Consider the following 43,015-nt stretch of genomic DNA (forward strand, 5'->3'; position numbering starts at 1 on the left):
ATTAAGTTTTATATATGTTTAAAATATTTAAATAATAAAACTATATAAACTAATTTTATACCTTTACAGGATAAATAATGTTTTTAAAAGCTTTTTTAATGAAATAAATAAGCTGTGGATAATATAGATTTAATGATGTTGGGTAGTGGGTTTAATGTAAATTGATAGATAAATTTTTTATTTTATTTAATATAGGAATTTATCTTAAATATTTTTAATATAGTTTAATAATAGTTATTTAAAAAATGCTTTATAAGATGATTTAGGAAATGATTGCGGTAGTATTTTTTAGTGTAATAAAAAATAGCTTATAAATTAGTGGATTTAGTGATTGATTGAATTGTTGGTGCGGTGTTAATATAATTAATAAGATTTATAATAGTGGCTTAGCCTTGCTTATTAGATTTAAATTGAGTTGTTAGTAAATTAATTTTTTAGATTAATAACATAGCTTATAAATTTTTAATCTAAAGGGTTAGAGTAAGGCATAACAATAGTATTCCAGAATAAAAAAGCGCATATGAAAGAACTAATATTACAAATTTAAAATAATAAAGAAAATTTTCTATAAAATTATAATATATGTGGTTTTTATCTTTTGGTTTATATTCTTTTGAAATTACTTTAAAATAACGAAAGCAAAATACACATTTAAAGAAAAGTTTAGCCTTAAATTTTTTATACGGGTAAGCTTCACATAAGAATGCAAATCCTACAACTATCATAGCAAGAAATACTAGTTTCATAAAATCCTTTCAGCAGTATTTACAATACTTAATTAATCAAACCAACTATAACGCTTTATATTATTTTTTTCTAAAATTTCAATAAAATTTTTAATTTCATCTTGTGTAAACATATTTTGATTTATATGTATCGGAAATTGAAATTTCTTAAACCTAACTACTATATTATTATTAGTAATAGAAGTAAAAAACCAATAATCTTTAAATTTTCTATAGCAAACCTTTTGAGTGCAAAACTTTCTCTTAATTATGAAAAAATCTTCATAACAAATAACCGTTTTAATATCAATTGCACAAAAAAAATGATAAGGTATAATAGCAACTATAATAAAACCAATAATATTTGCTAAAAAATTATCTAAATCTATAAAACATATTCCAATCAGTAAAGTTGCTAAATCCCATATAAAAACAAATATACAATAAAGAGATACGAAAAAAGATTTTTTTCTATTCATCACAAAATAGGCTCATTGTTGTTTTGTATAATATTTTCCTATATTATTTATTTTATTTTGAAAATAGGCTCTTCTTTAAGTTTTACCCTACAGCTTTTAATCTATTATTATATTCTCTATACTCTCAATTTTTATCATTATTTATTCTTTAATTTAAAGAATTTAAATTAGGATTTATATTTATTTTGTTTTATAAATTGTAAGGCAAATAAAATAATAAAAGAAATGGCTAATAATATTATACTAAGCTCATTTGCTTTATTTAAATCTAGTGTTTCTAATGCTTCAAATACGGCAATAGAAGCGACTTTTGTCTCTCCTGCTACGCTACCGCCTATCATCATTACTACACCAAATTCTCCCATAGTATGAGCAAAACTCATAACACTAGCACTTATTACACTAGGGATTATTAGCGGCAAACAAAGGCGAAATATTATGTTAGCTTGAGATTTTTCAAGTAATTTAGCTCTATCAAAAAGATTTTTAGGCAAAGCATTAAACGCACTATAAATAGGATTAAACATAAAAGGCATAGAATAAATTATTGAAGCAATCAATAAAGCCTTAAAATTAAAAACAAGTTTAATATCAAATTTAGCTAAAAATTGCCCTAAATAACTATTAGGACTTAATAGCACCAATAAATAAAAGCCTAAAACGGTAGGGGGTAGCACAAGTGGCAATGAAATTATGCTTAATAGTATTTTTTTACCAAAAAACTCTTTTTGGCTTAGATAAAATGCAGGATATAAGCAAATAAAAAATAATATTATAGTAGTTACGAAAGATAACTTAAGTGATAAGAAAATTGGTGTTAATTCTTGCATAAAAACTCATTATTTTGGATTTTTTCTATAAAAAATTCTTCTTTATTAAGACATTTTTCAAAACTACCATTTTTTACAAAATATATTTTATCAGCAAGGGCATTTATTTCAAAACACGAATGGGATACAAAAATAATTGTTCTTTTGTAGTCTTGATTTATTTTTTTGATTAGTTTTATAAGTGCTATTTTGTTACTATCATCAAGTGCGCTTAAAGGCTCGTCTAATAATATATATTTTGCATTTTTGCTTAAGGCACAAATTAATGCTAGTCTTTGTTTTTGTCCTCCGCTTAGAGTGCTGATTTTTTTAGTTTTGTGTTCTTCTAAATTAGCTAGTTTTAATAATTCATCGTAAAAATTACTTGTATTTTTATCTAATCTTTTACCAAAAATATATTTTAAATCATCTAAAAGAGTTTTAGTATTTGTAAAAACTAGATTTTCATATACATTAAAATTATCAAATAATGTGCAATCTTGAAATAAAAAAGCAATATCTTTTAGCAAAGGCTTATTAATAAGCCCAGCTATTAATTTTAAAATAGTGCTTTTACCACTTCCACTATCACCAAACAATGCGATAATTTCTCCATCATCAAAGCTTAATCTAGCATTTATTTTAAAGTCTTTAAAATCGTGTTTTAAATCCAGCTCATTCATAGCCATATTTATTAAAAATTTCCTTTGCATCAGGGCTTAATATAAAATCATAAAACACTTTAGCATTTTTTTCTTTACTTGTAATTATCATACCTTGTAAAATTGGTTCGTATAATTTATCATCAATTTTTAATATGTTTTCATCACTAAAACCCAATTCTTTAATTTGCTCTACGCTAGACGCTGCTACAAAAGCATAATCACAAGCTTTTGTAGCTTGTAGTAATGTTGCTGAAATATTTGTAGCCGTTATTATGTTTGAACTATTTGGAATTTGATTTAATACTTCTTTAGCTGCTTTTCCATAAGGAGCTGTGTTTGGGTTTGCTATAGCTATACAAGATGCGGTTTTTAAATCATCTAAATTAGGCTTTTTTTTAGCTGAAAATAATATTAGCTTTCCTTTTGCATAAGTGATTGCTTGATTTTTAGTTAATTCTTCTAAATCTTTAGCAAATTCCATATTTGCAGATAAGAATACATCATAATTTGCTCCATTTTTAATTTGTGCGTTAAAGCTACCACTAGCACCTGTATTGACATTAAGTTTTATATCTGGGTGTAGTTTTTCAAATTTTTGCTTTAATTCGTTTAGTGGATAGCTTATATTTGCAGCTGCTGCGATATTTAAAGTATTTGCTAATGCAAAAGAACTTAAACTTAAAAATAATAATGCTTTTTTCATACTTACTCCTTTAAAATATAAAAAATTATATATTAAAAAATCTTTAATAAGACTGAATTTAAAAGCTTATTATATAAAATAATATATAATAAATTAATTTTTTATTTTAATATTACAATTATTAAAAAATGCTAGTATTTTGCCTTTTAATTTATTTAAGGAGAAAATATGAAAAAAATATTTTTAAGTTTAGCAGCAATTAGTGCTTTAATAATCCAAACAGGTTGTAATGATAAAAAAGAAGAGCAAAAACCAGCTCAAGAGCTTAGTCAAAATGTAAAATCAAGCACTGAAGAAGTGGCTAAGAAAATAAATACAATTGTAGATAATGTAGCAACAAAGGTTGATGAACATATAAATACTGCTGCAAATCAAGTTGAACCTATGATAAATTCTGCAGTAGATAGCATTAGTGATACTACAAAAAGCGTTGCTAATAATTTAAAAGAAAGCACTAATGAAGTTGCAAATACGATAAAAGAAAGCACAGATAGTGCAGCTAAAGCAATTACTGATGGCATTGATAAGGTTAGTAGTAGTGTTGAAAATGTTTTAAAAACTGATGCGGCGACTTTATTTAAAAAATGTATTGCCTGTCATGGAAAAAATGCAGAAAAATTAGCTCCTGGGGCTGAAGTTGTAATAAATACTTTAAGTGAGAGCGAAATTTATGAAGCTTTAAGTGGATATAAGGCGGGAACTTTTGGTGGTAAATCTCAAAAAACTATGCAATTACAAGTAAAAAATCTAAATGATGAAGATTTTAAAGCTTTAGCTAAATACATTAAGACTTTATAAGATAGTTAAAAATTAGGAATGTGAAATTCCTAATTTTATTTTATGATTATTTTGTAGTTAATAATATTTTTAGAAGTTTTTTTGCACTTTCAACACCAGGTTGATCGTAAGTGCTAATGCCTATCATAAGCCCACAAGCACCAACTAATAACTCATAATAGTATATTAAATATCCGATATTATAAGCACTTTTGCTATCAAGCTCAATTAGACTTGTTTCTATTCCTTCAGCTTTTATCGCATCAAGACACGATTTGCTTTGAGCGTAAAGTAGCTCATCTAAACTATGTCCTACGCTTTGATTTTCAAGATTTTCAAGTCCTTTTATGTGCTTTATTTTGGGGCTATTTGGATTTGGTTTTATACGGATAAATTCTACGAATTTATCTTTTGGCCCTTCAATTATGAGTTGTAAAAACGAATGCTGGTCTTTTGGTCCTATTAGACTAATTGGTGTAAGTCCTACGCGTTTATATTCTTTAAATTTCCCAAGACTTTCGGCTACAAGCTGAACGAACCATTCGTTAAAATGGCGTAATTCTTCACAATAAGTGAATAAAACATAATTTTTATTTATCATTTTTGTGCTTAGCGTGTAGGCTAGATTAAGTATATGTTCTTTTGTTTTTTGCTCGTTCATACAATCTTTAGCACCTTTGATAAGCTCATCAACATTAGCCCCTGCTAAAAATAACGGCACAAGTCCAACATTACTAAGCACTGAAAATCTACCGCTAACATTTTCTTCTATATCAAAATGCGTTATTTCATTTGTCTTTAAAAACTCATAAAATTTGGTATTTTGCATACAAATTCCTATTAAGTGATGCTTTAAATCATCTACATTTAAACCTAAAACATCAAGCAAAATCCTAAAATAACTTATGCATTCAATTGTATTTCCAGATTTTGATACTAATATGAAAAGCGTTTTTTCAAGGTCAATTTTTTCTAATATTTCATTAAAAAGAGTACTTGAAATATTGTCTAAATAATCAATATTTTTTATCCCCAAAAAACTCGTAATCGCCCTAGTGCCAACACTACTTCCACCCATTCCAATAACTATAAAATGACTTTTGTTAGCAAATTTTTCTTTTACTTTTTGAAGTTTTGAAATTCCTAAATCAAATTCTAAAGGCAAATCATAAAACCCAACTTCGCCACTTTGCCTTTCTTCATTCATTCTTTTTAGATAAAGGCTTATGTTTTCTTGCGAAGTTTTTTCAAAATACTCTTGATAGGTAATCATTTGTAATCTCTTTCATAAAAGTATTTAGTCGCCTCAAAAAAACCTTCTACACTACCACAATCAAATCTAAGACCACTAAATACTAATCCTATACATCTACCTTCTTTTGCTTGAGTATTAAGAGCATCAGTAATTTGAATTTCTCCACCACGACCAGGTTTGGTATTATCTAAAATATCAAAAATATCAGGGGTTAGAATATATCTTCCAATAATTGCTAGATTTGTTTTTGCGTCTTTTGGGTCTGGTTTTTCAACCATATCTGTGATTTTGTAAATATTATCTTCTAATTTTACGCCTTCAATAATCCCATATTTTTTAGTATCTTTATTTGGAACTTCCATAAGTGCAACAATACTACAACGATATTTTTCATATGCTTTTACCATTTGGCTCATTACACCACAAGCATCATTTACACACAAGTCATCTGCTAAAATTACCCCAAAAGGTTCATTACTAACCATATTTTTAGCACAATTTATCGCATCACCTAATCCATTCATTTTTCTTTGTCTAGTAAATGTGAAATTACATACTTCCATTTGCCTACGAACATCATCAAGTAATTTTTCTTTTTCACTGCCTTTTATTGCGTCTTCAATTTCATAAGATATATCAAAATAATCTTCTAAAGCTCTTTTTGTTCTGCCTGTAATAATACCTATATTTGTAAGCCCTGCTTCAATAGCTTCTTCCATAGCATAGTGTATTAATGGCTTATCTAAAATAGGTAGCATTTCTTTAGGTAAAGTTTTTGTTGCAGGTAAAAATCTAGTTCCATAACCTGCTGCTGGAAATATGCAAGTTTTTATCATCTTTCTTCCTTTTTAAAATTGTTGATATTTTTTAAAACCTAGTTTTTTCTTTATTTTACGTCTTAAATATTTTTCTATTGTTTTTAAATAATTTGCTTTTTTATCAAATGATAGATTACGTTCTAATATAAAATCATTTATATAATCTATTTTTTTTTCAGCTAATAACTCATTGGTTGTTCTTAGTGGTATAAAGTTAAATTTATTAATTAAGGATAAATCATATTTAGAATTATGCAATTCATCCATAAAGTTTGTTATATTATTATTTTTATAAACTGTATTGCATATATTGCTATTTTCAATATAAATCATTTGTTCTTGATTGTTGTTTAATGCAAAATCCATACCAATAAAATATATATTTTTGTACCCTAGCGATTTTCCAAGCAACATTAATAAAACTCCAGAAGTTGGTCTTAAGTTATCAAATTCGTCAAATAAGCATACATCTTTTAGAATTTGCTTATCTAAAATATCTTTTAATATATATACAAAAGGCATTTTGCTTTTAAACTTGTTTAAACAAAAATTGGTATCCCAATTATTATTTATATAGTTTAAACATATGTTTTCGATTTTGTATTCATTTCTTTTAATAATTTCATGAATTGTTCTTATTTGGTGATGAATAACTATTGGATTAAACATTACTAATTTTATATTTTTTCCAATATAATATCTATCTTCGCAATAGAATTGATTACATCTAAAAACATCAAAATCATTGGGTAATGAATTTAAGTCTATGTTTTTGAGGCTAGGTCCATTTCCCGCTACAATTAAATTATCGCTGTCTCTTTTAAAATCAATCATAAATTAAATCCTTTTATAATCTATGATATATTATAATATCTAAAATAAAAATAAAAGGTTTAAAATGCAAATTTTAAATAGAATTATAGATACAAATCATCCAGCTCTAATTATTGCGGAAATTGGTATTAATCATGGTGGTAGTTTAGAAGTAGCTAAACAAATGGTAGATGCGGCTCATCGTGCAGGAATTGAAGTTGTAAAACATCAAACCCATATAGTAGAAGATGAGATGAGTAAAGAAGCTAAGAAGGTAATTCCAGGAAACTCAAACGATAGCATATATGATATTATGGCTAGATGTGCCTTAAATGAAGTTGATGAACTAGAGCTTAAAAAATATGTAGAAAGTAAAGGTATGATTTTTATATCAACCCCATTTAGCCGTGCAGCAGCTCTTAGATTAGAGAGTTTTGGAGTAAGTGCATATAAAATAGGTTCTGGCGAGATGAATAATTACCCACTTTTAAAATTAATTGCTAGCTTTCATAAACCGACAATTATATCAACAGGCATGAATGATATAGCTTCTATTAAAAAAGCTGTGAAGATTTTTAAAGATGAGAATACCCCTATTGCATTACTTCATACTACAAATCTTTATCCAACACCACCACAGTTAGTAAGGCTTGGGGCTATGCAAGAGATGATGAGAGAATTCCCTGATTTAGAAATTGGACTTAGCGATCATACTTTAAACAATAACTCATCAATTGCAGCTATTGCTTTAGGGGCAACAATAATTGAAAGACATTTTACCGATCATAAAAATAGAGTTGGAGAAGATATAGTTTGTTCTATGGATGAAAATGAAGCAAGAGAGCTTGTAAATGCTGCAAAAGAACTTCATCAAATGAAAGGTGGCAAAAAAGAAGCAGCTAAAGAAGAAAAAGTTACCATTGATTTTGCGTTTGCAACTTGCGTAAGTATAAAGCCTATTAAAAAAGGAGAAGTGTTTAGCGTAGATAATCTTTGGGTAAAACGCCCTGGAACAGGTGAGATACTAGCTGAGTATTATGAGAGTTTATTGGGTAAAAAAGCAAAATGTGATATAGAAAACGACACTCATATAACTTGGGATATGATAAATGAGTAAAAAAATACTTTTTGTAAGTGGAACTAGAGCTGATTGGGGAAAGATTAAACCACTTATAAAAGAGATTGATAAGTGCTATGACTTTTCTTATATGATTTATGCTTGCGGTATGCATTTACTAGAGCAATTTGGAAGCACTTATAAAGAGATTATTAAAGACGGATTTTCAAATTTATATTTAGCAAAAAAATATGAAACAAATAAAACTGATATTAATTTATCCCATTTTATAAGTGATTTTAGCGAGTTTGTAAGTTCGTATAAACCTGACATGATAGTAATTCACGGGGATAGACCAGAGGCGTTAGGTGGAGCTATTGTTGGGGCATTTAATAATATTTTAGTAGCACATATTGAAGGTGGAGAAAAAAGTGGCACTATAGATGATAGTATAAGACACTCAGTTACTAAACTATCTCATATACATTTTGTCGCAAATGATGAGGCTAAAGCTAGGCTCATTCAATTAGGAGAAGATGAAAATGCTATTTTTATAATAGGTTCGGCTGATATTGATGTAATGCTAAGCGATGATTTACCAACTTTAGAAGATGTTAAAAAATATTATGGTATAGATTTTAAAGATTATGCAATATTTTCATTTCATCCTGTTACAACTGAAGTTAATTCTATGCAATATCAAGTTGAGAATTTAATTCAACTATTAATTAATAGTAATAAAAACTATATTTGTATATATCCGAATAATGATTTGGGTAGTGATATTATTTTAAATGAATTAAAGAAGTTAAAAACTAATTCAAAATTTAAATTATTTCCATCAATTAAATTTGAAAAATTTTTAACACTTTTAAAATATGCTGAATTTATTATAGGAAATAGTTCAGCTGGTATTAGAGAAGCTAGAGTATATGGGACTTATTGTATAAATATAGGTTCAAGGCAAAATTCAAGAGTAAAAGAAAATATAAAATATATAAAAACATTTAAATCAGATGATATGCAATTACTTGATTTTATTAAAACACATAATTTTAATATAAAAAATAAAGATAATTCTTTTAGTAGTGGAAATTGTGCAGGTGAATTTCTTAAAATTTTAAATAATAAAAAGACTTGGAAAATTAATTTGCAAAAAAGGTTCAATGATTTATGAAGGTTTTAGCAATTATTCCGGCAAGAAGTGGTAGTAAAGGTGTAAAAGACAAAAACATTAGATTAGTAAATAAAATTCCTTTAATGGCATATACGATCAGTGCAGCTATTAAATCTGAAATTTTTGATGAAATAATGGTGTCTACTGATAGTATAGAATATGCGAGTATTGCTAAAAAATATGGTGCAAGTGTGCCGTTTTTGCGTAATGAGAAGACAAGTAGCGATACAGCTAAAACTTTAGATTGTGTTTTAGAGGTTTTAGATGAATATAGAAAAATAGGTAAAATATTTAATGTTTTAATAATTTTACAACCAACTTCACCGCTTAGAGATGCCGAAGATATCAGAGGTGCATATGAGACTTTTTTAAAACATAAAAAAAGTGTAGCTAGTGTATGTGAAGGTGATAATGTTGTTTTATTAAGAACTATTAGTGAAGGTATATTGGAAAAAATAGTAGAGCAAAATAGCACAATAAGACGTCAAGATTTTAAGAAAAACTATAAAATTAATGGAGCTATTTATATAAATTATATTAAAGACTTAGATGAGAATACAAGTTTTAATGATAACGAAATAGCTTTTATTATGGAAAAATCTCATTCACTTGATATAGATACTGAGTGGGATTTAAAAATTTTTGAGCATTTGTTGTAAAATATGTTTTGAGCAAATTTTTAGGTATATTCTAAAAGTATTTATATTTTTTAGTTTGTGTGTATTGTAAAACCGAAATAAATATAAGAAATGTAGTTTTTTCATTTTATTTTTATTATATTTTTTTGTGTTGCGTAGTATGTCTGTATATATTTTTACAAATGTTCTATAAAGTCTATAATCAATAAATTGATTATAATTATTTTTTATAAATTTTAAAAGAATTTTAATATCTTTTAGATTCTCATTCATTCTATAGTTTGAATTATCAATTGTTATGCTTGTTTCGTTTTTGTAGTATTTATAAAATGTCGCATTTGTAAAACTAATATATCTTAAATCACTTAATATTATCGCAACTGATAGTATTCCATCATCTAACATACATACTGATTTTATTTGTTGATTTAAAAGCATTGCCCTAGCTTGGAATAAAACGTTTTTTCTAAAAAATTTTGCACAAAGTTGCCAGCTATCTAAATTTGATTTATATGTTTTTGGTTTTAGGATTTGGTTTTTTATAATTTTAAACTTTTTATGATTGTTATATATTGTGCATAGACCACCTATAGCAATATCTATATTTTGAGACATAAGTTTAACCACTTCTTCGCAAGCATTTAATTCTAATTCATCATCAGGATCCAAGAATGTTACAATATCACCAGTAGAATATTTTATTCCCTCTAGTTTTGCGTAGAGTGTTTTTAAATTTGAATGATTTTGTATAATTTTTATTCTATTATCTTTTTTCTGTATGTTTTTTGCGATTTTAATGCTGTTATCCCCCCCCCCCATCATCAATTACCAAAATTTCAATATTTTTATATGTTTGATTTAGGCAACTATTTAGTGCACGAAGTATATATTTTTCTTTATTGTATGTTGCCATAATTATTGATATTTTCATTTTTTCCTTACATTAACGTATATTTGCTACGAAAAGCTTTTCTATTTTGTTTTGAGTAAATAAACAACGTGATAAACCTAACAAAAATTTTAGGCAATTTAATGCTTGTCTTATATTCTATAAAGGTATCTAAAAACTCTTCATATGCAAGCGATCTTCTTGCATAAGTCCACCAAATTTGCCCCCCCCCATAAATTTGAGAGTGGTTTTGTATAAGACCACCTGTTTTTACATTTTGAAAAGGTTTTGTGCCTACATAATGTATTAAGCTTGGTTTGTCACCTATTTTTGATATATAATCCTTGTCAGGGTTTTGAAAGTAATCTATATTTAGACAATTCCATTTTAGGTCAAGTTGTTTTATAAGTGTTTTATTTTCTAGAGCTATTAGGTTAAGCATTATTTCATCGTTTATTGTTTTACATTCTTTGTATTTTTCATTTACATCTAACGCTAGTTTTGACAGGTTCATATTTCTACATTTATCTATATTAAAAATCATTACTCCAGCATTAAACCATGAATTTATTTGAAATGGTGTGATTTTTGATACTCTTTTCATATAACATGAATATTTGTTATCTACGCAAGCAGCAAATAAATAATTATCATCGCATTTTTTATATAACTTGCTTATATCATCTAGCACTACTGTATCAGCATCTAAATATATAATATGTTGAAAATTAGTAAATATATCACTTATAAATAATCTATAATAAGTGCTTAAACTAGAATCGCCACAGTACTCATTACAATCTTTAAGTTTTTCTTTTAAATTATTATCTAATGAAATAAATCTTATTGAAATATTTTCTTTCTCATAAAAAGCTTTTATAGTTCTTTTTTTGATTTCATTTCTACTATCATTTAAAATTAATATGTCGTATTGATTATCGTGATTTAGGTTATCTATAATGCTTTGTAATGATACAATCATTTGATTTAAAAATGTTTCGTTTATTGCAAAACAGATTCCTATTTTATGCTGAAATAAAGGTTTCATTAACAATCCTTTTAAATTGATATTAAAATTTTAAATTATAAATATTATTTATGTGTTATTCAAAAAGCAACAGTTGTTACTTACTAGCAATAATAACACGATTTGATTAAATAAAAGAAGCTTTAAAATTAGATATAAAAGAATAGTTTTTAAGAATTTGAAATATGCTTTCCAATTCTTTTTATATTATTTTAATGTTTTTAGATACTCAATTACAAATTCTTGGCATTTTGTAACTGTTTTTTCATCAAAACTTTATTTTCTAGGTTCCACATTTGATATTATTCTAATCCCTATAAAATGTATATCAAAAGCCTTTGTTACCTGAGCGACTGTTACACTTTTCATTTATTCAGTACTTGAGCCATAAGTTTATATAACCCATTCAATCATTTTTTGTTTCTTTTTATATGCATCCGCTGTTGCAATCACACTTTTAATTGTCTTATAATTAGTAGTTTTTGCAAATTCATAAGCTTGTTCTAACAAATTTTCATCACTTGTAAAATAACTTGCTTCTACTTACTTTGCTGTATTGTCTTGTCAAGGCTCTTTATCATAAGTAATAGATTTTTGTGTTGTTGCTGGAACTAATAGGGTAATAGAGATTTCATAGGGATTTTTCCACAAGGATTATAGTATGAACCAACTTTATATATTTTACTAGCTAATACAATATCTCCTACTTTTAAACCTAAATCATGAGCTCCTGCTGTTCCTTGATTTATTATGATAGTAGGTTTATATTTTAATATTCCTATACTAGTTGTAGCTGCAGCATTAGTCATACCAACTAATGTTCTTGATATAACAACATCTTTTCCGTTGATTGTTCCTGAGTAGAATAGATAAGAACCAATTCTTTCTTCTTACTTATTTTCTAAAACATTGATTAAAACATCAGTCTCTTCTGGAAGAGCACCTTGAATAAGAACTTTCGCAAATATAATTTGCGTTAAACAAATTATGAAAAATAATTTTTCATAGCTTCTCCTTGTGTGAAATTTTAAACTTAAGCTCTTAGGCTTAAAAAATCACACAAAGAAAACGAATTGCGAGTATATATTAATAAACTTAAAGTATTCTAAAGAAAAGGTAAAAATATGAAAAATATAAAATCAGCAATTTATACAAACGAACTAAATATAATAAATATTGAAGCAATGATGTCAAAGGGCTTACCTGCTTTTAATATCGTAGGATTAGCAAGCACTAGTATCAAAGAAAGCGTAGATAGGATAAAATCAGCTTTTGCTAATCTTGATGATTTTACAATGCCTTGCAAAAAAATCGTAATAAATCTAAGCCCATCAGATATTCCTAAAAATGGTAGTTATTTTGATTTAGCAATTGCACTTTTAGTATATTTTTATGAAAAAGATTTAGATAATGATTATTATGTATTCGGAGAGCTTGGGTTAAATGGAGATATTAAAAGCACTTCGGGGCTTTTTTCTATTTTATTATTTTTAGCTAGATTTAAGCCAAATTCTAAGGTGTTAGTGCCTAAAGAATTAGCAAGTGAAGTTAGTTTGATTTATAATTTGCAGTGTTATGCTGTCGGGAATTTACTTGAAGCTTTTGAGTTTTTTACTAGCGAAGATAAGGAAAAATTTAGAATAAACTATAATGAAAATATTTTTAATTCTTTAATAAAAATCAATAATAAAAGTTATATAAAAAATACAAATTACCCACTAGATTTTATAGATATTAGGGGTCAAGAACAAGTAAAATTAGCTTGTAAAATAGCATCTTTAGGAATGCACAATATTATGCTAGAAGGCTCACCTGGAAGTGGTAAAAGTATGTGCGCTAAAAGGCTAGTTTATATAATGCCACCACTTAGCGTTGATGAGATTTTAGAAAATAATGCTTATAGGAGTTTAAATGGCGAGAAGCTTGATTTTTCGTCTATTAGAAGTTTTAGAAGTCCGCATAGAAGCTCAACTATTAGCTCAATTTTAGGTGGTGGGACTAAAAATGCTAGGATAGGCGAAATTGCTTTGGCAAATAATGGGGTTTTGTTTTTTGATGAATTTACTTATTTTAATAAGCAAATTATAGAAAGCCTAAGAGAGCCTTTAGAAGATAATTTAATCAATATCTCAAGGGTTAATTCAAAAATATCTTATAAAACTAAATTCTTATTCATATCAGCCTTAAATCCTTGCCCTTGTGGAAATCTCTTTAAAAAAGAGCAAAATTGCAAATGCCTTGAGCGTGATATTATAAGGTATAAAAGTAAGATTTCAGAGCCGATTTATGATAGGATTGATTTATATGTGGCAGTTGATGAGGTTGATATGAACGCAAAAGCAAGTGTTAGTAGCAAGGATTTAGCTGATGAGATTTTAAAGGCTTTTATCTTTCAAAAAGAGATAAGAAAGCAAGATGAGTTTAATGGTAAATTAAGCGATGAAGATATTAAAAAATACTGCATTTTAGAAGATAGTGCAAGAGATATTTTTAACAAAGCTATTAATAATTATCATTTAAGTGCTAGGGCTGCTAATAAGGTTTTAAAGGTTGCTAGGTCTTTGGCTGATTTTGAAGAGAGATTAAAAATAAACGAAAAAGATATAAAAATAGCTTTATCTTTTAGATATAGAGCAAAACATTAGATTTTGATTTTAAATTCTTTAGTTTTAAAGAATTTAAAATTAGTAGTTAAAGTTAAATCAATAATCTAACAATTGATTATCACATACAATACTTTTCATACCTTTTAAAGCAGAGAATAAATTAATTTTTCTTTTTGTTATATAAATTATATTTTTCTAAATCAAGATTTTCTTTAGATATAACTTCGTTAAAATCTCTTTCAAGTTCTTGAATTAATTTTTAGCTTTTTGTATTGCTGATACTAAGTTTTGATAAGAATAATTTGTTTCATCTTTTTTTATTAATTCACAATAATCGTCCAAAAGATATAACAAGCTTTGAAATTATTTATGATTTCGTGCTTTTTGGCAAATTTTTGTCCCATATTTTTAGTATTTTTAGCTCATTATTTTGCTTAAAAATTTTTGTGATTCTAAAATAATAAATAATTAAATTCCTTAAAAATTGGTTTTAATAATTTTATTTTTAAGCTTTTATTAAGAGTGGGGGGGGGTATTATTATATTTTTAAAATTATTTTAGGAGATATTATGAAAAAATTAGTTTTTTCGTTAATTTGCGTAAATGCTTTTGCAAGCAATTTTGTTGGTTTGGATATTTATGGAACTAGTTTGGTTGAAGAAAATGGAGTTAGTTTAGAAGATAATTTTGTTGGTAGAGCTGATTTGTACGCAAATAGATTTTACACAAATGAAGAAAATCATTTTGTATATGATATTAGATTTACTCATGCTGAAATTAATAGTGATTTTGTAAATTCATATAATGTTAAAGGTAAAATCAAAGATAGCTTTAATAGTTTTTCAGCACTTGGTGGTTATGGAATTTTAGTTGGTAATGATATGTCTTTATCGTTGTTAGGCGGTCTAGGTTATGCTAGTAGAAGTTTTGAAACTAAGTTTTATAATATTGATACAAATGATATTAATGTTAGTGCAAATTCAATGTTTTTAAAGACTGGTGTTGCTGCTAGAAAGCAATTTGAGAATAATTTTACAATGAGTGGCGGTGTGTATCTTAAATATTATTTTGACACTATAAAAGAAAAAGATTTGAATGCAGAATTTGATATATCTTTAGGCTATACATTTGCGAATAATATTTATGCAGGAGTAAGATTTGGTTATGTTAATGATATTAGCAAAGGCGGTAGCATAGGACTTGCATTAAGCTATAAATTTTAAAATTTACTCAAGCCTTTAAAGGTTTGAGTAAAAATATTTTAATAACCAATTAGCTCTACATAAACTTGCTCTTTATCATCTGTGTAATAAGTTTTATATTTTATTGTAGTTTCGTTTTCTCCACCATTCACAACTATGCCTTTTATCTTGCCATCTGTTATTTTACTGCTTAATTCATTTGGCATAGTTGGATAAACAAATTTCAAATTAGCATTACAATATCTTGCTCTATCATCTTCGTTTTTTAGTGTTACAAAGCTAGAAAAATCCATCTTAACATTAGTGCTTACATATTTTATTATTTGATTCAATAAATCAATTACGGGTTTATAAGCATTTGCTGCGTAGCTTTCGGCAAAATTACCATTATATGAATAATCATAATCTTTAAACTCTCGCACTTTAATTATCGTATTTTCTACTTCATCTTGAAATGCTTTAATAACGCCATATTTAAATATTACTTCAGGAGCATTTTCTCTTATAAGCTCTTCTAGGGCTTCAAGTGCTACTTCATCATTGCATTTTGGTGTATTATCAAAAAAAGAAAAATTAAAAGCACTTAAATATGTGCTTAAAAATAAACTAATTATTATTTTTTTCATTGTTACTCCTATTATCTTCAAATATTTTTGCAATAGCTTGAGAGATATTTTCATTATTTGGGTTATTGTCTAATATAAATAATTTTAAAAACTCAACGCCAAAATGCGATGGGAAAATAAAATAACAATCATTGTGAAAATTATCCTTAGGAAAATAATTTGTCCTTATCCCTATTGATAATTCACCCTTATTTGTCTGTGCTTCACCGACTACTACTTCAAAATATTTATCTTTATAAATTAGTTTGAAAGGATAGTTTTTACTATCAATAAAAGGCTTTTTAATTTCGTTGTTTAAATTATTCATTTATTCATCCTTATTTTAAATATTTTTTATTATCAACTTCTTCGTATTCATCATACTCATCTTCATCATAGTATTCTTCATCATACTCTTCTTCTTCAACCATATTATTAGGATCATAAATAAATACTCTATATTCAATAATGTTGTACATAATAGTTAGTAAGATTGTTGATTTTATAAGACTATCTTTACTATAATCCCTACATCTTTTATGGTATTCATAAGTAGTTTCATCATCAGACCTTCTAGGTTTACAAAAGAATGAATGTATATAGAATAAGGTAACTATACCTAATATTATTTTAGTAATAAATGATACTGCAATTCGAAATATACCATTATTGGTTCTAATTGAACATAATAGGTTGTAAAATAGACTTAGCATTAATGCAAATAAACAAGATATTATAGGAAAGATTCCTATTTTATTATCCAAATGCAATAATGCTAATAACATTAAAATAAATATTATTATGTAATTTAATAAACTGCACATAGCATCACAATAATCTCTATATACTGTAATATTAGTTTTATGAAATAATTTACAAATTACAGTTACTAATGTTGTTATTAATGCTGCTACTAAACATCCAAATATAAATTCAGGTAAATATTCAAATACTATTGAATTTTTAGGTTCATTATGATTATAATTAGGCACTTCTTGAGTAGTTTTATAATCATTGTTGTAATTATTAGTAGGTGTTATATTGGGCATTTGCGTAGTAGCTATATTGTCATTATTTAGTTTAATATTCTTATCAATAACACTTGCTAATTCTAACCCTGATTCATTATTGAATAATTCATAATTATATTGCGAATTTTTAGGTATTAGTTTTATAATTTTAACATTACTATTAATAGCAATATCTTGCAAATTACTATTTAAATTAAAATCGCTTATATTGTCACAAGTGACTGCTAAAGTATCTTTAGGATAACTATTGATGCAGCTTAAAAGTTCAGATTGCAATTGATTATTCATTGGTATTCCTTTATTGAAATTTAAAAATGAGAGAATGTTCTTTCATTAAAAATACAAAGTATCTTAATTTGCATTTCTTGCCTTTACTAAGTCTATGATATTATTAACCTTTTCTAGGTTTTTATTTCTTAAAAATACACCTATGCTAAATAAATCTATAAACCAAAATGCACAAGCTAATAAATAAAATATAAAAGTAATTTGTGGATCAAATCTAATTAAAAGCGTTGCAATATAACTTATTTGATAAATTATAAGAATTAATAATTTTATAATACCTATTTTAAAATGCCCTACCTTAAATCTTGAAACACCGAAAGATCCTAATACGAAATTGTGCAACCAAAAACATACACTAGGACTATCAAGCTCGTCTTTTTCAAGCATTTTAGCAACTTCTTTAAGCTCGGTTTCGCTTAAACTTTCTAGTTTTTTTAATAATTCTTCATTACTCATAATTGGTTTTGAGTAATTTTGATTTGCTGTAAGAGCTTTTTTAAATCCACCTATTTTCTTAGGCAACTTGTCTTGAATTTGAGAGAATAAAATCGTCGCATTCATTTTTAATCCTTTTAAAATAAAATAAAAACGAGATAATACCCCCCCCCATTCTTAATTTATGCTTAAATATATAACAAGTTTTAAATATATGAATTTTAAATTTATATTTTTTAAGTCAAAATTAAGAATGGGGGGGGGGTATAATAAATTATTTTATGAAAGGAGATATTATGAATAACGCTAATGCAAACCATAAAGCAAATCAAGCTAATGCTAATAAAGGCACTTCAGGTCAAAACCCAGCTCACGCAAAAGTTCATGGAAATCGTGGTGCTCAATTAAATCCAAATAATAAAAAATAATTTTGGATTTACTAGCCTAAAAAGGCTAGTGTATAAAATGTAATTTATTTTGAAGATAGAATGCTTATATAAATTTTACTTTTTCGTTAAACGAAAATCTCATTTTTTTATGTTTTGGTTGTCCGTTTGCTCTATAACCAAAAGTTAAAACCAAAGCGCAAAATTCATCTTTTGGTAAAAATTCTTCATTAATCGGTGCTTCGTCGTATCCACCGATAATGCAAGAATCAACGCCTAAAGTATGAGCGCAATTTACCATATTTGTAGCTGCTATATAACATTGTAAAGCTCCATATTCGTGAGCGTTTCTAGTTTCTAAACGCTTTAGATAAGGCGAATATAATTCATAAACTTTATCAAAATCTTCTCTTCTTTTAAGCGCATTTTGAACTACGCCACCCTTTGGGTCAAAATTATTTTTTGCAGCTACAATTACAGCAAAAGCACAAGTTTCAAATTGTCTTTTAGAATTACAAAATTGTTTTAATTTTTCAATGTTTTCAGGATTTTGTAAAACATAAAAAGTCCAAGGCTCAAGTCCTAATGAGCTAGGGCTTAAAACTCCAGCTTCTAAAATAGCATTGATTTTTGCTTGAGAAACTTTTTCGTTATTAAATTCCTTACAAGCAAAACGAGTTTTTAATAAGTGCAAATAATTCATTCTTCGTCCTTTCTAGCTTTTTTTTGAGCTAATATATTTTCTTTATTATCTTCTATTAATAATCTATTTCTTTCTATTAGCTTCATTGCTTCGTTTAATTTATCATCAATTACTGATATTTTTTGTTTTAATAGATTTATTCTTGCGTTGAAATATTGCGTAATTAAAAATGCTATCAGTAAAAATACGATTAGTATAACTAGTAAATACAAGCTTCCCATTTTAATCCTTTATATCAATATAAAATATTGTTTTATTTTCTATATTTTCTATATTTATTACAGAAAAATTAGCATAAATCATATTAGATAATTCTTTAATATTAGTAATATTATTTTGTGCTAATAGCCTTAAAACCCTGCCACGATAGACTTTTGAACTATGAGATAATTGCTTATTATTTTTCATAAAAATAAAAGTTGCGTGTGGAATTTGAATTTGATAATAGTCTTTATAAATATCAGCTCTAAGGTCAATTGCAAATTCTTTTATTATTTCATTTAGATTATTTGTTGTATCTTTTAAATATTCTTTAGCTTGGTTGATTTTGTTTAATTTCACCCCTTGTTTGAGTTTATAAAATGGTATCTCATCATTTGCAAGAATAGGTCCAAAAAGGTTGGAAAATATAATTACATTATCATCAATATATGTTTTTTCTTCATTACTTAAACTATTGTAATCTAATTCTTTATAGCTAACTCCTTGATATAAAATTATTGCTTTATATAATTTATTAGAGAAATTATTTAATATATTTTGGGTATTTTTAACACCAAAAATTAATTCTAAATTATCAAAATGATTTATATATTCCTTTATATATGATTTTCTAAATTGAGATTTTATTGAGAGATTGTCTAAATTTAAATTAGTAAAAAATATCTTTAATTCATCTATATTATAAGCATTTAAGCTATTTATTTTTTCTTCACTTGGTGAAAATAAAATTTTCATATTGCTCCTTTTTTTAAAAAAATTATAACTTACTCTTGACAAATGAAAAATTTTTACATATAATGCCGTCTTTCATTTTTGATTTATGCTGGTTTAGCTCAGTTGGTAGAGCAGCTGCCTTGTAAGCAGCAGGTCGGGGGTTCAAGTCCCTTAACCAGCTCCATTTTATTTTTAGCAGTGTTTGACCAGAACAAAAAAGGCTTTATTTTTATAAATAAAGGTGAGTTACTCAAGTGGCCAACGAGGGCAGACTGTAAATCTGCTGGCTTTGCCTTCCGTGGTTCGAATCCACGACTCACCACCATTATAGATGCGGGAATAGCTCAGTTGGCTAGAGCATCAGCCTTCCAAGCTGAGGGTCGCGAGTTCGAGTCTCGTTTCCCGCTCCAACTTTTTTGCAAGAACTGGGAGCTGTAATTTTTATCGCTTCACAAGTTTTTCCAAAAATAGTTTAAGTTTTAGTGTATTTGTTGTCTAAAGTTATAATTTTTCTGAGCGCTCGTATGGCTCAGAGGTAGAGCACTCCCTTGGTAAGGGAGAGGTCGTGGGTTCAAGTCCCACTATGAGCTCCATTTATTCAAAAAGGTAATAATTTTAGACTAGTAATTAATTTTATTAATACGGAGGAAGTATTATGGCAAAGGAAAAATTCTCACGTAATAAACCACACGTGAATATCGGAACAATTGGTCACGTTGACCACGGTAAAACTACTTTAACTGCTGCTATTTCAGCTGTTTTATCAAGAAGAGGTCTTGCAGAGCTTAAAGATTATGATAATATTGATAATGCTCCAGAAGAAAAAGAAAGAGGTATTACAATTGCTACTTCTCATATTGAGTATGAGACTGAAAATCGTCACTACGCTCACGTAGACTGCCCAGGCCACGCAGACTATGTTAAAAACATGATTACAGGTGCTGCACAAATGGATGGCGCTATTCTTGTTGTTTCAGCAGCAGACGGCCCAATGCCACAAACTAGAGAGCACATTCTATTATCACGCCAAGTTGGTGTTCCATATATCGTAGTATTTATGAACAAAGCTGATATGGTTGATGATGCTGAATTATTAGAGCTAGTTGAAATGGAAATTAGAGAATTATTAAGTTCATATGATTTCCCAGGCGATGACACTCCAATCGTATCTGGTTCAGCTTTACAGGCTTTAGAAGAAGCAAAAGCTGGTAAAGATGGCGAATGGTCAGCTAAAATTTTAGAGTTAATGGCTCAAGTAGATAGCTATATCCCAACTCCAGTTCGTGATACTGACAAAGATTTCTTAATGCCAATTGAAGACGTATTCTCAATTTCAGGTCGTGGTACAGTTGTAACAGGACGTATTGAAAAAGGTATCGTTAAAGTTGGAGATACTATTGAAATCGTTGGTATTAGAGATACTCAAACAACAACAGTTACTGGTGTTGAAATGTTTAGAAAAGAAATGGAGCAAGGTGAAGCTGGTGATAACGTAGGTGTATTACTACGCGGAACAAAAAAAGAAGATGTTATTCGTGGTATGGTTCTTGCTAAACCAAAAACTATTACTCCACATACAGACTTTGAAGCTGAAGTTTATATCTTAACTAAAGAAGAAGGTGGTAGACATACTCCATTCTTTAATAACTATAGACCACAGTTCTATGTAAGAACAACTGACGTTACAGGTTCTATTCAGTTAGCAGAAGGCACAGAAATGGTTATGCCTGGTGATAACGTAAGAATTACTGTATCATTAATTCAACCAGTTGCACTTGAAGAAGGTACTCGTTTTGCTATCCGTGAAGGTGGTAGAACAGTTGGTTCAGGTGTTGTATCAAAAATTATTAAGTAATTTAAATGAGTAGGTTTTTATACCTACTCTAAAAACTAAAAGGAAATGTTATGAGAATTAAAATTGGTTTAAAATGCGAAGAAACAGGCGATATTAATTATAGTACGTTTAAAAATTCAAAGAATACTACTGAAAAGTTAGAACTTAAAAAGTATTGCCCAAGATTAAGAAAACATACAGTTCATAAAGAAGTTAAGTTAAAAAGCTAATTTTAGGGCAATAGCTCCAACGGTAGAGCGCCGGATTCCAAATCCGATGGTTGGGGGTTCGAATCCCTCTTGCCCTGCCAATTAAAGGTTTTAAAATGGAAAAATTAATAAATTATTTTAAGTTATCAAAAGCTGAGTTAGCAAAAGTATTTTTTCCAACTAAAGGACAAGTAAAAAATGCTTTTATTACGGTAGTTGTTGTAGTTACCGTTATTTCTTTATTTTTAGCTTTTGTTGATTTTATTATGTCTTTTTCATTAAAGAGTATTTTATAAGGGCGCGAGATGAATTTTAAATGGTATGCAATTCAGACTTACGCAGGTAGCGAAATGGCTGTAAAAAGAGCTATTGAGAAATTATGTTATGAAAATGGAATTTCTGATAGATTAAAAGAAGTTTTAGTTCCTACAGAAGATGTTATTGAAACAGGTAAGAATGGAAAACAGAAAATTACAGCAAAATGTTTATATTCTAGCTATGTTTTTGCAAACATTGATTTAGATATAGAGTTATGGCATAAAATTCAAAAATTGCCTAAAGTTGGAAGATTTATTGGAGAATCTAAAAAACCTACTCCTTTAAGTGAGAAGGATGTTAATTTGATTTTAGAAAAAGCTAATAATAAAAAAGCTCCAAGACCTAAAATTTTCTTTGAAAATGGAGAAAGCGTTAGGATTACTGAAGGCTCATTTGCGAATTTTACAGGTATTGTAGAAGAATACGATATGGTTAGGGGTACTTTAAAACTTAATGTTTCAATTTTTGGAAGAAGTACGCCAGTTGAAATACTATATTCACAAGTAGAAAAAATTATTTAATAAATTAAGGAGTCATTATGGCTAAAAAAGTTGTTGGGGAAATTAAATTACAAATAGCTGCAACAAAGGCAAATCCATCACCACCAGTAGGACCTGCTTTAGGACAACAAGGTGTTAATATTATGGAATTTTGTAAGGCTTTCAATGAGCGTACAAAAGATATGGCGGGATATAATATTCCAGTAGTTATAACAGTATATGCTGATAAAAGTTTTACATTTATAACAAAACAACCACCTGCTACAGATTTAATTAAAAAAGCTGCAGGTATTTCAAAAGGAACTGATAATCCTTTAAAAAATAAAGTAGGTAAGCTAACAAAAGCTCAAATACTTGAAATTGTTGATAGAAAAATTGCTGACTTAAATACAAAAGATCGTGAGCAAGCTGCTAAGATTATTGCAGGTTCTGCTAGATCAATGGGTGTTGAAGTAGTAGATTAATAAGAACCTAACCGCCGGGTTAAGGCGGAAGCACTTTAAAAAATGCGGAGAAAAATATGGCAAAAAAAGCAAAAAGAATTCAAGAATTATTAAAAAAAGTTGATTTAACAAAAGAATATTCACTAAATGATGGTATTAAAGTTATTAAAACTTTATCATCAGCTAAATTTGATGAAACCGTTGAAATAGCAATGAAATTAAATGTTGATCCAAGACATGCTGATCAAATGGTAAGAGGTTCAGTAGTATTACCAGAAGGAACTGGCAAAAAGGTTCGTGTAGCTGTAATTGCAAAAGATATTAAAGCTGATGAAGCAAAAGCAGCAGGAGCTGATATTGTTGGTGATGATGATTTAGTAGAAGAAATTCAAAAAGGTAATATTAATTTTGATGTATTAATAGCAACTCCAAATTTAATGGGGCTAGTTGGTAAAGTTGGCCGTATTTTAGGACCTAAGGGTTTAATGCCAAATCCTAAAACAGGAACAGTTACTATGGATGTAGCTCAAGCTGTTAAAAATGCTAAATCAGGACAAGTTAATTTTCGTGTAGATAAACAAGGAAATATTCATGCTGGTTTAGGTAAAGTTAGTTTTTCTGAAGAAAAATTATTAAATAACGTTAGTGCTTTTGTAAAAGCAATTAATAAACACAAACCTGCAACTGCAAAAGGTAGATATATTAAGAGTGCAACTCTATCTTTAACAATGAGTCCAGGTTTAAAACTTGAAACTCAAGAATTATTAGATTTAAAATAATTTTTTCTATGAATAGCTATTTTTTAAACTTTTTATGTTAAAAATATAGCTATTCTTTTTCAAATTTTTATTTTAGTTTTTTTGCGTAAAGAATTTAAATAAAAATTTGATTTGTGACAGCCGAGGTTTATTACTTAATTGACTTTTGTCTCTCTGCTTAAATCATAAATCGGAAAGGAGAAACGATGACAAGAAACCAAAAAGAAGAACTAATAGCTAGACTTTCTGATGAATTTACAACAAACAATGCTGTTGTTGTTTGTAATTATAAAGGTATTATTACTAAGCAATTAGAAGTATTACGTGATTCTGCAAGAGTTGCTAATGTTAAAGTAGAAGTTATTAAAAATACTTTAGCTAGTATTGCTTTAGAAAAATCAGGCAAAAATGGTTTAACACTTAAAGATACAAATATTTATCTTTGGGGAGAAGACGCGTTAGCAGTTACAAAAGTAGCAGCTAAATTTGCTGAAAAAAATAATGCGTTTGAAGTTAAGTTTGGTCACATAGATGGTGAAGTTGCAGATGCTAATAAAATTACTGCATTATCTAAAATGCCATCTCGTGAAGAGTTACTTGCTATGTTATTGCAAGTTTGGAATGCGCCGATTCAAAATTTCACAATCGGTTTAAATGCACTTAAAGAAAAAAAAGAACAAGAATAATTTTATAAAGGATAAAAAATGGCAATTACAAAACAAGATGTATTAGAATATATCTCAAATCTAAGTGTTTTAGAACTATCTGAATTAGTTAAAGAATTTGAAGAAAAATTTGGTGTTAGTGCAGCTCCTGTAATGGTTGCTGGTGCTGTAGGTGGTGCTGCAGCTGCTGCTGAAGAAGAAAAAACAGAATTTAACGTTGTGTTAGTAGATTCAGGTGCTAACAAAATTAATGTTATTAAAGTAGTACGTGCATTAACAGGATTAGGCTTAAAAGAAGCTAAAGATGCTGTTGAAGGTACTCCATCAACATTAAAAGAAGGTGTTAGCAAAGCAGATGCTGAAGAAGCTAAAAAACAACTTGAAGAAGCTGGCGCTAAGGTTGAACTTAAATAATTTATTTAGCCCTATTTTTAGGGCTATTTTTGTATTGTGTTGTTTTTACAACAAAACTATTCTTTCAAAACTTACCAAGAGGTACATATATGTTAAATAGCTTACATTCAGGAAACAGATTAAGGGTGGATTTTTCAAACGTTCCACAGCAAATTGAGATTCCAAATCTATTACAATTACAGCAAAAAAGCTTTGATTATTTTTTAAATATTGGTAATGAAGACAGGGAAAGTGGTATAGAAAAAGTTTTTAAATCTTTTTTTCCTGTTAGTGATTCTCAAAATAGATTAAGTTTAGATTACGTATCTTGTGAATTTGTAAAGCCTAAATACACAGTAAGAGAGTGTATGGAAAGAGGTCTTACTTATGCAGCTAACTTGCGTGCAAAAATTCGCTTGACGTTATATGATAGAGATGAAAAAACTGGTGAAAAAATTGGAATTAAAGATATAAAAGAACAAGATATTACTATTCGTGATATACCTTTAATGACAGATAGAGTTTCTTTCGTTATCAATGGGGTTGAAAGAGTAGTTGTAAATCAGCTTCATAGAAGTCCAGGTGTTATTTTTAAAGAAAGCGAAGAAGGTAATAAATTACTTTATTCTAGCCAAATTATACCTGATAGAGGAGCTTGGATTTATTTTGAATTTGATTCAAAAAATATTTTATATGCAAGAATTAATAAAAGAAGAAAATTCCAAGCAACACTTTTATTAAGAGTATTAGGATATAGCAAAGAAGATATTATTCAATTATTTTATCCAATTCAAACAATAACACTAAAAAAACATAAATTCTATACAAAATTTGATATTAATGCTATAGGCGATAGAGTTGAATTTGATTTAATTAATGAAAAAGGTGAAGTTGTTCACGAAGCAGGTAAGAAATTAACTAAAAGAAAAATTAAAGAGCTTGAAGAATCAGGTTTAAAATTAATAGAATATCCTGTTGATATTTTAGCTAATCGTCAATTAGCAGAGCCTGTATATGATAAAAATACTGGGGAATTATTATTTGATACTCTTACAATGCTTGATGAAGATAAGCTAATTGCTTTAGTTCATAATGGTAGTGATTTTAAAATAGCTAATGATGTTGGTTCAGGAATTGATGATTCAATGTTAAAAACTCTTCAAAATGATTTAGATATGTTTAAATCATTTAAGCGTTCAGAAAATTATGAAAATGAAGAAGAATTTGCAATAGCTAAAATATTTAGAGTATTAAGACCAGGTGATCCTGTTGTTTTAGAAGCAGCAAAAACTTATATTTTAGATATGTTATTTAACCCTGAAAGATACGATATAACAAGAGTTGGTCGTATGAAAATGAACCATAAATTAGGACTTGATGTTCCTGAATATGTAACCGTTTTAACTAGAGAAGATATAGTAAAAACTATTCAATATCTTTACAGAATTAAATCAGGTCGTGGATATTTAGATGATAGAGACCATTTAGGAAATAGAAGAATTAGAGCTATTGGTGAGTTATTAACTAATGAATTACACATAGGTTTTGCGAAAATTCAAAAAGGTATTAAAGATAAATTAAGCTCAATTACTACTCCTATTGAAGAATTAATGCCAAGTGATTTAGTGAATTCAAAAATGATTACTTCTACACTACTTGATTTCTTTACGGGCGGTCAATTATCACAATTTATGGATCAAACAAATCCACTTAGTGAAGTTACACATAAAAGAAGATTATCGGCTTTAGGTGAGGGTGGTTTAGTAAAAGAAAGAGCAAGTTTTGAAGCTCGTGATGTTCACACAACTCATTATGGAAGAATTTGTCCTGTTGAAACTCCAGAAGGTCAAAATATCGGTCTTATTAACTCGCTTTCAACTTATGCAAAAGTTAATGATTTAGGTTTTGTTGAAGCTCCTTATAGAAAAGTTGTAGATGGTAAAATAAGCGATGAAATCGTGTATTTAACAGCTACTCAAGAAGAAGGAATTTGTATTGCACCAGCTTCTACGAAAGTAGATGAAAATGGAAATATTGTTGATGATTTAATTGAAGCTAGAATAGATGGAGAAACGATACTAGCAAAACGCGAAGATGTAGGACTTATTGACCTTACTTCAGGGGCTATCGTTGGGCTTGCAGCTTCGTTAATTCCTTTCCTAGAACACAATGACGCAAACCGTGCACTAATGGGTTCAAACATGCAGCGTCAAGCAGTTCCATTGCTTACTGCTACTGCTCCAATAGTTGGAACAGGTATGGAAAGAGTAGTAGCAAGAGATGCGTGGGAAGCAATCAAAGCTAAGCGTTCAGGTAAAGTAGAAAAAGTTGATAGCAATAATATATTTATATTAGGCGAAGATGATAATGGTTTATATATAGACCATTACAAACTAGAAAAGAACTTAAGAACAAACCAAAATACAACATTTTCTCAAAAACCAATTGTAAGAAAAGGCGATATAGTAAAAGTAGGACAAGTAATTGCAGATGGTCCTTCTATGGATCAAGGAGAGCTTGCTATTGGTAAAAATGCTTTAATTGCATTTATGCCTTGGAATGGTTACAACTACGAAGATGCTATTGTAATGAGCGAAAAAATGATTCGTGAAGACGCATTTACTAGTGTTCATGTTTATGAAAAAGAAATAGAAGCTCGTGAATTAAAAGATGGCGTTGAAGAAATTACTCGTGATATTCCGAATGTAAAAGATGAAGATATAGCACATTTAGATGAAAGCGGTATTGTAAGAATCGGAACGCATGTAAAACCTGGTATGATTTTAGTAGGTAAAGTTTCTCCTAAAGGTGAAGTAAAACCAACTCCTGAAGAGAGATTATTAAGAGCGATTTTCGGAGAAAAAGCAGGTCATGTAGTTAATAAATCTTTATACGCAGGTGCTAGTGTTGAAGGCGTTGTAATTGATGTAAAAGTATTTACAAAAAAAGGTCATGAAAAAGATGCTCGTGCAAAAGCAGCTCAAGACGCTGAACGCTTAGTATTAGAAAAAGACTATCATGATAGATTATTAATGATGGATAGAGAAGAAAATCTAAAGATTGCTAAATTATTAAAAGAAACTCCTTTAGAAAAAGCTGAAACTATAGGCGGAACATCTTATAAAAAAGGTGAAATCGTAAAAGAAGATGATTTATCTAATTTAAATCGTTTTGCTATTGGAAGTATTATTAAAGCTTATCCTAAAGATGTGCAAGCTTATTATGAGAATTTAAAAAATCATTTCCAAAATGAGAAAAAAGCTCTAAAACAAGAGCATGATGAAAAATTAGAAATATTAGAAAAAGATGATATTTTACAAAATGGTATAGTAAAACTTGTAAAAGTTTATATAGCAACTAAGCGTAAGTTAAAAGTTGGGGATAAAATGGCAGGTCGTCACGGAAATAAAGGTATAGTTTCTTGCATAGTTCCTGAAGTTGATATGCCTTATTTACCTGATGGAAGACCTGTTGATATTGTTTTAAATCCACTAGGTGTTCCAAGCCGTATGAATATAGGTCAAATTCTAGAAAGCCATTTAGGTTTAGTAGGACTTAGACTAGGAGAACAAATTCAAGAAATATTTGATGCAAAAAGAGCTGATTTTATTAAAGAATTACGCCAAAAAATGATTGATATTTGCGATATTTCAAGATTAATGGACGCTAAAGTTTATCTTAAAGATATGAGTGATGATGAGTTTATTCGCCACGCAAGAGATTGGAGTAAGGGCGTTAAATTTGGAGCTCCTGTTTTTGAAGGTGTAACTGCAGAAGAATTTAAAAAACTATTTGCAATGGCTAGAATAGATATGGATGGCAAAAGTGAGCTATACGATGGTCGCACAGGCGAAAAGATGAAAGAGCGTGTAAATGTGGGCGTTATGTATATGCTTAAACTTCACCACTTAGTAGATGAGAAAGTTCACGCAAGAAGTACAGGTCCATATAGTCTTGTTACACAACAACCTGTTGGTGGTAAAGCATTATTCGGAGGTCAAAGATTTGGAGAGATGGAGGTTTGGGCATTAGAAGCTTATGGTGCAGCACATACCTTAAGAGAAATGCTAACTATTAAATCTGATGATATTGATGGAAGATTTGCAGCGTATAAAGCACTTGCAAAAGGAGAAAATGTAACTTCAGCAGGAATTCCTGAGACATTTTTTGTTCTTACAAACGAGCTAAAATCTTTAGCTTTAGATGTTGAGATTTATAAAGAGGATAATGATGATGAATAAGAAATATAAAAAAATCCAACTTAACGAAGAAGAAAAACCAAGTCAATTTGATGCCATAGGGTTTAAAATAGCTAGCCCTGAGGCTATTCGTTCATGGTCATTTGGTGAAGTAAAAAAACCAGAAACTATAAACTATCGCACACTTAAGCCTGAAAGAGACGGCTTATTTTGTGCTAAGATTTTTGGGCCAATTAGAGATTATGAGTGCCTTTGTGGAAAATATAAAAAAATGCGTTTTAAAGGCGTTAAATGTGAAAAATGTGGAGTTGAAGTAACTACAAGTAAAGTTCGTCGCACTAGAATGGGTCATATTGAATTAGTTACTCCAGTGGCTCATACTTGGTATTCAAATGCAATACCTGCAAGAATTTCAACACTTTTAGATATTTCTACAAAAGATTTAAGCCGTGTTTTATACTATGAAGCATATATTGTAGAAGCTGTTGGAGATGCGCATACTGCAACTTATGATGATAATAAAAAAGTTACAAAATATAGCGTAATCAGCGAAGAACAATTCCAAGCTTTAAATGAAAGATATGAAGATACTGGCTTTAAAGCTAGAATGGGTGGAGAAGTAATTCATGATTTATTAGCTGAACTTGATTTAGTAGATATGGTAAGAGAATTAAAAGAAGCTTGCGAGCTAGCTCCAAAATCAAAAAAACCTGCAATTATTAAAAAATTAAAAATTGTAGAAAGCTTTTTAGCAAGTTCTCAAAGTGGAGAAGGAAATCGCCCTGAATGGATGATGATTACATGCTTACCTGTTTTACCACCTGATTTACGCCCATTAGTGTCTTTAGATGGTGGAAAATTTGCTGTTTCTGATGTGAATGATTTATATCGTCGTGTAATTAACAGAAACTCTCGTTTAAAAAGATTAATTGAACTTGATGCGCCTGAAATTATTATTAGAAACGAAAAAAGAATGCTTCAAGAAGCTGTTGATTCATTGTTTGATAACGCTAGAAAACAAACAGGAGCAGCTAAAGGTGCAAACAAAAGAACTCTAAAATCACTTACTGAAATCATCAAGGGTAAGCAAGGACGCTTTAGACAAAACCTACTTGGAAAGCGTGTTGACTTTTCAGGTCGTAGCGTAATTGTTGTTGGTCCAAAACTTAGAATGGATCAATGTGGCTTACCTAAACAAATGGCTTTAGAATTATTTAAACCACATTTATTAGCTAAACTTGAAGAAAAAGGTTATGCAACTACGGTTAAACAAGCTCATAAAATGATAGGCGAAAAGACTAACGAAGTATGGGAATGTTTAGAAGAAGTAGTAAAAGATCATCCTGTAATGCTAAACCGTGCACCAACTCTACACAAGCTTTCAATTCAAGCTTTCCATCCAGTGCTAGTTGAAGGTAAAGCTATTCAGTTACACCCTTTAGTTTGTGCTGCATTTAACGCTGACTTTGACGGCGACCAAATGGCTGTGCATGTTCCACTTAGCCAAGAAGCAATAGCAGAATGTAAGATATTAATGCTAAGCTCAATGAATATTTTATTACCTGCAAGTGGTAAAGCTATAACAGTTCCATCACAAGATATGGTTTTAGGTATTTATTATCTATCGCTTGAAAAAACAGATGCAAAAGGTGCTAATAAGATTTGCACTGGTGTTGATGAAGTATTAATGGCTATGCAAACAGGCTCACTTGATATTCATGCTACAATCAAATCAGTTGTAAATGGTAAGAGTATTAAAACTACTGCGGGTCGTTTAATTATCAAATCAATTTTACCTGATTTTGTTCCTGAAGAATTATGGAATAAGGTTTTAAAGAAAAAGGATATCGGAGCATTAGTTGATTATGTTTATAAAAATGGTGGCTTAGAAATTAGTGCAAGTTTCCTTGATAATCTTAAGAATTTAGGTTTTGAATACGCTACAAAAGCTGGTATTTCAATTTCTATTGCTGATATTATTGTTCCTGATGAAAAGAGCGATAATATAGAAAATGCAAAAGCAAAAGTAAGAGAAATCCAAAACTCATTTAACCAAGGTCTAATCACTGCTAGTGAGCGTTACAATAAAATTATTGATATTTGGAAAAATACTAATAATGAATTATCAAAAAATATGATTAATCTAATGAAAAACGATAAAGCAGGATTTAACTCAATTTATATGATGGCTGATTCAGGTGCTAGGGGTTCAACGGCTCAAATTTCACAGCTAGCAGCTATGCGTGGTCTTATGGCTAAACCTGATGGTTCTATTATTGAAACACCAATTACTTCAAACTTTAGAGAAGGGCTAAATGTTCTTGAATACTTTATCTCAACTCACGGAGCTAGAAAAGGTCTTGCCGATACTGCGTTAAAGACCGCAAGTGCAGGACACTTAACAAGAAAGCTAATTGATGTTGCTCAAAATGTGAAAATCACTATGAATGATTGTGGAACTCACGAAGGTATAGAAGTTAGTGAAATTACTGCTGATGGTGTTGTAGTTGAAAACTTACACGATAGAATTATAGGTAGGGTTTTAGCTGATGATGTTATTGATCCAATTAGCAATGAAGTATTATTTAATGAAGGCACATTAATTGATGAAGTAAAAGCAAAAAGCATTGTTCAAAGCAATATCAAATCAGTTACAATTAGAACTCCAATTACTTGTAAAGCTAAAAAAGGAATTTGTGCTAAGTGCTACGGAATTAGCCTTGCTGAAAGTAAGTTAGTTAAAACTGGTGAAGCTGTTGGTATTATTTCAGCTCAATCAATCGGTGAGCCAGGAACTCAGCTAACACTTAGAACTTTCCACAGCGGGGGAACTGCTACAACTGATATGCAAGATAGACAAGTAGAAGTTAAGAAAGAAGGTTTCATAAGATTTTATAATGTTCAAACTTATAAAAATAATGAAGGCAAACAAATTATCGCAAATCGTAGAAATGCAAATATCCTTTTAGTTGAGCCTAAGATTAAAGCTCCATTTGATGGAAGTATTTCATATATTAATGCGCACGATGATATAACTATAGTTGTAAAATCAGGTAAAAAAGAGCAAAAATATATTTTAAGAAAACACGATGTTGCAAAAATCAACGAATTAGCTGGTGTTAGCGGAAACTTATTAGGAAAGCTTTATTTACCTTATAAAGAAGGTGATAAAGTTGTTGAAAATGAAAGTATAGTTGAAGTTATTAAAGAAGACTATAACATTCCAAGACGTATTCCTTACGCATCAGAATTACTAATAGAAGATGGAGCACCAGTAGCTCAAGATATTAGAGCAAATGCGGTTGGTAAATTAAACTATTACATTCAAAAAAGCGATGGTTTAGAAAAAATTGAGCTTAAAAAAGGTCATATAGTTAATGAAAAAGGTTTATTTGTAATTATTTCAGATGGAAATGATAGAGAAGCTATTCGCCATTATGTTCCAAGAAAATCTAAAATAGAATTTGGAAGTAATGAAATAATTAAAAACGCTAATGATTTAATAGTTACAGATGCAAGTAATGAAAGCCATATAATAGCTCAATGGGACCCATATAATAACCCTATAATAGCTGAGAGTGATGGTGTTGTAAGCTTTGTAGATATTGAACCAGGCTTTAGTGTTGAAGAGCAAACTGATGAATTAACAGGAAATAGCTCTTTAGTAGTTAATGAATATTTACCTGCTAGTATGAAACCTGCTATTGTGATTACAAAAGATGATGGAAGCACAATCAGATATCAACTAGAATCAAAAACCGTTATTTATGTAAATAATAATGAAAAGGTAAAAGTAGCTCAAATTTTAGCTAAAACTCCAAAGGCAGCAACTAAGTCTAAGGATATTACGGGTGGTCTTCCAAGAGTTACTGAATTATTTGAAGTAAGAAAGGTTAAAAACCCTGCTACATTAGCTGAGATTGATGGAATTGTAAGACTAGGTCAAGCTAGCCGTATGCGTCAAGTTATTACTATAGAAGGTGCTGATGGCAATTTAGTTGAGCATACAATTGACCGCCATAGCCAAATCCAAGTAAGAGATGGTGAGATGGTTCATGCAGGTGAGCGTTTAACTGATGGAACAATTACAAGTAATGATATTTTAAGAATATTAGGCGAGAAAGCATTGCACCATTATTTAATTAGCGAAATTCAGCAAGTTTATAGCGGACAAGGCGTTGCAATTAGTGATAAACATATAGAAATTATTATTTCGCAAATGTTAAGACAAGTAACCATTATAGATAGTGGAGATACTAAGTTTATAGTAGGTGATGTAGTAAGTAAGCGTAGATTTGCTGAAGAAAACGAAGCTGTTATGAAATTTGGTGGAAGTCCAGCTATTGCAGAACCACGCTTAACGGGTGTTACTCGTGCGTCAGTTAGCAGTGATAGTATTATTTCAGCTGCTTCGTTCCAAGAAACTACTAAGGTATTAACTGAAGCTAGTGTAACTGGTAAAGTAGATTATTTAGAAGACTTAAAAGAAAACGTTGTTTTAGGTAGAATGATACCTGTTGGAACGGGACTTTATTCAAGAGCAAAATTACAAATTCATAAAAACGACTAATTATAAGGGGATATAATCCCCTTATTTATTATTAATATCACAATACATTTTCTAATTACAATATTTAAATAAATATGAATATTTTAAATAGCTATAATTTTTAACTACATTTTTTAGCTTTCAAATCTTGTTTTAAATTCTTTAAAATTAGTAGAATTTAAATAAATGCTTTAGATGTTTTTATTGATATTTTTCATATTATATATTTTAATTTAAAGGTATTTAAAAAATACAATGATTTTAAAATATAAAAATAGTATTATTTTAAAATATTATAAAAAGTGGGGTAAAAATGGCTTTTGAAAATGTAGTAATCACAAAAGAACTTGATGAAAAATATAAATTATCTAAAATCTTTAACATTTACAATAGAAGGTATAAAACTATTCCAGAAAGAAAAAAGTTTTTATTTGATAGTGATAAAGAGTGTTTTTTGCTTGAATGCTATCATTATGAAGATCCAGAGCTTGACCATGCTTATCTTAGCAAGGCTGTGTATATTATGTGGTATCAAAATACCTTTATAGAGCTTGTGATAGATTATAATTTGCACGAGATGATTGGAAACGAGATGTATGATTATATCTATGAGATTTTAGATATAAAAGTGCTTGATTCTACTATTAAAGATAACAAAGAAGGCTTTAATGTAATAGGGTATGATTATATATGTAGAGTTTTAGACATTAAAGATAAATCACCGCTTAGCAAAGATGAAATCTTTAGCGTAGTAAAAGATGCTTTGTTAGCTTGTAAAGGCTATGGAAGAAAAGTATATGTTTTAGATGAGATGACTAAACAAAAGTTAGAACAAACAAAACTATCATTAGATGAGGCAAACGAGATTTTGGATATTGCTGATGATACAGGGTATTTTGATTATATAGCAAAGCATTTAGATTTAAGATATCTTGGAGTTTTTAATAAATACACCGTTTTTTGCGAAGGGGTAAATGATATAAAAGATACAAGAAGTATTGATAAAACTATCGCTTTAAAGTTTTTGGATATTGATACAAATACAAGCTTGAAAAACGCTTTTATAAGGGTTTTTGATATAGACGAGCAAAGCTTGTTAAAAACCTTAAAAAGCGATATGTTTAAGTGTGTTGATATTTATAATATATTTAGCTCTCGCTTAAACAAAGAATTACATGATACAAAAGAATACAAAGCTTATGTGGAATTTGAAATTATGTACGAGACTCTTTTAAAGCGTTTTGCACGAGAGACATCAGGTGCAGTGCGTGTGATAGTAAGCGATAATCCTAGTCATAGTTTTGTTCATGCTACTTGTAAAGAGATTATGAAAAATGAAAATATAACTATGATAAATGATATACCAAAGAAGTTTTATCATGATTGTGCATGGTATTATGAGGATTTGCTTGATGCTTTTAGACGCGAGAAGGAATTTTTCAAAGAACATGTAAAAGAAACAGAACTACTTCTAAAACAATTGTCAATATATAAAAAATACGGCGTGCGTGGTTTTAATATTTTTAGATTTTTTTATAAATACTATGATAAAGCTTTTAGATTTTTTAACAAATACTACAATCCTTTTATGAAAGTTGTTATATTTGGTTTGCAGTTAGCTTGTGTTTATTTTATTATTAGATTAGTTATTGTTTTGCTTAAGATTTTTGGTTTGATTTAGTGTAATAAAGAATGTATTATTACTAAATTAACTTTATTTTAAAGGTAGGATATGAATGAGTTTTTAATATATCTAACATATTTTTTAGATAATTTACATGGTTTAGCTAGTGGAATTATTAGTATTTTAATTCCTATAGATTATGTGCCATTTTTTATTACCTATCCTACGCTTTTTGCCCTTACATTTTTTATAGGAATGAACCTTTATCCTAGATTTATAATAGCTTTATATATTTTATTTTTTTATTTGGTTATAAGAGTTGGGCTTATTGATAGAGATATCGGTGGGGGATTTGTAGTTTTACAACTATTGCTACCAATTGTATTTTCACTATTAATTTGGTGGTTTTATAAGTTAATAATGAAACAAAATCAAAAATTTATTAAAGTTATCTTTTATTTTTTCTCATTTTTAATGATTGCTTTTCACGGAATATTATTAATAAGTCATTTTAATTTACAGCAAAGTCCAAAACACGAAGTAACAGAACTTAAAAAACCAAATACCTTATTATTAAGCACAATTAAAAAGCAAAACTATACGATAGATGGAAAATTTTTTAAAAGTGTAAAATTGATAGTTGATAAAGAAGTGCAATTATATGAAGATTATAAAAAATATGAAAAACGCTTTGAAGAAGAAGCTTCAGAATTACCAACTAGACTTAGTAAAGATAAGCTAATAAATTATGATATTTATGGTTATTTTGTGGATTGTAGTTACGCAAAATCATATATGTCTTTTAGAGGACTAAAAATCCCAGAGCATCCTGATTTTGATAGAATTTCTAATTCCTTTGCTAGGTTATTTGTTGATAATTATTATCTTGATTTAGGTAATTATTCTAGCAGTGGTAGTTGCTCTAATGATGTTTATCAAAATTATTTAAATAAATTAAAAGAAGAATTAAAATGAGTTGTAGTTTAGAATACACATTTTTATTTTTAATATAATTATTTGAATTAATTTTTCATAATTAAATATATTAAACAAAATATTTTTATATTAATTATAAGTTAAAAATAAAATTAATAAAGTTTTATAAATATTAGTTTGATAATATTTTTTATTATTTTTAACCAATAACCACAAAATATTATATTTTATATTGATATTTTTTTTATTTTTTATATAATAATACCCTAATTTTAACTCAAGGAGAAACAATGAAAATTAAAATTTCACTACTTACATCGGTGTTGTTGGGGGGGGGTATTAACATTTAGTGCTTGCTCTTTTTCTACAGGAGGACAAGGCGATTTAGATTCAAAACTTAGCAATCTATACAATATTCAAGCAAACAAAGATAGCGTTTGCAAATACAACGAAGTTACAAAAGACCCTATATATAACGGAAGTGCAGAAGGTATTAAATTATTATATTGTGGTGATTATACAAATTCTTTTAAATCTTTTGATGTTGCAGTAAATAGTTTTGGCAATTCTAGCTTGGGTGATTATAAAGGTTTATTTTATGAATTACCAATTTTAAGAACTTATCAAGGAATAGACCAATTATTATCAACAAGTGTTTTATTTAATAAAGAAGCAGTAGAAGGTAGTAATAATCCTATTTTTGAATCAGCTAATAGATTGTTTAGATTAGCTGGTGATGAGCAAGCAAAAATTGAAGAAAAATATAAATCAGAAATCACCAAATTAGCTCAAAATATGGGTGGCGAAGATAGTTTCGTATTTAAAATCATCCAAAATTTAGCGAATAGTGCTATTAATGACAATACACAAGAATTAATTGGTATGAATTGCAAAAATGATAAAAAATCAGAAGATAGCTTTATAGGTGATGATTGCAAAATTCTTCAAGCAGAGCAAGGATTTATTAATACTTATGTTGAATTTATGCAATTTGTAGGTGGAATCTTAGAAGGTGGTGAAGAAGTTGATGAGGTTAGACAAAGATTGTTAAAAATCAAAGAGAAAGATGTTGATAACAAAGTATTAGCAAGTGTTTTTGATAAAATTTATGGGGATAACAAATCTGATACAAATCATGTATTTGTAGTATATGAAAACGGGGAATCAAAAGGCTTAGAAGATTATGAAATGAGCTTTCCTATTCCAGCTGACTTAAACCATTTAAAAGATAATTCTGTTAGATTAGCAGTTACTTATGCAGCTTTAAATATTAATACAAAATTAGATGATGATATTATCAAAGCTATTGGTGGGCTTACTGATGCTCGTGGAGTGTTGCCTAAACTAACTGATAGTAAATCATCTTATGAATATTTAGAAGTAAGTAATAATGGTAATACAGAAAATACAAAACAATTAGCTGATATGGATAAAATTATTACAAAAGATTATAACAGCAATATAAAAAATATTATGATAAAAGCTATTTTTGATGCAGCTGTTAAAACTGCTATAAATGTAAGTGCAGCTAATAAAAGTCCATTATTAGGATTTGCGGCAAATAAAGCTACTGAAGCTGTTAGTCTTAGTGATTTAAGACGTATTGTGGGACTTCCAAAAGATTATCAATTAACAGTACTTGATAATACAGGAGATATTAAAATCACAGATAATAAAGGAAATGAAATATTTTCAAAATCTAATTTAGATAAAAATAAAAACTACTTAATTTATGTTAAATCTCCAAAAATAGGCACAAATTATATAAAAGTAATTGAAGGTAATATTTCACATAATTGAAAATAGGAGAAACTGAGTAATGAAAAAATATTCAATATTATTAGTTGGATTATTATTTAGTGCTTGTATAAGTAATCAAAACTCTCCTGTAAGTGCAAGCGTAAGTAATGAAAACTCTATTTTAAGTGCAGATGATATTGTTAGGGCATTAGATAAATGCCCTAATGTAACTTATGCAAATGCTAAAGACTTAAAATATTTAGGTTGTGAGTTAGTAAAGAGTAAAAAAGGTAATCGTGAAGTTGTGAATTTAAAACTAACAAGTCAAACTAAAGACCAAAAGGCCTATAAGGTAAAAATTACTTGGGAAGATGCTTATGGTATGACTACAGATGCGTTTAACGAGAGATTAACTACTGATTATTTCAGAATATCAAGCTACGATACAAAAAGTTTGCTATACCTAGCTCCTACTGATGATTCTGTGAATTATAAAATATTAGTAACTGGGATTGATAAAATACCAGTAGGTGCTTTATATGATAGTAAACATTCAAATATGGGTTCAAATGATTTTGCTTTAGTTACTGATAAGCTTGCAAAACAAATGTATTACGCAAAAGTTAGAAGTGATAAGTTTTTAAATTGCGGAGATTACCCGTGCAATTTAATGGTAGAAAGAATTAAAAACAATACAAGACAAAACTTTAGCCCTAAAGAAATAAAAGAAGCATTAGTTAATGCTATTATTGATTATCAATTAGCAAATTATATTGATAGTGTATCGGGTGATGGTAGCACGAGTAATTCTTATGCGATAGCTAAATCTCTTGAAGGAAATGAAGATTTTGACCAAGATAAAATTGTTCAATCAGGACATTTAGTAGGACCTACTCATTCTTTAAGGGGTGTGATTAGACAACTAACAAATATACAAAATGGTAGCGTTGCGTATTATTTAGATGTATCTATTAATAGATTAGCAACAGGAGTTGTAGAGTGGAAAGGTAGAGAAGAAATTAATAAAAGTTATTAAGGAGTTAACAATGTTAAAGAAAACACTTCTGGGTTTTACAGCAGTATTATTAATGAGTCAAATAACATTTGCAAGTGAAAGTCCAATAAAAGTTTGTGAAGGTGAAAAAGGTAAGTTTGATAAATATATAGCTTGTATAAAAAATGAATTGCAAAACAAAGATGAGATTTTATTTGTAGGGGCAAAAATTGTCCCTTTAGCACAAAATAAGAGCGGGGTAAATTTTTATAGTTATTTAGATACAGCTTTTCAAAAGGCTATGCTAGAAATTAAAAGTAAAGCAATAGCTGAGAATGGTTTAAGGCATATAAGTAGCGCTATTTTGGCTATAACTGATAAGACAGAAGATACACAAAAGCTAAAAAGTGAGCTTGAAAATGAAGCGAAAGCTGAATTAAAAGCTATGAAAAGAGAACAAAGCTATGAAGAAATTGTGGATGGTGTTTTAAATAGAATAAAAACTATAATAGACCCCAATTTAGATATACAAGATTACTCACAAGCTCAAAAAGAACAAGCAAAAGCAATAGCAAAAAGTGCAATATTTTCAGATACATTTGCTTCTAATATAAGTCAAAGTGGTTCGGGTATAGCACAAGGTTTGGTAACTTATATGAGCGTAATTGATACAGATAAAGATGGTAATTCAAGACTTGGGGTGATTGCTTATGTATCTGATAGGTCAATTCAGCTTTATAATAGTCTTACTAAGGGTATTGAAATTCCAGAACCAGAAAATAAAGCAATTTGCAAAAAAGTAACAGATATTATAAAAGCTATGAGCGATGAAGAAAGATTAGGCAGGGTAGGAACAATGTTTTATTGGGATGAGAATTGTAGACCTGCATTATTATCATTTTCTTTAAAATCATACAAGCAAAAACCTGCTTTAAAATATCAATTACAAGAAACAAATACAGAAAAATCAGAAATGGTAGCTCAAGATAATTTAGCACAATTTTTAGGTTCTTATGTAGATTTACAAAAAAATTACACTGCCGAAATGAAAACTATTCAAAATGCTATGTTTACTATAATTGAAGGCGCTATTAATGATGGAGTATATGAAGAAGGTAGTGTTGAAAATACTATATCAAGTTCTTTTTCTAAAATAGTAAAAACTCATAGCAAGGTAAATACTAAAGGAATGAAGATAATAGAACAATGGTATCAAGATTTAGGCGATGTTGGAGTTGTTGGTTCTATGGTTTCTTATTCTTTAAGTAATATTAAACAAATTGATAAAAAGAATGAACAAATTAGTGCAGTAAAAACTGGTCAAAAAACTGCAACAAGCAAAGATGTAAAACCTATTAAAGTGCAAAAATCAATGCTAATTTATAACAATCAAGTAACAGATGATTTTTAGGAGCTTGTATGAAAAAGTTATTAATTATGATTTTAGGCTTAGTAATAAGCCTAAATGCTGCTATTGTTACTAAAACTAGCATAAAAACTGCTACTGGTGAAGGATATGGTCTAACGTATGAACAAGCAGTTGATAATGCTCTTGCAGAAGCCATTGGGAAATTAAATGGTGCTTATATAAAAAGCACTCATCAAAATAAAGTTCAAGCAAGTAATAATAACGGCGATATAAATTATCAAGAAACTTATAATAAAAAGATATCTCGTGCAACACAAGGTAGATTTAATTCATTTGATGTAATTAGCAAAATGCAGACTGCTGATGGTTATAAGGTAGTAGTTCAGGTTAAAAAAATTAGCTCTAATAAACATTATAAAATCCCAGGTCAAAATACAAATAAGCATAATTTGATTGTAGTTCCTAGAATTAGTGAATTAAATATGATGAGTATTGGTTATGAAGAGTTGGTGTTTTTAAATACATTAAAAACAGCCATACAAAATGAGATTTATAAGGCTAGAAAATTTAATTTATTAGATAGAGATAATCAAAACATAACAGAAAATGAAGCAAGATTTATTAAAAATAATGCTAGTAAAGATGAAGCATTAAGATTAGGTCATACTTTAGGGGCTGATTATGTGTTTTTGTTTGATGTAGCATCATTTAAATATATTCCTGGTAAGCATTCAAGCTACACAAATAGCATAGGTAAATCAAAACTTAGTGCAACTATAAATTATCAAGTTATTTTAATGGCTACTCAAGAGATAAAATATTCAAATACAAGCACAATACAATATGAATTTAAAGAGTTAAATAATGTAGAAATTGATAATTTTATAAATAAAATTGCAAAAACTATGGTTGAGAATTTTCATTCAGGTATTTATCCGCCAGTGGTAGAAAATATTAGCAATAATCTTGCTGTTTTTACTCAAAAAATACCTATTGGAACTATCTTAGATTGTTTTGCAAAAGGAAAGGTAATTATTGATAGCAGAACAAAAGAGAAGAGCTATACTGAAGATTTTTCAGGAGTTGTAGAGATTATTAGAAATAACGAAAAACAAAGTTATGCAAATATATCAAGCGGTAATATAAAAAAAGGTGATATTTGTAGAATTAAAAAAGAAGAGAAAATTAAGAAAAAAGTCTCAAACGGATATGGTTTGTAGCAAGAAATGGCGCTTTGCCATTTCTTAAAATATTTATAAATTTTTATGTAAAATAATAGAACACAGCTTAAAAGTTGAATTGCTAAAAGAATTTAAATTAGTGATAAAATCACAAGTATTATCTGATATAAAATAAAACATTTTGCTACAAGGAAATTAAAGTGGAAATTATCAATAAAAAGTGTGATATTTGTTCTTGTAAAATCTCAAAATTAACTTATAAAAAAGATTTAGGATTTATTAGTCTAAAATGTCCTAATTGTAATGCTTTTTATATTTTAAAAAGCAAAATTAATGGCTTTTCTTTTAGCAATGCTTTGAGCGTTATTTTTGGTTTTATTAGCGCTATTATTACAATAATTTTTGCCACTTCAAATAAGAATTTAGCTAATGAAAATTTTGTATTTTTTATCTTTATATTATTTGCGATTTTTTTAATATCTATCGCTATTTTTTCTATTATTGAGCGTTATTTGAATATATTTATATTTTCTAAGTTTTTCTTGGTTGAAGATTTGAGTAAAATCAAAGCTAAAAGTAAAACAATAATAGACTATATTTTAAGCAAATTTAAATTCTTATAAATCATCACAAGCTTTAATTTATCAATGTTTGTTTAAAGTGTTCTTTTAAAGATTTAATAATAGAAATAACTACGAAATAATACAATAGACAAACTTTTTTATACCTGTTATCTAACTGAAAATATTTAATTTAATCTTAAAATATTAGTAGTTCTTAAAACTATATTTTGGTATTACAAAATAAATATAATATTTTTATTTGATTGTATGATTTATGCCTTTTTTAGTAAAGTTAGTAATAATTTTTGGCTTTGTTTAATACTTGCAAATTTGCTTAAAATTGTCCTTTGTTTTTACTAATTTTTCTTATTTTTATATTATGAAAATTTATTTTCTTAAGTATATTTCATCGGTATCAATTTCAACTAAACAAATAATCAAATTTATAATTTAGTTCTAGTAAAGCTCATAACATATTTAAGACCTTTTTAGCGGCTTTTACACCTTCATGCCATAATTTATGTCTTTTTAATACATATTTAGCATCAATTTTTCCACCAAACATAGCACCTAAAAGTGCTCTATTAGTCTTAAAAACAAAAGCAAATAAATGTATAAATATCCAAAAAATCATTAAAAACATTCCAATATTATGTAGTAATGCTACTAAAAATATAGAGTTTTCACTAATTGAAATTCCCGCTAAATTTTTATAA

General features: G+C 28.4%; 42 protein-coding genes, 5 tRNA genes and 1 pseudogene. 29 read left to right on the forward strand and 19 right to left on the reverse strand.

What is annotated here, in order from left to right:
- Window positions 1-778: 778 nt before the first annotated feature.
- The 4 genes from AVBRAN12647_RS06370 to modA form a co-directional block, all read right to left on the reverse strand.
- Window positions 779-1,204 carry a hypothetical protein gene (locus AVBRAN12647_RS06370; protein WP_336614870.1) on the reverse strand — a complete coding sequence of 142 codons (426 nt, stop codon included), beginning with the start codon at window positions 1,202-1,204 and terminating at the stop codon, window positions 779-781.
- Window positions 1,205-1,371: 167 nt separating this feature from the next.
- A complete protein-coding gene (gene modB, locus AVBRAN12647_RS06375) occupies window positions 1,372-2,034 on the reverse strand; it encodes a molybdate ABC transporter permease subunit (protein WP_336614871.1) in 663 nt (220 codons plus the stop codon).
- Window positions 2,022-2,702 carry an ATP-binding cassette domain-containing protein gene (locus AVBRAN12647_RS06380; protein WP_214118252.1) on the reverse strand — a complete coding sequence of 227 codons (681 nt, stop codon included), beginning with the start codon at window positions 2,700-2,702 and terminating at the stop codon, window positions 2,022-2,024. The genes modB and AVBRAN12647_RS06380 overlap by 13 nt, the downstream gene beginning before the upstream one ends.
- Window positions 2,689-3,381: a molybdate ABC transporter substrate-binding protein gene (modA, locus tag AVBRAN12647_RS06385; RefSeq protein ID WP_214118250.1), complete on the reverse strand. Its 693-nt coding sequence runs from the start codon at window positions 3,379-3,381 to the stop codon at window positions 2,689-2,691. The genes AVBRAN12647_RS06380 and modA overlap by 14 nt, the downstream gene beginning before the upstream one ends.
- A gap of 168 nt (window positions 3,382-3,549) precedes the next feature.
- Between modA and AVBRAN12647_RS06390 the strand changes: the two genes are divergently transcribed.
- Window positions 3,550-4,179: a c-type cytochrome gene (locus AVBRAN12647_RS06390; RefSeq protein ID WP_239803244.1), complete on the forward strand. Its 630-nt coding sequence runs from the start codon at window positions 3,550-3,552 to the stop codon at window positions 4,177-4,179.
- A 46-nt stretch (window positions 4,180-4,225) separates the two neighbouring features.
- On the opposite strand, the gene AVBRAN12647_RS06395 is transcribed toward AVBRAN12647_RS06390, so the two are convergent.
- The 3 genes from AVBRAN12647_RS06395 to AVBRAN12647_RS06405 are packed head-to-tail and all read right to left on the reverse strand — an operon-like array spanning window position 4,226 to window position 7,065.
- Window positions 4,226-5,431 (reverse strand): glucose-6-phosphate isomerase, encoded by a 1,206-nt coding sequence (locus AVBRAN12647_RS06395; protein ID WP_336614872.1) that lies wholly within the window; start codon window positions 5,429-5,431, stop codon window positions 4,226-4,228.
- On the reverse strand, window positions 5,428-6,249 hold the full coding sequence (gene galU, locus AVBRAN12647_RS06400; RefSeq protein WP_214118246.1) for a UTP--glucose-1-phosphate uridylyltransferase GalU: 822 nt from the start codon (window positions 6,247-6,249) through the stop codon (window positions 5,428-5,430). The genes AVBRAN12647_RS06395 and galU overlap by 4 nt, the downstream gene beginning before the upstream one ends.
- A gap of 12 nt (window positions 6,250-6,261) precedes the next feature.
- Entirely contained in the window at window positions 6,262-7,065 is an 804-nt protein-coding gene (locus AVBRAN12647_RS06405; RefSeq protein WP_239803246.1) for an alpha-2,3-sialyltransferase, read from the reverse strand.
- Window positions 7,066-7,129: 64 nt separating this feature from the next.
- Between AVBRAN12647_RS06405 and AVBRAN12647_RS06410 the strand changes: the two genes are divergently transcribed.
- From AVBRAN12647_RS06410 to AVBRAN12647_RS06420, 3 genes are read left to right on the forward strand one after another with little or no spacing between them, the layout of a single operon-like run.
- Window positions 7,130-8,161 (forward strand): N-acetylneuraminate synthase family protein, encoded by a 1,032-nt coding sequence (locus AVBRAN12647_RS06410; protein WP_239803247.1) that lies wholly within the window; start codon window positions 7,130-7,132, stop codon window positions 8,159-8,161.
- Window positions 8,154-9,278 (forward strand): UDP-N-acetylglucosamine 2-epimerase, encoded by a 1,125-nt coding sequence (neuC, locus tag AVBRAN12647_RS06415; RefSeq protein WP_239803248.1) that lies wholly within the window; start codon window positions 8,154-8,156, stop codon window positions 9,276-9,278. The genes AVBRAN12647_RS06410 and neuC overlap by 8 nt, the downstream gene beginning before the upstream one ends.
- Window positions 9,275-9,937 carry an acylneuraminate cytidylyltransferase family protein gene (locus AVBRAN12647_RS06420; protein ID WP_239803249.1) on the forward strand — a complete coding sequence of 221 codons (663 nt, stop codon included), beginning with the start codon at window positions 9,275-9,277 and terminating at the stop codon, window positions 9,935-9,937. Before neuC ends, AVBRAN12647_RS06420 begins: the two co-directional genes overlap by 4 nt.
- On the opposite strand, the gene AVBRAN12647_RS06425 is transcribed toward AVBRAN12647_RS06420, so the two are convergent.
- From AVBRAN12647_RS06425 to AVBRAN12647_RS06440, 4 genes are all read right to left on the reverse strand, one after another.
- Window positions 9,911-10,738, reverse strand: coding sequence for a glycosyltransferase family 2 protein (locus tag AVBRAN12647_RS06425; RefSeq protein ID WP_336614873.1), 828 nt, complete (start codon window positions 10,736-10,738; stop codon window positions 9,911-9,913). The two genes, AVBRAN12647_RS06420 and AVBRAN12647_RS06425, sit on opposite strands and share 27 nt — an antisense overlap.
- Window positions 10,719-10,847: a glycosyltransferase family 2 protein gene (locus AVBRAN12647_RS06430; RefSeq protein ID WP_336614874.1), complete on the reverse strand. Its 129-nt coding sequence runs from the start codon at window positions 10,845-10,847 to the stop codon at window positions 10,719-10,721. Before AVBRAN12647_RS06430 ends, AVBRAN12647_RS06425 begins: the two co-directional genes overlap by 20 nt.
- A gap of 7 nt (window positions 10,848-10,854) precedes the next feature.
- Entirely contained in the window at window positions 10,855-11,853 is a 999-nt protein-coding gene (locus tag AVBRAN12647_RS06435; RefSeq protein ID WP_239803250.1) for a glycosyltransferase family 8 protein, read from the reverse strand.
- Between the two features lie 590 nt (window positions 11,854-12,443).
- A complete protein-coding gene (locus AVBRAN12647_RS06440) occupies window positions 12,444-12,713 on the reverse strand; it encodes a phosphorylase family protein (protein ID WP_275591997.1) in 270 nt (89 codons plus the stop codon).
- Between the two features lie 243 nt (window positions 12,714-12,956).
- On the opposite strand from AVBRAN12647_RS06440, the gene AVBRAN12647_RS06445 reads away from it, so the two are divergent.
- Window positions 12,957-14,477 carry a YifB family Mg chelatase-like AAA ATPase gene (locus AVBRAN12647_RS06445; RefSeq protein ID WP_336614875.1) on the forward strand — a complete coding sequence of 507 codons (1,521 nt, stop codon included), beginning with the start codon at window positions 12,957-12,959 and terminating at the stop codon, window positions 14,475-14,477.
- A 530-nt stretch (window positions 14,478-15,007) separates the two neighbouring features.
- Window positions 15,008-15,661 (forward strand): hypothetical protein, encoded by a 654-nt coding sequence (locus AVBRAN12647_RS06450; RefSeq protein ID WP_336609660.1) that lies wholly within the window; start codon window positions 15,008-15,010, stop codon window positions 15,659-15,661.
- 38 nt (window positions 15,662-15,699) lie between these two features.
- On the opposite strand, the gene AVBRAN12647_RS06455 is transcribed toward AVBRAN12647_RS06450, so the two are convergent.
- The 4 genes from AVBRAN12647_RS06455 to AVBRAN12647_RS06470 all read right to left on the reverse strand — a co-directional run bounded on the left by AVBRAN12647_RS06455 (window position 15,700) and on the right by AVBRAN12647_RS06470 (window position 18,125).
- Window positions 15,700-16,266 carry a hypothetical protein gene (locus AVBRAN12647_RS06455; RefSeq protein ID WP_336614876.1) on the reverse strand — a complete coding sequence of 189 codons (567 nt, stop codon included), beginning with the start codon at window positions 16,264-16,266 and terminating at the stop codon, window positions 15,700-15,702.
- Window positions 16,247-16,573 carry a hypothetical protein gene (locus tag AVBRAN12647_RS06460; protein ID WP_336614877.1) on the reverse strand — a complete coding sequence of 109 codons (327 nt, stop codon included), beginning with the start codon at window positions 16,571-16,573 and terminating at the stop codon, window positions 16,247-16,249. The genes AVBRAN12647_RS06455 and AVBRAN12647_RS06460 overlap by 20 nt, the downstream gene beginning before the upstream one ends.
- 10 nt (window positions 16,574-16,583) lie before the next feature.
- Complete coding sequence (locus tag AVBRAN12647_RS06465; protein WP_336614878.1) at window positions 16,584-17,564, reverse strand: hypothetical protein; 981 nt, start codon at window positions 17,562-17,564, stop codon at window positions 16,584-16,586.
- A gap of 63 nt (window positions 17,565-17,627) precedes the next feature.
- Window positions 17,628-18,125: a hypothetical protein gene (locus tag AVBRAN12647_RS06470; protein ID WP_336614879.1), complete on the reverse strand. Its 498-nt coding sequence runs from the start codon at window positions 18,123-18,125 to the stop codon at window positions 17,628-17,630.
- Window positions 18,126-18,295: 170 nt separating this feature from the next.
- Between AVBRAN12647_RS06470 and AVBRAN12647_RS06475 the strand changes: the two genes are divergently transcribed.
- Window positions 18,296-18,427, forward strand: a complete 132-nt coding sequence (locus tag AVBRAN12647_RS06475) for an alpha-amylase (protein ID WP_214118213.1) — start codon at window positions 18,296-18,298, stop codon at window positions 18,425-18,427.
- Between the two features lie 64 nt (window positions 18,428-18,491).
- On the opposite strand, the gene AVBRAN12647_RS06480 is transcribed toward AVBRAN12647_RS06475, so the two are convergent.
- The 3 genes from AVBRAN12647_RS06480 to yaaA are packed head-to-tail and all read right to left on the reverse strand — an operon-like array spanning window position 18,492 to window position 20,045.
- Window positions 18,492-19,088: an NAD(P)H-dependent oxidoreductase gene (locus tag AVBRAN12647_RS06480; protein ID WP_336614880.1), complete on the reverse strand. Its 597-nt coding sequence runs from the start codon at window positions 19,086-19,088 to the stop codon at window positions 18,492-18,494.
- Window positions 19,085-19,309, reverse strand: coding sequence for a hypothetical protein (locus AVBRAN12647_RS06485; RefSeq protein WP_214118209.1), 225 nt, complete (start codon window positions 19,307-19,309; stop codon window positions 19,085-19,087). The genes AVBRAN12647_RS06480 and AVBRAN12647_RS06485 overlap by 4 nt, the downstream gene beginning before the upstream one ends.
- Window position 19,310: 1 nt before the next feature.
- Window positions 19,311-20,045: a peroxide stress protein YaaA gene (gene yaaA, locus AVBRAN12647_RS06490; RefSeq protein WP_336614881.1), complete on the reverse strand. Its 735-nt coding sequence runs from the start codon at window positions 20,043-20,045 to the stop codon at window positions 19,311-19,313.
- Window positions 20,046-20,132: 87 nt separating this feature from the next.
- Between yaaA and AVBRAN12647_RS06495 the strand changes: the two genes are divergently transcribed.
- The 22 genes from AVBRAN12647_RS06495 (at window position 20,133) to AVBRAN12647_RS06600 (ending at window position 42,359) form a co-directional block, all read left to right on the forward strand.
- Window positions 20,133-20,208: transfer RNA gene (locus AVBRAN12647_RS06495), tRNA-Thr, on the forward strand.
- A gap of 56 nt (window positions 20,209-20,264) precedes the next feature.
- Window positions 20,265-20,349: transfer RNA gene (locus AVBRAN12647_RS06500), tRNA-Tyr, on the forward strand.
- A gap of 8 nt (window positions 20,350-20,357) precedes the next feature.
- Window positions 20,358-20,434 (forward strand) — tRNA-Gly (locus AVBRAN12647_RS06505).
- Window positions 20,435-20,542: 108 nt separating this feature from the next.
- A tRNA-Thr gene (locus AVBRAN12647_RS06510) sits at window positions 20,543-20,617 on the forward strand.
- A 62-nt stretch (window positions 20,618-20,679) separates the two neighbouring features.
- Entirely contained in the window at window positions 20,680-21,879 is a 1,200-nt protein-coding gene (gene tuf / locus AVBRAN12647_RS06515; protein ID WP_336608943.1) for an elongation factor Tu, read from the forward strand.
- Window positions 21,880-21,929: 50 nt separating this feature from the next.
- Window positions 21,930-22,088 carry a 50S ribosomal protein L33 gene (gene rpmG / locus AVBRAN12647_RS06520; RefSeq protein WP_214118203.1) on the forward strand — a complete coding sequence of 53 codons (159 nt, stop codon included), beginning with the start codon at window positions 21,930-21,932 and terminating at the stop codon, window positions 22,086-22,088.
- A 4-nt stretch (window positions 22,089-22,092) separates the two neighbouring features.
- Window positions 22,093-22,168: transfer RNA gene (locus tag AVBRAN12647_RS06525), tRNA-Trp, on the forward strand.
- 15 nt (window positions 22,169-22,183) lie between these two features.
- Window positions 22,184-22,363 (forward strand): preprotein translocase subunit SecE, encoded by a 180-nt coding sequence (gene secE / locus AVBRAN12647_RS06530; RefSeq protein WP_214118201.1) that lies wholly within the window; start codon window positions 22,184-22,186, stop codon window positions 22,361-22,363.
- 9 nt (window positions 22,364-22,372) lie between these two features.
- On the forward strand, window positions 22,373-22,906 hold the full coding sequence (nusG, locus tag AVBRAN12647_RS06535) for a transcription termination/antitermination protein NusG (protein ID WP_214118200.1): 534 nt from the start codon (window positions 22,373-22,375) through the stop codon (window positions 22,904-22,906).
- A gap of 17 nt (window positions 22,907-22,923) precedes the next feature.
- Window positions 22,924-23,349: a 50S ribosomal protein L11 gene (rplK, locus tag AVBRAN12647_RS06540; protein ID WP_214118198.1), complete on the forward strand. Its 426-nt coding sequence runs from the start codon at window positions 22,924-22,926 to the stop codon at window positions 23,347-23,349.
- Window positions 23,350-23,405: 56 nt separating this feature from the next.
- Window positions 23,406-24,107 carry a 50S ribosomal protein L1 gene (gene rplA, locus AVBRAN12647_RS06545; RefSeq protein WP_214118196.1) on the forward strand — a complete coding sequence of 234 codons (702 nt, stop codon included), beginning with the start codon at window positions 23,406-23,408 and terminating at the stop codon, window positions 24,105-24,107.
- 185 nt (window positions 24,108-24,292) lie between these two features.
- Window positions 24,293-24,772: a 50S ribosomal protein L10 gene (gene rplJ / locus AVBRAN12647_RS06550; protein ID WP_214118194.1), complete on the forward strand. Its 480-nt coding sequence runs from the start codon at window positions 24,293-24,295 to the stop codon at window positions 24,770-24,772.
- An 18-nt stretch (window positions 24,773-24,790) separates the two neighbouring features.
- On the forward strand, window positions 24,791-25,165 hold the full coding sequence (gene rplL / locus AVBRAN12647_RS06555) for a 50S ribosomal protein L7/L12 (RefSeq protein ID WP_214118192.1): 375 nt from the start codon (window positions 24,791-24,793) through the stop codon (window positions 25,163-25,165).
- 89 nt (window positions 25,166-25,254) lie between these two features.
- Entirely contained in the window at window positions 25,255-29,385 is a 4,131-nt protein-coding gene (rpoB, locus tag AVBRAN12647_RS06560) for a DNA-directed RNA polymerase subunit beta (protein ID WP_336609655.1), read from the forward strand.
- Window positions 29,375-33,913 (forward strand): DNA-directed RNA polymerase subunit beta', encoded by a 4,539-nt coding sequence (gene rpoC, locus AVBRAN12647_RS06565; protein WP_442862233.1) that lies wholly within the window; start codon window positions 29,375-29,377, stop codon window positions 33,911-33,913. Before rpoB ends, rpoC begins: the two co-directional genes overlap by 11 nt.
- A gap of 292 nt (window positions 33,914-34,205) precedes the next feature.
- Window positions 34,206-35,573 carry a hypothetical protein gene (locus tag AVBRAN12647_RS06570; protein WP_336614882.1) on the forward strand — a complete coding sequence of 456 codons (1,368 nt, stop codon included), beginning with the start codon at window positions 34,206-34,208 and terminating at the stop codon, window positions 35,571-35,573.
- A gap of 51 nt (window positions 35,574-35,624) precedes the next feature.
- The gene (locus tag AVBRAN12647_RS06575) at window positions 35,625-36,491 is read left to right on the forward strand and encodes a hypothetical protein (protein ID WP_336614883.1); all 867 of its coding nucleotides are present in this window, start codon (window positions 35,625-35,627) and stop codon (window positions 36,489-36,491) included.
- A 534-nt stretch (window positions 36,492-37,025) separates the two neighbouring features.
- Entirely contained in the window at window positions 37,026-38,252 is a 1,227-nt protein-coding gene (locus AVBRAN12647_RS06580) for a hypothetical protein (protein WP_336614884.1), read from the forward strand.
- A 19-nt stretch (window positions 38,253-38,271) separates the two neighbouring features.
- Window positions 38,272-39,228 carry a hypothetical protein gene (locus AVBRAN12647_RS06585; RefSeq protein ID WP_336614885.1) on the forward strand — a complete coding sequence of 319 codons (957 nt, stop codon included), beginning with the start codon at window positions 38,272-38,274 and terminating at the stop codon, window positions 39,226-39,228.
- 10 nt (window positions 39,229-39,238) lie between these two features.
- The gene (locus AVBRAN12647_RS06590; protein ID WP_336614886.1) at window positions 39,239-40,597 is read left to right on the forward strand and encodes a hypothetical protein; all 1,359 of its coding nucleotides are present in this window, start codon (window positions 39,239-39,241) and stop codon (window positions 40,595-40,597) included.
- 8 nt (window positions 40,598-40,605) lie between these two features.
- Window positions 40,606-41,775 (forward strand): hypothetical protein, encoded by a 1,170-nt coding sequence (locus AVBRAN12647_RS06595; protein ID WP_336614887.1) that lies wholly within the window; start codon window positions 40,606-40,608, stop codon window positions 41,773-41,775.
- Between the two features lie 161 nt (window positions 41,776-41,936).
- Entirely contained in the window at window positions 41,937-42,359 is a 423-nt protein-coding gene (locus AVBRAN12647_RS06600; protein WP_239803262.1) for a hypothetical protein, read from the forward strand.
- 406 nt (window positions 42,360-42,765) lie between these two features.
- Here the strand turns inward: AVBRAN12647_RS06600 and AVBRAN12647_RS06605 are convergent.
- Window positions 42,766-43,015: pseudogene (locus AVBRAN12647_RS06605) on the reverse strand (cytochrome b/b6 domain-containing protein); the annotation flags it as partial.

The sequence above is a fragment of the Campylobacter sp. RM12647 genome, assembly GCF_020138135.1.
Lineage (GTDB): Bacteria > Campylobacterota > Campylobacteria > Campylobacterales > Campylobacteraceae > Campylobacter_E.

Bases quoted from the DNA above. Each gene is read 5' to 3' on its own strand.
- tuf (WP_336608943.1), top strand. From the start codon at position 20,680: ATGGCAAAGGAAAAATTCTCACGTAATAAACCACACGTGAATATCGGA.
- secE (WP_214118201.1), top strand. From the start codon at position 22,184: ATGGAAAAATTAATAAATTATTTTAAGTTATCAAAAGCTGAGTTAGCA.
- AVBRAN12647_RS06485 (WP_214118209.1), bottom strand. From the start codon at position 19,309: ATGGGAAGCTTGTATTTACTAGTTATACTAATCGTATTTTTACTGATA.
- AVBRAN12647_RS06570 (WP_336614882.1), top strand. From the start codon at position 34,206: ATGGCTTTTGAAAATGTAGTAATCACAAAAGAACTTGATGAAAAATAT.
- AVBRAN12647_RS06405 (WP_239803246.1), bottom strand. From the start codon at position 7,065: ATGATTGATTTTAAAAGAGACAGCGATAATTTAATTGTAGCGGGAAAT.
- galU (WP_214118246.1), bottom strand. From the start codon at position 6,249: ATGATAAAAACTTGCATATTTCCAGCAGCAGGTTATGGAACTAGATTT.
- nusG (WP_214118200.1), top strand. From the start codon at position 22,373: ATGAATTTTAAATGGTATGCAATTCAGACTTACGCAGGTAGCGAAATG.
- AVBRAN12647_RS06595 (WP_336614887.1), top strand. From the start codon at position 40,606: ATGAAAAAGTTATTAATTATGATTTTAGGCTTAGTAATAAGCCTAAAT.
- AVBRAN12647_RS06585 (WP_336614885.1), top strand. From the start codon at position 38,272: ATGAAAAAATATTCAATATTATTAGTTGGATTATTATTTAGTGCTTGT.
- rplA (WP_214118196.1), top strand. From the start codon at position 23,406: ATGGCAAAAAAAGCAAAAAGAATTCAAGAATTATTAAAAAAAGTTGAT.
- AVBRAN12647_RS06475 (WP_214118213.1), top strand. From the start codon at position 18,296: ATGAATAACGCTAATGCAAACCATAAAGCAAATCAAGCTAATGCTAAT.
- AVBRAN12647_RS06460 (WP_336614877.1), bottom strand. From the start codon at position 16,573: ATGAATAATTTAAACAACGAAATTAAAAAGCCTTTTATTGATAGTAAA.
- AVBRAN12647_RS06575 (WP_336614883.1), top strand. From the start codon at position 35,625: ATGAATGAGTTTTTAATATATCTAACATATTTTTTAGATAATTTACAT.
- rplK (WP_214118198.1), top strand. From the start codon at position 22,924: ATGGCTAAAAAAGTTGTTGGGGAAATTAAATTACAAATAGCTGCAACA.
- AVBRAN12647_RS06390 (WP_239803244.1), top strand. From the start codon at position 3,550: ATGAAAAAAATATTTTTAAGTTTAGCAGCAATTAGTGCTTTAATAATC.
- rpmG (WP_214118203.1), top strand. From the start codon at position 21,930: ATGAGAATTAAAATTGGTTTAAAATGCGAAGAAACAGGCGATATTAAT.
- yaaA (WP_336614881.1), bottom strand. From the start codon at position 20,045: ATGAAAATTTTATTTTCACCAAGTGAAGAAAAAATAAATAGCTTAAAT.
- AVBRAN12647_RS06380 (WP_214118252.1), bottom strand. From the start codon at position 2,702: ATGGCTATGAATGAGCTGGATTTAAAACACGATTTTAAAGACTTTAAA.
- AVBRAN12647_RS06590 (WP_336614886.1), top strand. From the start codon at position 39,239: ATGTTAAAGAAAACACTTCTGGGTTTTACAGCAGTATTATTAATGAGT.
- AVBRAN12647_RS06470 (WP_336614879.1), bottom strand. From the start codon at position 18,125: ATGAATGCGACGATTTTATTCTCTCAAATTCAAGACAAGTTGCCTAAG.
- AVBRAN12647_RS06425 (WP_336614873.1), bottom strand. From the start codon at position 10,738: ATGATGGGGGGGGGGGATAACAGCATTAAAATCGCAAAAAACATACAG.
- AVBRAN12647_RS06430 (WP_336614874.1), bottom strand. From the start codon at position 10,847: ATGAAAATATCAATAATTATGGCAACATACAATAAAGAAAAATATATA.
- rplJ (WP_214118194.1), top strand. From the start codon at position 24,293: ATGACAAGAAACCAAAAAGAAGAACTAATAGCTAGACTTTCTGATGAA.
- AVBRAN12647_RS06410 (WP_239803247.1), top strand. From the start codon at position 7,130: ATGCAAATTTTAAATAGAATTATAGATACAAATCATCCAGCTCTAATT.
- modB (WP_336614871.1), bottom strand. From the start codon at position 2,034: ATGCAAGAATTAACACCAATTTTCTTATCACTTAAGTTATCTTTCGTA.
- AVBRAN12647_RS06435 (WP_239803250.1), bottom strand. From the start codon at position 11,853: ATGAAACCTTTATTTCAGCATAAAATAGGAATCTGTTTTGCAATAAAC.
- rpoB (WP_336609655.1), top strand. From the start codon at position 25,255: ATGTTAAATAGCTTACATTCAGGAAACAGATTAAGGGTGGATTTTTCA.
- modA (WP_214118250.1), bottom strand. From the start codon at position 3,381: ATGAAAAAAGCATTATTATTTTTAAGTTTAAGTTCTTTTGCATTAGCA.
- AVBRAN12647_RS06445 (WP_336614875.1), top strand. From the start codon at position 12,957: ATGAAAAATATAAAATCAGCAATTTATACAAACGAACTAAATATAATA.
- AVBRAN12647_RS06480 (WP_336614880.1), bottom strand. From the start codon at position 19,088: ATGAATTATTTGCACTTATTAAAAACTCGTTTTGCTTGTAAGGAATTT.
- AVBRAN12647_RS06370 (WP_336614870.1), bottom strand. From the start codon at position 1,204: ATGAATAGAAAAAAATCTTTTTTCGTATCTCTTTATTGTATATTTGTT.
- AVBRAN12647_RS06450 (WP_336609660.1), top strand. From the start codon at position 15,008: ATGAAAAAATTAGTTTTTTCGTTAATTTGCGTAAATGCTTTTGCAAGC.
- AVBRAN12647_RS06395 (WP_336614872.1), bottom strand. From the start codon at position 5,431: ATGATTACCTATCAAGAGTATTTTGAAAAAACTTCGCAAGAAAACATA.
- AVBRAN12647_RS06420 (WP_239803249.1), top strand. From the start codon at position 9,275: ATGAAGGTTTTAGCAATTATTCCGGCAAGAAGTGGTAGTAAAGGTGTA.
- neuC (WP_239803248.1), top strand. From the start codon at position 8,154: ATGAGTAAAAAAATACTTTTTGTAAGTGGAACTAGAGCTGATTGGGGA.
- AVBRAN12647_RS06465 (WP_336614878.1), bottom strand. From the start codon at position 17,564: ATGAATAATCAATTGCAATCTGAACTTTTAAGCTGCATCAATAGTTAT.
- rpoC (WP_442862233.1), top strand. From the start codon at position 29,375: ATGATGAATAAGAAATATAAAAAAATCCAACTTAACGAAGAAGAAAAA.
- rplL (WP_214118192.1), top strand. From the start codon at position 24,791: ATGGCAATTACAAAACAAGATGTATTAGAATATATCTCAAATCTAAGT.
- AVBRAN12647_RS06455 (WP_336614876.1), bottom strand. From the start codon at position 16,266: ATGAAAAAAATAATAATTAGTTTATTTTTAAGCACATATTTAAGTGCT.